Annotated in this window: 54 protein-coding genes and 2 pseudogenes (1 of these 56 running past the window's edge); 30 read left to right on the forward strand and 26 right to left on the reverse strand. The window is 54.0% G+C overall.

The window, feature by feature from the left end; translation table 11 throughout:
- Positions 1-77: 77 nt before the first annotated feature.
- Positions 78-950: a phosphoserine phosphatase SerB gene (serB, locus tag AC3Y7R_RS14720; protein ID WP_490042825.1), complete on the reverse strand. Its 873-nt coding sequence runs from the start codon at positions 948-950 to the stop codon at positions 78-80.
- Positions 951-1,109: 159 nt separating this feature from the next.
- On the opposite strand from serB, the gene AC3Y7R_RS14725 reads away from it, so the two are divergent.
- Positions 1,110-2,249, forward strand: a complete 1,140-nt coding sequence (locus AC3Y7R_RS14725) for a phosphoserine transaminase (protein WP_490042826.1) — start codon at positions 1,110-1,112, stop codon at positions 2,247-2,249.
- 63 nt (positions 2,250-2,312) lie between these two features.
- Positions 2,313-3,908 (forward strand): phosphoglycerate dehydrogenase, encoded by a 1,596-nt coding sequence (gene serA / locus AC3Y7R_RS14730; RefSeq protein WP_490042827.1) that lies wholly within the window; start codon positions 2,313-2,315, stop codon positions 3,906-3,908.
- 56 nt (positions 3,909-3,964) lie between these two features.
- On the opposite strand, the gene lpxK is transcribed toward serA, so the two are convergent.
- The 5 genes from lpxK to AC3Y7R_RS14755 all read right to left on the reverse strand — a co-directional run bounded on the left by lpxK (position 3,965) and on the right by AC3Y7R_RS14755 (position 8,716).
- Complete coding sequence (gene lpxK / locus AC3Y7R_RS14735; protein WP_490042828.1) at positions 3,965-4,963, reverse strand: tetraacyldisaccharide 4'-kinase; 999 nt, start codon at positions 4,961-4,963, stop codon at positions 3,965-3,967.
- Positions 4,963-6,255 carry a 3-deoxy-D-manno-octulosonic acid transferase gene (locus AC3Y7R_RS14740; protein WP_490042829.1) on the reverse strand — a complete coding sequence of 431 codons (1,293 nt, stop codon included), beginning with the start codon at positions 6,253-6,255 and terminating at the stop codon, positions 4,963-4,965. The genes lpxK and AC3Y7R_RS14740 overlap by 1 nt, the downstream gene beginning before the upstream one ends.
- A 21-nt stretch (positions 6,256-6,276) precedes the next feature.
- Positions 6,277-6,522: a DUF4170 domain-containing protein gene (locus tag AC3Y7R_RS14745; protein WP_490042830.1), complete on the reverse strand. Its 246-nt coding sequence runs from the start codon at positions 6,520-6,522 to the stop codon at positions 6,277-6,279.
- 69 nt (positions 6,523-6,591) lie between these two features.
- Positions 6,592-7,377 (reverse strand): 3'(2'),5'-bisphosphate nucleotidase CysQ, encoded by a 786-nt coding sequence (locus AC3Y7R_RS14750; protein ID WP_490042891.1) that lies wholly within the window; start codon positions 7,375-7,377, stop codon positions 6,592-6,594.
- Complete coding sequence (locus AC3Y7R_RS14755) at positions 7,370-8,716, reverse strand: TldD/PmbA family protein (RefSeq protein ID WP_490042831.1); 1,347 nt, start codon at positions 8,714-8,716, stop codon at positions 7,370-7,372. The genes AC3Y7R_RS14750 and AC3Y7R_RS14755 overlap by 8 nt, the downstream gene beginning before the upstream one ends.
- Positions 8,717-8,846: 130 nt before the next feature.
- Here AC3Y7R_RS14755 and AC3Y7R_RS14760 point away from each other — a divergent pair, with 130 nt between their 5' ends.
- From AC3Y7R_RS14760 to AC3Y7R_RS14775, 4 genes are all read left to right on the forward strand, one after another.
- Entirely contained in the window at positions 8,847-9,602 is a 756-nt protein-coding gene (locus AC3Y7R_RS14760; protein ID WP_490042832.1) for an SDR family oxidoreductase, read from the forward strand.
- Positions 9,599-10,210 (forward strand): enoyl-CoA hydratase/isomerase family protein, encoded by a 612-nt coding sequence (locus tag AC3Y7R_RS14765; protein WP_490042833.1) that lies wholly within the window; start codon positions 9,599-9,601, stop codon positions 10,208-10,210. Before AC3Y7R_RS14760 ends, AC3Y7R_RS14765 begins: the two co-directional genes overlap by 4 nt.
- An 84-nt stretch (positions 10,211-10,294) precedes the next feature.
- Positions 10,295-11,605, forward strand: a complete 1,311-nt coding sequence (locus tag AC3Y7R_RS14770; RefSeq protein WP_490042834.1) for a mechanosensitive ion channel family protein — start codon at positions 10,295-10,297, stop codon at positions 11,603-11,605.
- The gene (locus AC3Y7R_RS14775) at positions 11,602-12,771 is read left to right on the forward strand and encodes a TIGR03862 family flavoprotein (RefSeq protein ID WP_490042835.1); all 1,170 of its coding nucleotides are present in this window, start codon (positions 11,602-11,604) and stop codon (positions 12,769-12,771) included. The genes AC3Y7R_RS14770 and AC3Y7R_RS14775 overlap by 4 nt, the downstream gene beginning before the upstream one ends.
- Positions 12,772-12,793: 22 nt before the next feature.
- On the opposite strand, the gene AC3Y7R_RS14780 is transcribed toward AC3Y7R_RS14775, so the two are convergent.
- From AC3Y7R_RS14780 to AC3Y7R_RS14800, 5 genes are all read right to left on the reverse strand, one after another.
- Positions 12,794-13,381: a glutathione S-transferase family protein gene (locus tag AC3Y7R_RS14780; RefSeq protein ID WP_490042836.1), complete on the reverse strand. Its 588-nt coding sequence runs from the start codon at positions 13,379-13,381 to the stop codon at positions 12,794-12,796.
- Positions 13,382-13,393: 12 nt separating this feature from the next.
- On the reverse strand, positions 13,394-14,416 hold the full coding sequence (gene holA / locus AC3Y7R_RS14785) for a DNA polymerase III subunit delta (RefSeq protein WP_490042837.1): 1,023 nt from the start codon (positions 14,414-14,416) through the stop codon (positions 13,394-13,396).
- Positions 14,413-14,898, reverse strand: coding sequence for an LPS assembly lipoprotein LptE (gene lptE, locus AC3Y7R_RS14790; RefSeq protein ID WP_490042838.1), 486 nt, complete (start codon positions 14,896-14,898; stop codon positions 14,413-14,415). The genes holA and lptE overlap by 4 nt, the downstream gene beginning before the upstream one ends.
- Positions 14,885-17,416 carry a leucine--tRNA ligase gene (gene leuS, locus AC3Y7R_RS14795; RefSeq protein ID WP_490042839.1) on the reverse strand — a complete coding sequence of 844 codons (2,532 nt, stop codon included), beginning with the start codon at positions 17,414-17,416 and terminating at the stop codon, positions 14,885-14,887. Before leuS ends, lptE begins: the two co-directional genes overlap by 14 nt.
- 81 nt (positions 17,417-17,497) lie before the next feature.
- Entirely contained in the window at positions 17,498-18,019 is a 522-nt protein-coding gene (locus tag AC3Y7R_RS14800; protein ID WP_490042840.1) for a DUF3576 domain-containing protein, read from the reverse strand.
- A 250-nt stretch (positions 18,020-18,269) separates the two neighbouring features.
- Here AC3Y7R_RS14800 and AC3Y7R_RS14805 point away from each other — a divergent pair, with 250 nt between their 5' ends.
- Positions 18,270-19,241 (forward strand): porin, encoded by a 972-nt coding sequence (locus tag AC3Y7R_RS14805; RefSeq protein ID WP_490042841.1) that lies wholly within the window; start codon positions 18,270-18,272, stop codon positions 19,239-19,241.
- A 106-nt stretch (positions 19,242-19,347) separates the two neighbouring features.
- A complete protein-coding gene (locus AC3Y7R_RS14810) occupies positions 19,348-20,010 on the forward strand; it encodes a YggS family pyridoxal phosphate-dependent enzyme (RefSeq protein WP_490042842.1) in 663 nt (220 codons plus the stop codon).
- Here AC3Y7R_RS14810 and AC3Y7R_RS14815 read toward each other — a convergent pair.
- Positions 20,000-20,452, reverse strand: a complete 453-nt coding sequence (locus tag AC3Y7R_RS14815; protein WP_490042843.1) for a L,D-transpeptidase family protein — start codon at positions 20,450-20,452, stop codon at positions 20,000-20,002. The two genes, AC3Y7R_RS14810 and AC3Y7R_RS14815, sit on opposite strands and share 11 nt — an antisense overlap.
- Positions 20,453-20,493: 41 nt before the next feature.
- A complete protein-coding gene (ribA, locus tag AC3Y7R_RS14820) occupies positions 20,494-21,573 on the reverse strand; it encodes a GTP cyclohydrolase II (RefSeq protein ID WP_490042844.1) in 1,080 nt (359 codons plus the stop codon).
- A 161-nt stretch (positions 21,574-21,734) separates the two neighbouring features.
- Between ribA and AC3Y7R_RS14825 the strand changes: the two genes are divergently transcribed.
- A complete protein-coding gene (locus AC3Y7R_RS14825; RefSeq protein ID WP_490042845.1) occupies positions 21,735-22,421 on the forward strand; it encodes a response regulator transcription factor in 687 nt (228 codons plus the stop codon).
- Positions 22,422-22,554: 133 nt separating this feature from the next.
- On the forward strand, positions 22,555-23,514 hold the full coding sequence (locus tag AC3Y7R_RS14830) for an alpha/beta fold hydrolase (protein WP_490042846.1): 960 nt from the start codon (positions 22,555-22,557) through the stop codon (positions 23,512-23,514).
- On the opposite strand, the gene AC3Y7R_RS14835 is transcribed toward AC3Y7R_RS14830, so the two are convergent.
- Positions 23,511-24,764, reverse strand: a complete 1,254-nt coding sequence (locus AC3Y7R_RS14835) for an MFS transporter (protein ID WP_490042847.1) — start codon at positions 24,762-24,764, stop codon at positions 23,511-23,513. The two genes, AC3Y7R_RS14830 and AC3Y7R_RS14835, sit on opposite strands and share 4 nt — an antisense overlap.
- Positions 24,765-24,834: 70 nt before the next feature.
- Here AC3Y7R_RS14835 and AC3Y7R_RS14840 point away from each other — a divergent pair, with 70 nt between their 5' ends.
- The 4 genes from AC3Y7R_RS14840 to AC3Y7R_RS14855 are packed head-to-tail and all read left to right on the forward strand — an operon-like array spanning position 24,835 to position 27,438.
- The gene (locus AC3Y7R_RS14840) at positions 24,835-25,623 is read left to right on the forward strand and encodes an exodeoxyribonuclease III (RefSeq protein WP_490042848.1); all 789 of its coding nucleotides are present in this window, start codon (positions 24,835-24,837) and stop codon (positions 25,621-25,623) included.
- Between the two features lie 56 nt (positions 25,624-25,679).
- Positions 25,680-26,597 (forward strand): thioredoxin, encoded by a 918-nt coding sequence (trxA, locus tag AC3Y7R_RS14845; RefSeq protein WP_490042849.1) that lies wholly within the window; start codon positions 25,680-25,682, stop codon positions 26,595-26,597.
- Positions 26,598-26,617: 20 nt separating this feature from the next.
- Positions 26,618-27,262 (forward strand): LON peptidase substrate-binding domain-containing protein, encoded by a 645-nt coding sequence (locus tag AC3Y7R_RS14850; protein ID WP_490042850.1) that lies wholly within the window; start codon positions 26,618-26,620, stop codon positions 27,260-27,262.
- A complete protein-coding gene (locus tag AC3Y7R_RS14855) occupies positions 27,259-27,438 on the forward strand; it encodes a Trm112 family protein (protein WP_490042851.1) in 180 nt (59 codons plus the stop codon). Before AC3Y7R_RS14850 ends, AC3Y7R_RS14855 begins: the two co-directional genes overlap by 4 nt.
- On the opposite strand, the gene AC3Y7R_RS14860 is transcribed toward AC3Y7R_RS14855, so the two are convergent.
- Positions 27,435-28,697 carry a UbiH/UbiF/VisC/COQ6 family ubiquinone biosynthesis hydroxylase gene (locus tag AC3Y7R_RS14860; RefSeq protein ID WP_490042852.1) on the reverse strand — a complete coding sequence of 421 codons (1,263 nt, stop codon included), beginning with the start codon at positions 28,695-28,697 and terminating at the stop codon, positions 27,435-27,437. The genes AC3Y7R_RS14855 and AC3Y7R_RS14860 overlap by 4 nt on opposite strands.
- 49 nt (positions 28,698-28,746) lie before the next feature.
- On the opposite strand from AC3Y7R_RS14860, the gene AC3Y7R_RS14865 reads away from it, so the two are divergent.
- The 4 genes from AC3Y7R_RS14865 (at position 28,747) to AC3Y7R_RS14880 (ending at position 34,871) form a co-directional block, all read left to right on the forward strand.
- Positions 28,747-30,078 carry an amidase gene (locus tag AC3Y7R_RS14865; protein WP_490042853.1) on the forward strand — a complete coding sequence of 444 codons (1,332 nt, stop codon included), beginning with the start codon at positions 28,747-28,749 and terminating at the stop codon, positions 30,076-30,078.
- 139 nt (positions 30,079-30,217) lie between these two features.
- Complete coding sequence (locus tag AC3Y7R_RS14870) at positions 30,218-31,390, forward strand: aminotransferase class I/II-fold pyridoxal phosphate-dependent enzyme (RefSeq protein WP_490042854.1); 1,173 nt, start codon at positions 30,218-30,220, stop codon at positions 31,388-31,390.
- Positions 31,391-31,406: 16 nt separating this feature from the next.
- Entirely contained in the window at positions 31,407-34,184 is a 2,778-nt protein-coding gene (locus AC3Y7R_RS14875) for a DNA translocase FtsK (RefSeq protein WP_490042855.1), read from the forward strand.
- Between the two features lie 81 nt (positions 34,185-34,265).
- Positions 34,266-34,871 carry a LolA family protein gene (locus AC3Y7R_RS14880; protein WP_490042856.1) on the forward strand — a complete coding sequence of 202 codons (606 nt, stop codon included), beginning with the start codon at positions 34,266-34,268 and terminating at the stop codon, positions 34,869-34,871.
- Positions 34,872-34,886: 15 nt separating this feature from the next.
- On the opposite strand, the gene AC3Y7R_RS14885 is transcribed toward AC3Y7R_RS14880, so the two are convergent.
- Positions 34,887-35,471, reverse strand: a complete 585-nt coding sequence (locus AC3Y7R_RS14885) for a transglycosylase SLT domain-containing protein (protein ID WP_490042857.1) — start codon at positions 35,469-35,471, stop codon at positions 34,887-34,889.
- 94 nt (positions 35,472-35,565) lie between these two features.
- Complete coding sequence (locus AC3Y7R_RS14890) at positions 35,566-36,447, reverse strand: AEC family transporter (RefSeq protein ID WP_490042858.1); 882 nt, start codon at positions 36,445-36,447, stop codon at positions 35,566-35,568.
- A gap of 85 nt (positions 36,448-36,532) precedes the next feature.
- Here AC3Y7R_RS14890 and hspQ point away from each other — a divergent pair, with 85 nt between their 5' ends.
- Entirely contained in the window at positions 36,533-36,862 is a 330-nt protein-coding gene (gene hspQ / locus AC3Y7R_RS14895; RefSeq protein ID WP_490042859.1) for a heat shock protein HspQ, read from the forward strand.
- Here hspQ and AC3Y7R_RS14900 read toward each other — a convergent pair.
- The 3 genes from AC3Y7R_RS14900 to AC3Y7R_RS14910 form a co-directional block, all read right to left on the reverse strand.
- A complete protein-coding gene (locus AC3Y7R_RS14900; protein ID WP_490042860.1) occupies positions 36,859-38,439 on the reverse strand; it encodes a gamma-glutamyltransferase family protein in 1,581 nt (526 codons plus the stop codon). The genes hspQ and AC3Y7R_RS14900 overlap by 4 nt on opposite strands.
- Before the next feature lie 288 nt (positions 38,440-38,727).
- A complete protein-coding gene (locus tag AC3Y7R_RS14905) occupies positions 38,728-39,210 on the reverse strand; it encodes an ATP-binding protein (protein WP_490042861.1) in 483 nt (160 codons plus the stop codon).
- Between the two features lie 5 nt (positions 39,211-39,215).
- Positions 39,216-39,569, reverse strand: coding sequence for an STAS domain-containing protein (locus tag AC3Y7R_RS14910; protein ID WP_490042862.1), 354 nt, complete (start codon positions 39,567-39,569; stop codon positions 39,216-39,218).
- A 96-nt stretch (positions 39,570-39,665) separates the two neighbouring features.
- Here AC3Y7R_RS14910 and AC3Y7R_RS14915 point away from each other — a divergent pair, with 96 nt between their 5' ends.
- Entirely contained in the window at positions 39,666-40,832 is a 1,167-nt protein-coding gene (locus AC3Y7R_RS14915) for a thiolase family protein (RefSeq protein ID WP_490042863.1), read from the forward strand.
- Between the two features lie 411 nt (positions 40,833-41,243).
- Here the strand turns inward: AC3Y7R_RS14915 and AC3Y7R_RS14920 are convergent, their stop codons facing one another.
- From AC3Y7R_RS14920 to AC3Y7R_RS14930, 3 genes are all read right to left on the reverse strand, one after another.
- Positions 41,244-41,723 carry a hypothetical protein gene (locus tag AC3Y7R_RS14920; RefSeq protein ID WP_490042864.1) on the reverse strand — a complete coding sequence of 160 codons (480 nt, stop codon included), beginning with the start codon at positions 41,721-41,723 and terminating at the stop codon, positions 41,244-41,246.
- Positions 41,724-41,788: 65 nt separating this feature from the next.
- The gene (locus tag AC3Y7R_RS14925) at positions 41,789-43,141 is read right to left on the reverse strand and encodes a hypothetical protein (RefSeq protein ID WP_490042865.1); all 1,353 of its coding nucleotides are present in this window, start codon (positions 43,139-43,141) and stop codon (positions 41,789-41,791) included.
- Positions 43,138-44,550 carry a DUF4123 domain-containing protein gene (locus AC3Y7R_RS14930; protein WP_490042866.1) on the reverse strand — a complete coding sequence of 471 codons (1,413 nt, stop codon included), beginning with the start codon at positions 44,548-44,550 and terminating at the stop codon, positions 43,138-43,140. The genes AC3Y7R_RS14925 and AC3Y7R_RS14930 overlap by 4 nt, the downstream gene beginning before the upstream one ends.
- 514 nt (positions 44,551-45,064) lie before the next feature.
- Here AC3Y7R_RS14930 and AC3Y7R_RS14935 point away from each other — a divergent pair.
- The gene (locus tag AC3Y7R_RS14935; protein WP_490042867.1) at positions 45,065-45,463 is read left to right on the forward strand and encodes a helix-turn-helix transcriptional regulator; all 399 of its coding nucleotides are present in this window, start codon (positions 45,065-45,067) and stop codon (positions 45,461-45,463) included.
- Between the two features lie 160 nt (positions 45,464-45,623).
- Here AC3Y7R_RS14935 and AC3Y7R_RS14940 read toward each other — a convergent pair.
- Both AC3Y7R_RS14940 and AC3Y7R_RS14945 read right to left on the reverse strand, forming a co-directional pair.
- Positions 45,624-46,163: pseudogene (locus AC3Y7R_RS14940) on the reverse strand (LysR substrate-binding domain-containing protein).
- A gap of 6 nt (positions 46,164-46,169) precedes the next feature.
- A pseudogene (locus AC3Y7R_RS14945) lies at positions 46,170-46,268 on the reverse strand (IS6 family transposase); the annotation flags it as partial.
- Positions 46,269-46,523: 255 nt separating this feature from the next.
- Between AC3Y7R_RS14945 and AC3Y7R_RS14950 the strand changes: the two are divergent.
- The 9 genes from AC3Y7R_RS14950 (at position 46,524) to AC3Y7R_RS14990 (ending at position 55,877) form a co-directional block, all read left to right on the forward strand.
- Complete coding sequence (locus AC3Y7R_RS14950) at positions 46,524-47,096, forward strand: helix-turn-helix domain-containing protein (RefSeq protein ID WP_490042868.1); 573 nt, start codon at positions 46,524-46,526, stop codon at positions 47,094-47,096.
- Between the two features lie 17 nt (positions 47,097-47,113).
- Positions 47,114-47,734: a LysE family translocator gene (locus AC3Y7R_RS14955; protein WP_490042869.1), complete on the forward strand. Its 621-nt coding sequence runs from the start codon at positions 47,114-47,116 to the stop codon at positions 47,732-47,734.
- Positions 47,734-48,117: a GFA family protein gene (locus AC3Y7R_RS14960; RefSeq protein WP_490042870.1), complete on the forward strand. Its 384-nt coding sequence runs from the start codon at positions 47,734-47,736 to the stop codon at positions 48,115-48,117. The genes AC3Y7R_RS14955 and AC3Y7R_RS14960 overlap by 1 nt, the downstream gene beginning before the upstream one ends.
- Before the next feature lie 7 nt (positions 48,118-48,124).
- Positions 48,125-50,578 (forward strand): GcvT family protein, encoded by a 2,454-nt coding sequence (locus AC3Y7R_RS14965; protein ID WP_490042871.1) that lies wholly within the window; start codon positions 48,125-48,127, stop codon positions 50,576-50,578.
- A 38-nt stretch (positions 50,579-50,616) separates the two neighbouring features.
- A complete protein-coding gene (locus AC3Y7R_RS14970; protein ID WP_490042872.1) occupies positions 50,617-53,061 on the forward strand; it encodes a GcvT family protein in 2,445 nt (814 codons plus the stop codon).
- 22 nt (positions 53,062-53,083) lie between these two features.
- On the forward strand, positions 53,084-53,992 hold the full coding sequence (gene rarD / locus AC3Y7R_RS14975) for an EamA family transporter RarD (RefSeq protein WP_490042873.1): 909 nt from the start codon (positions 53,084-53,086) through the stop codon (positions 53,990-53,992).
- Positions 53,985-54,629 carry a pseudouridine synthase gene (locus tag AC3Y7R_RS14980; RefSeq protein WP_490042892.1) on the forward strand — a complete coding sequence of 215 codons (645 nt, stop codon included), beginning with the start codon at positions 53,985-53,987 and terminating at the stop codon, positions 54,627-54,629. Before rarD ends, AC3Y7R_RS14980 begins: the two co-directional genes overlap by 8 nt.
- Positions 54,630-54,635: 6 nt before the next feature.
- Positions 54,636-55,220, forward strand: coding sequence for a hypothetical protein (locus AC3Y7R_RS14985; RefSeq protein ID WP_490042874.1), 585 nt, complete (start codon positions 54,636-54,638; stop codon positions 55,218-55,220).
- 96 nt (positions 55,221-55,316) lie between these two features.
- A complete protein-coding gene (locus AC3Y7R_RS14990) occupies positions 55,317-55,877 on the forward strand; it encodes a L,D-transpeptidase (RefSeq protein ID WP_490042875.1) in 561 nt (186 codons plus the stop codon).
- A 69-nt stretch (positions 55,878-55,946) separates the two neighbouring features.
- On the opposite strand, the gene AC3Y7R_RS14995 is transcribed toward AC3Y7R_RS14990, so the two are convergent.
- A protein-coding gene (locus tag AC3Y7R_RS14995; RefSeq protein WP_490042876.1) for a peroxiredoxin crosses the window boundary here: on the reverse strand, positions 55,947-56,135 show its final stretch. It continues 462 nt past the right edge of the window; 189 of the gene's 651 nt are visible here — the last part of the coding sequence; the start codon falls outside the window, past its right edge; its stop codon occupies positions 55,947-55,949.

A 56,135-nucleotide genomic window follows, 5' to 3' on the forward strand; every position in this document is an offset into this window, starting at 1 on the left:
CTGGCAACAACTTGGCTATAGCGGCCGCAGTGATGATGATGCCCTGTCGACGAGAAAGACTTTGTTTCAAATGGATGCTAGGCGAATTCATCCACGCTATAGCCCTGCAAAAACAATAGGGCCGTCAAATTGCCATGGTTAACCTGAATTTTAGCCTGCGCCTGCACTGTTGGTTTCGCGTGCAGTGCGATGCCTGCGCCTGCGCGTTGCAGCATGCCCAGATCATTGGCGCCATCACCGACGGCAAGAACATCAGCCTCAGAAATTTCCAACTTCGTGGTAATCTGCTCCAGCGCCTCTACCTTTGCTTCGCGGCCAAGGATGGGCATTCTGACCTTACCTGTTAACTTACCGTTCTCAACCAACAGCGTGTTCGCACGGTTCTCGTCAAAGCCCAACTCAGCGGAAACCGACGCGGTAAACGCAGTGAAACCACCCGACACCAACGCCGCATACCCGCCGTTGGCTTTCATTGTCGAAACCAACGCTTTACCGCCAGGCATATAGGTGATCCTATTGGCCAAAACAGTGTCTATTACACCCTGATCTAGTCCCTTTAACAATTCAACGCGCTCTGTCAAAGCTGCGTTGAAATCCAGCTCACCATTCATCGCCCGTGCCGTAATATCCGCTACGCGGGCCCCCACACCGGCCTCATCGGCCAGCTCATCAATGCATTCCTGCTGGATCATGGTGCTGTCCATATCCGCCAACAGCATCTTCTTGCGCTGACCCTCAGCGGGTTGAATCACTAAATCAATGCCCATCGCCTGGCAGTCACTCCACACCATGTCGAAATTGTCTGGCTGCTTTGCTAAGGTAAATTCCGCCGCAACATCGGGCATCAGCCAAACCACATCACCGCCACCCCATGCATTTCGCAGTGATACAGGAAGCTCTAGGTCCAGCTTTGGATTGGTGGGGGCGCAAAGAAGAGTAACAACAAACATTGGTTCAGGTTTCCAATCATAGAGAAAAGTGCCGTAAATAATCACTCAAGCGGCGCTATAGCGTCGTTTTGACTGTTGTGAAAGCCCCACGCCTCCCGTATCAGCGCCAGTGGGACACCTCTCCCCAACGAGAGGCAATTATCTGTAAGGATAGATATTATGACCACGACACAACCGGCCACACGGCCGACGAACCCGCGTTTTTCTTCCGGCCCCTGCGCCAAACCCCCCACATTTTCGCTTGATAAGCTGGCTGACGCGCCCCTGGGGCGCTCGCACCGTGCCGCTGTTGGCAAGGCCAAGCTGAAAGATGCGATCGAAATTACCCGCGACGTGCTTGGCATCCCCGCCGACTACAAAATAGCCATCGTGCCTGCCTCTGATACTGGCGCCTACGAGATGGCTATGTGGAATTTGCTTGGTGAGCGTCCGGTCGAGATGCTCGCATGGGAGTCCTTCGGCTCCGGCTGGGTCACAGATGTGGTCAAGCAGTTAAAGATCGAAGCAAAGATCACAACCGCCGACTACGGCGAGATCGTTAACTTCGCTGATGTGAACTTTGACAATGATGTTTGCTTTACTTGGAACGGTACTACATCGGGTGTTCGTGTTCCTTCAAAGGACTCTATTCCTGCGCAACGTGATGGTTTGACACTGTGTGATGCAACCTCGGCAGCTTTCGCAATGGACCTTCCATGGGATCGCTTGGACGCCACAACCTTTAGCTGGCAAAAAGTGCTGGGCGGCGAAGGTGGCCACGGTATTTTGATCTTGTCGCCGCGTGCGGTTGAACGTCTCGAATCCTATACCCCCGCTTGGCCTCTGCCAAAAATCTTCCGACTCACCAAGGGCGGCAAGCTGATCGACGGCATCTTTACTGGTGCGACAATCAACACTCCCTCGATGCTTTGCGTTGAAGACTATCTTTATGCTCTCGACTGGGCGAAATCCGAGGGCGGCCTAAAAGGCCTCATCGCCCGTGCAGATGCCAACACGGCAGCCATTACAAACTTCGTCGAGGCCAATGATTGGATCGATTTTCTTGCCACTGATCCGGCCACCCGGTCGAACACATCTGTGTGCCTGAAGTTCTCCGACGCGCGTATCACCGACGGGCCGGCGTTTGCCAAAGCCATCGCCAAACGCCTCGAGGCCGAGAGCGTCGCGCTTGATATTGGTGCCTACCGTGACGCACCGGCAGGCCTTCGCATCTGGTGCGGTGCCACGGTCGAGACCACCGACATCAAGGCAATGCTTCCATGGCTTGCTTGGGCGTTCGTGACCGAGATATCGGCTTAAACCAAAATTACCACAATTCCGTACATCATGTACCCAGCGTACAAAATCTAAGGAGCGCCCATCATGGCCCCCAAAGTACTCGTATCCGACAAATTGTCTGAAACTGCCGTCCAGATTTTCCGTGACCGTGGCATCGACGTGGACTTCATGCCCACCCTTGGCAAAGACAAGGAAAAGCTGCTCTCGATCATTGATCAATATGATGGCCTCGCCATCCGCTCCGCCTCCAAGGCAACCGAGAAACTGATCGCTGCCGCGACCAATCTTAAGGTCATCGGGCGCGCAGGCATCGGGGTCGATAACGTCGACATTCCCGCAGCCTCCAAGAAGGGGATCATCGTGATGAACACCCCATTCGGCAACATGATCACCACTGCGGAACATGCCATCGCAATGATGTTTGCTGTGGCCCGTCAAATCCCCGAAGCCTCCGCCTCTACCCACGCTGGTAAATGGGAGAAATCCAAATTCATGGGTGTGGAACTCACCGGTAAAACGCTCGGTGTTATCGGTGCAGGTAACATCGGTGGTATCGTGTGCGAACGCGGTGTTGGTTTGCGCATGAAAGTCATCGCATATGACCCCTTCTTATCCGAGGAACGCGCCGCCAAATTGAACGTCACCAAGGTAGAGCTGGACGAGCTGCTAGAGCGTGCCGACTTCATCACTTTACACGTCCCTGCCACGGATAAAACGCGCGGCATGATCTCTGCAGAAAGCATCGCCAAAATGAAACCCGGCGTGCGCATCATCAACTGCGCCCGTGGGGGTTTGGTGGACGAGGCCGCGTTGGCCGACGCCTTGAAGGCAGGAAAAGTTGCTGGTGCCGCATTTGATGTGTTCGAGGTAGAGCCTGCTATAGACAGCCCTCTGTTCAACTTGCCCAATGTCGTCGTCACGCCACACCTAGGTGCGGCCACCACGGAGGCGCAAGAAAACGTCGCGCTGCAAGTGGCCGAGCAGATGTCCGACTACCTTTTGACTGGCGCAGTCTCCAACGCGCTGAATATGCCGTCCGTGACCGCCGAAGAGGCTAAGGTTATGGGACCATGGGTAAAATTAGCCGAACACCTTGGCTCTTTCATTGGTCAAATGACCGATGAGGCGCTCAAGGAAATTCAAATCACCTACAATGGTAACGTCTCCCTGATGAACTTAGAGGCGCTGAATTGTGCTGGCATTGCGGGCATTATGCAGGCCACAAACCCTGACGTGAACATGGTGTCCGCCCCGGTTATTGCCAAAGAACGTGGCGTTAAAATCTCGACCACAACGCAGGATAAATCCGGCGTTTTCGACGGCTACATCAAGATCAACGTGGTGACAGACAAGCGTGAGCGCTCTATTGCGGGGACAGTATTCTCTGATGGTAAACCACGTTTTATCCAGATCAAAGGCATCAATATCGACGCCGAAATCGGACAACACATGGTCTATACCACCAACAAAGATGTGCCGGGCATCATCGGCACTTTGGGTCAAACTATGGGTGAAAACGGCGTGAATATTGCGAACTTCACCCTTGGCCGCCAAGGCGCTGGGGACGGTGCGATAGCGCTGCTTTATGTTGATAGTCCGGTTGCCGCTGCAACATTGAAAAAACTTGAAGATACCGGCATGTTCCAACAAGTAAAATTGCTGCAATTCGACGTTGCCTAGCAAGTACTTCCCTTGACTGTAATGAGAGCGCCGCTGCCTTTTGCGTAGCGGCGTTCTTACTTGAGAAGTGGTCCGAAAGGAAAAATTTCAGTCAGCGCTGCGTCCAATTTGGGCCAATCATCTATTTCCAACCGTACCGGGACTGCCAGAACCTTAGCCCGAAACGCGTCGGGTAGTCGGGTTGCATCTTTTTCCGTTGTGACCAGTTGCGCCCCAAGGAGCATGGCTTCGCTTTCCAGCCGAGTCATGAGGGCCTGCGACAAGGGCTGATGATCCTCCAACGCCTCTGACTTCACAATCTCAGCGCCTAACTCTTGAACCGTGGCAAAGAATTTCTGCGGATGGCCGATGCCGGCAAAAGCCAGCACGCGGGCATCTTGCCAATCCATGCCGGTTTGCAAGGGTTGCAAATGGCCAGTGATGTGAGGGCATGGCGGGGTTTCAATAGAGTGTATGAAGTGTTGCTGAGCTTTACGCGGACCAATGCTCAGGAGAAAATCGGCGCGATGCAGGCCGACCGCTACAGGTTCGCGAAGCGGTCCTGATGGCAAGACCTTACCGTTGCCAAAGCCACGTGCCGCATCGACGACCACGATGGAGATATCTTTGTGCAGCCCCGGATTTTGGAAGCCATCGTCCAGCACGATGACGCTGGCACCTGCGAGAACGGCCAAACGTGCGCCCTCAGCGCGGTCAGGCGATACCCATGTTGGTGCGAAGGCTGCAAGCAATAACGGCTCATCGCCGACATCGCTTGCTTTGTGACTACGTTCATCCACCTGCACCGCCGTGGTGACTGATCCGCCATAGCCGCGCGATATAATATGGGGCGTTTGGCCCATGTCCAGTAAGCGCTGCACAAGGGCAATTACGGTGGGTGTTTTACCAGTCCCGCCTGCGTTGATATTGCCGACGCAAATGACCGGAACCTCAAGTTTCAAAGCGTTGCCGCGCGCCAATCTCTGTGCTGTTCCGACGGCGTATAGTGCACCCAAAGGTGACAGCAATGTTGACAAAATCCCGGGGGGTTGGTGCCAGAAACGAGGAGGTTGCATCAGCTTCCCCCCGCGTTGAGATCCAACGCAGCGATGATCTCAATGAAGGCGGTCTCAGCGGCCTGCGCACCTTGGCTGGTGACCTCCCAAGCGGCGTGGGCCATAGCCGCAGAACGGTGAGGTTCTAGTAATTCAATGACCGCTTCTCCAAGGTGGCGTGCGTCCGTTACTTGCCGCGCAGCGTCCGCATCATCAAGAAGAGTGTAGATATCTTTGGCATTATCCACATAGGGCCCGTGCAAGATGGCGGAGCCAAGGGAGGCAGGCTCATATGGGTTATGCCCGCCAATTTCGACCAGAGATCCGCCAAGAAAACTTAGCGGTGCAAGGCGATACCAAAGCCCCATCTCGCCCAGTGTATCAGCGATGTAGATGTCAACGATAGCGTCGGGTTGCACCCCCTCAGAGCGCATTCCGACGCGCCACCCTGATTTGCGCAGCATCGCGGAAATGTCGGGTGCGCGCTCAGGGTGACGGGGGGCGATGATCAGCAGTAATCGCGGGGCGGTCCGGCGGGCAATACGCTGGGCCTCTGCGACCATTTCGTCTTCGCCGGAGTGGGTCGATGCGGCAAGCCAGACCGGGCGTGTTTCCAGAGCAAGCGATATCGCGGCGCGCTCGTCCTCGTCATGTGGCAAGGCACCGCTGCTTTCTTTTAGTGAGCCATTTACGCGGATACGTGCGTGAGGTGCACCAAGCCTGCGTAGATGCTTTGCGGTTATGCGGTCTTGGGTGAGGAATAGGCTAAATTTACCAAGCAATGCCCGCGCCGCGCCGTGTGCCCAACGCCACTTTTTATAGGAGGCCTTTGACATGCGGGTATTGAGCGAAATCATCGCAATGCCGCGCTTGTGGGTCTCGGATATTAACGTCGGCCACAGCTCGCTTTCCGTCCAAATGGCCACATCCGGCTGCCAATGATCGAGGAACTTAACTATGAAGGGGCGGGCATCCAGCGGCACAAATTGGTGGATCGTTTGATCCGGGAGCCGGGCCTCCAGCAGGTCGGCGGAACTGCGGGTGCCGGTGGTGATCAAGACGTTGAGGTCTGGTCGTTCGTCGATGAGGCTTTCAATCAGGTCGAGAAGAGACAGCGATTCACCAACAGAGGCTGCATGAAACCAAACCAATTCGCCATACGGGCGGGGCTGCGAGGCAACCCCGCGCCGCTCGTCGATACGGGCGGGGTCCTCTTTGCCCTCACTCAAGCGTGAAGCCAGCGTGCGGTTGGCAAGCGGAACCATCCAGCGCGAAGCCGCTAAGTAGAGCGCCAGAATGGGCGAGAACGCCATAACGGGAGGGCGCGGGCGGGCTTAGTTGCCCAGCTCTTCGGTGGCGGATGCTTCGGCGGATTCGTCGCGCAGGCGGTGGATGTGTGCAATGAAGTACCGCATATGAGCGTTATCTACGGTGCGCTGGGCTGCGGATTTCCATGCGTTATAGGCGCCTTCGTAGTCTGGAAACATGCCAACAATGTGGATGTCCGAGACGTCTTTGAATGCATTCTTAGATGGGTCAATAAGTTCGCCGCCAAAGACGAGGTGCAAGCGTTGGGTCATTGGAGTGCTCCGGTTTTTTATATCTGTTGCCCGCTATAATAGGGGATGGGCTCGCAATGCGACAGAGGGTTATTGTGGGTCTGGCTGACGCAGGCAAGATTGCAGGGCTTTGTGCATATCTGGCCCAGCCGCGTGACAGCCTTTGGTTTTGGGGTGCGGGCTGTTGAACGCTAATGCCGCGTTTTGGCGGTCGGTGACGTGCCCTCCGGCTTGGCGCACGATTAACTCGCCCGCCGCGATGTCCCATTCCCAACAATCACGCAGGGTTAGCATCGAATCGTAGCGGCCTTGGGCCACCAAACATAGACGATATGCGAGTGACGGGCGAAACTTGCGTTGCACGGGTGGCACGTCGCCAGCCCAGTATTCTGGTTTGAAATTTGGCTTGGCAGCGAGCACGGTTGCCCCGTCCAAAGTGCACCGGCTTGAGGTTGAAATCGCAGCACCATTCAAGGTCGAGCATGTGGTTGATGTGGCGGTATAGAGCAGATCCATCATCGGAACATAGACCACGGCGGCGGTGATCTGGCCGTTTTCAGCGATGGCCAGTGAGTGGGAGAAATGCTGCTCGCCCGCGATAAAAGAGCGGGTGCCGTCGATGGGATCGATGATGAACACGCGGTCATGGGACAGACGAGCGGCATCATCCTCGGTTTCCTCAGACAGCCAGCCGTAATCTTTGCGCGCGCCAAGAAGCTCCGCGCTCAACATCTTGTCGATGGCCAGATCGGCCTCGGTGACGGGACCAGCGTTGTCGGCCTTGTCCCAAACCTCGGGCGAGGCATTGAAGAAATGTCGCGCAATGTCGCCACTGGCGTGGGCTGCGTCGATCAACAGTTGAAGGTCATCAGTCACCGGCAAGGGTCAACCCTTCTACCAAAAGGCTAGGCACTTCGCGCGACAAATGCGGGCGGGCATCGTTGGCAGGCTCGATGCGTGCCAGCATGTCCAGCAGGTTGCCCGCAACGGTGCATTCATTGATTGCGTATTGCGGCTCGCCGTTCTCGATCCATATGCCGGAGGCCCCGCGAGAATAATCACCATTGTTGGGGTTAATCGTCGAACCAATCATCGAGGTAATCCAAAGGCCGGTTCCCATCTGGGCCATCAGGTCGGTAAGTGTCTTTTCGCCTTGGGTAAGGGCAATGTTAGACACGGAGGGGCCGGGCGGCCCAGATGTGCCACGCGCGGCGGAGGCAGTGCTTTGCATGCCAAGTTTGCGTGCGGTTGCAAGGTCCAGCGTCCAACCCTGCAATACCCCGTCACGCACGATGTCGCGCGGCGCGGTGGCCAGCCCTTCGCCATCAAACGGGCGCGATCCGGGGATGCGAACGCGGTGCGGGTTCTCGGTAATAGACAGACCTTTAGGCAGAACTTGCGCGCCAAGCTTATCCATCAGCCAAGACGAGCCGCGTGCAATCATCGCCCCATTGGAGGCGGCCAAAAGATGACCGATCAACGAAGACGCGATGCGTTCGTCAAAGATAACCGGATAAGCGCCGGTTTTAGGTCTGCGCGCACCGACCCGCTCCAAAGTGCGCTTCGCAGCCTTATGCCCAATGCTATCGGGGCTTGGCAGGTCATCTTGAAAAATGCGACTTTCGCCAAAGTAATCGCGCTCCATGTCGGTGCCTTCGCCGGCAATCGCAACACAGGACGTACTACGGCTGGACCTTTGGTAGCCGCCTGAAAATCCGTTGGATGTTGTCAGATGGATGCGACGCTGCCCGTATCCGGCAGAGGCGGATTGTACCTGAGATATTCCGTCATGGGACAGGGCGGCCGCCTCGGCGCGTTTGGCGTCCTCTTCCAGTTCCGCGGCGGCTGGTTCTGGGGTGGTATCAAAAAGTTCCAGTGCTTCGGCGTCCCAGTTTCGGGCCAGTTGTGTGGCGTCGGCGAGGCCGATGTAGGGGTCTTCAGGGGCTTCCATAGCCATGGCAACGGCGCGCTCTGCCATGGTGGCGAGTGTCGTGTCGTCAAATAGCGACGAGGAGACGATGGCCTGCTGTTGTCCGATCATCACGCGCAACCCGATGTCGATCCCTTCGGAGCGCTCGGCATGCTCCAACTTGCCGTCTAACACGTCGATGGACACGGATGTGCCGTCAACGGCCAAGGCATCGGCGGTGTCAGCACCGGCTTTGCGGGCGGCTTGCAACAGTCGGTCGGTGAGGGCGGAAAGGTCTTGGGACATTGGCGGCTCCGGCGCTTTGTGTGCTTGCAGGTAGTCTCATGCGCGTCCTCATGCAAGGCAACATGCGCAAGCAGCCCTTGCAACTGCTGCGCGCCACGGGTCAGATGGCCGCACACGACTGGAGGGTTTCATGGTCAATCTCACAGGGAAGACGGCGCTGATCACGGGCGCAAGCCGGGGTATCGGGGCACAAACTGCGCGCATTTTTGCACAAGCAGGCGCGGATGTGGTGCTTTTGGCACGCAGCACACGCGATCTGGAAGTTCTGGCCGCCGAGATCGGCGCGCAGGCCATTGTTTGCCCGTGCGATGTGGCTTGTTTTGAAGACTGGGAGAAGGCCGTTGAGGTTGCGTTGGCGCAAACCGGACGTATCGACATTCTAGTGAATAATGCAGGCTTGATAGACCCTATTTCACGGCTAGAAGACAGTGAGCCTGATGCGTGGAGCGAGCTGATCGACGTGAATTTGAAGGGTGTCTATTACGGTGTTCGTGCCGTTCTGCCAGTTATGGCAGGCCAAGGTAGCGGCAGTATTTTGAATATAAGCTCCGGCGCGGCGCATGGTCCGTTGGAGGGGTGGAGCGCGTATTGCGCGTCTAAGGCTGGGGCTGCAATGCTGACGCGCTGCATCCACCACGAGCATGGCGAGGCAGGTATCCGCGTGATGGGGCTGTCGCCGGGAACCGTGGCCACGCAAATGCAGGTCACGATCAAGGCCAGCGGTATTAATCCGGTGAGCGAGATGGACCCATCCGTGCATATTCCCGCCGACTGGCCCGCGAAGGCTTTGTTGTGGATGTGCGGCGCGGATGCGGATGAGTTTCTGGGCGAAGAAATCTCTCTGCGTGATGAAGATATCCGCAAGCGCATAGGGGTTGGGAAATGATTGAGGTGAGCAAGGGCGACGCCATTTGGGTCATCACCATTAACCGACCAGAAAAAGCCAACTCGCTGACGCGACGCATGTTGAAGGATTTGGCGATTGCGGTGGAGGCCGCCGCAGGCGAAGCGCAGGCGATTATTTTGACTGGCGAGGGAAAGGTTTTCAGCGCAGGTGCGGATTTGGAGGCGGTTAAGGAAGGTCTGGCGGTTGATCCGATATGGGAGCGGCTGTCCACTGCTATAGCTGAATTTCCTGGTCTTAGCATCGCCGCGCTAAACGGGACGTTAGCAGGGGGGGCTATGGGCATGGCGCTGGCGTGCGATTTGCGCATTTGCGTGCCAACGGCGAAGTTCTTTTATCCGGTGATGAAACTTGGCTTTCTGCCGCAGCCTTCTGACCCTGATAGGCTTGTAAAGTTGATCGGTCCATCACGGGCCAAGATGATTTTGATGACCGGGCAAAAGGTAGAGGCGCAAGAGGCGCTGGGCTGGGGGCTGGTTGACCGGATTGTGGATGCGCCCCAACTTTTGGATGTTGCCAAAACACTGGCTGATGATGTGATCACGGCCACGCCTGAACATGCAGCAGCGATCAAGGCTATGCTTGGCTGAATTGACCCAACGCGCGGGCTTTCTTTGTAAGGCACGAACGACTAGAAGTCGGCTGGTATTTTAGAATGACCAAGGGCGATTACCATGGAAAGCAATCCGTTTGTTGAAAAGATGCTTGGCTATGGCGAGCAGGGCATGGATTTGGCCCTTAGCTGGCTGACCAGTGCTGCGGCTTGGTCGCAATTCGGGCTTTTGGTCGTGGCGTTTGCGATTGCTTGGTATCTTAACCGGCGCATTAACACTGTGCTGGTGAAGCTTCTAACTCCTGCGGATGGCGCAGAGGGTTTGGTGGCTACCGCGCGGCGTTTTGTGTTGCAGTTCTTGCCGCTGATGTTGCCGCTTTTGGCCTATTTATTCACGGCAATGGGCGAGCAAGTCGTCCGGTCAATCTTCGACAGTGGTGCAGTGATTGCCTTTGGTAAGCGGGTGTTCTTGTTTCTCGCGGCACGTATTTTGGTCAAGCAGATCATTTCAGACCCATTCCTGAAATTACTTGGGAAGTTCATTTTGATCCCCGTCGCAGCTTTGTACGCATTGGGGCTTTTGGATGTTGCGACCTTGGCGCTGACCGAGTTCCGCGTGAGCATCGGTAATATCTCGTTCTCACTGATGGCGCTGGTGCGCGGTGTGATTGCAGGTGCGCTTTTGTTCTGGCTTGGGCGATGGTCGAATGACCAGAGCGCGGCAATGATCGGTAAGCAAGAAGAGTTACGCCCGGCGACGCGTCAATTGGCGGTGAAAGCAGCCGAAATAGCAATTTTCGGCGTCGCCTTCTTGCTGCTGATGAACATCATGGGCGTCAGTCTTGGCAGCCTCGCGGTTTTGGGTGGTGCGATTGGTGTTGGCCTTGGGTTCGGGCTGCAAAAGATTGCGTCAAATTTTATCTCCGGCGTGATTTTGCTGCTGGAGGGACAAGCCACTGTCGGTGACTTTGTAGAGTTGGATGGCGGCGAAGCGGGCACAATCGTCAAAATGACAGCGCGGGCTATTTTCTTGGAAACCTTTGATGGCCGCTGGATCGTGGTGCCCAATGAAGACTTCATCGTTACGCGCGTTATTAATTACTCTGATCAAGGGTCTGCAAATCGGTATGAGGCCGAATTTTCGGTCTCATATGACACGGATATTAACACAGTCCCCGCCATCGTAGAGGCCGCTGTGCAGGCGCACCCCGATGTTTTGTTGAAGCCCTATCCAGCGGACTGTGAGTTGCGTGGGTTTGGTGACAGCGGCATAGATTTCTCGGTTGAGTTCTGGGTGAATGGCATTGATGACGGGCGGCATAAGTACACCTCCGATGTGCTGTTCATTATCTGGAATGCGCTACGAGATAACGGCATCCAAATTCCTTATCCACATCGCGTGATCGAGATAAAAGGCGGGATGCCCAAATGAGTGATGCACTGGTAATCGGAGCTGGGCCTGCGGGCCTGATGGCGGCGGAAATGCTGGTAGATGCTGGCTTGTCAGTGACGGTTGTAGACCAGAAACCCTCGGTTGGGCGCAAGTTTTTGATGGCTGGTAAATCCGGCCTAAACCTGACCAAAGACGAGCCGGAAGAGGTCTTTTGGGGGGCGTTTAAAGCCCCGTGGTTGATGCCTGCGTTAAGTAAATTTGGCCCGGTTGAGGTGATGGCTTGGGCGGAAGACCTTGGGCAAAATATCTTCACGGGATCAAGTGGGCGGGTGTTCCCCAAAGCGATGAAATCGTCGCCTTTGTTTCGGGCTTGGATGGTGCGATTGAACGGTAAGGGTGTTAAGTTCCAGACCCGTTGGCGTTGGACTGGTTGGAACGGGGACGCTAGCGGCTTTGACACGCCTGAAGGGGCTGTAGAGCTAACACCACGCGTCACTGTCCTTGCGATGGGCGGCGCATCGTGGCGCAGACTTGGCTCGGACGGGGCGTGGGCCGCGCAGTTTGAGGCGGCTGATTTAGCGCTATTTAAGCCTGCAAACATGGGGTTTGTTGTCGAGTGGTCGGATCACATGGACCCTTATTTGGGCGCGCCTTTGAAAAACATTGCATTTTGTGCGGGTGAGACCCCAGTTCGGGGTGAAGCGGTGATCTCTTCGCGTGGGTTGGAAGGCGGCGGAATTTACGCGGTCTCGGGTGCAGTTCGTGACGGCGCAAGGCTGACGTTGGATTTGCTGCCTGACTTTAGTGTTGAAGAAATCGAGAAACGGTTGCTTCGTAGGCGTGGTAAGGCAAGTTGGTCAAACCACTTGCGTAAGAATCTGAAATTGGGGCCAGTAAAAATGGCGTTGTTGCAGGAATTTGCGCGGCCTTTGCCACAAGCGTCTGGCGCGATGGCTGTGCTGATCAAAGCGATGCCTGTGCCCCATAAAGGACCGCGACCGATAGATGAGGCGATTTCCACTGCGGGCGGGATAGCGCAGGACGCCTTGGACCGGAATTTAATGCTACGGGCACGCCCCGGTGTGTTTGCCGCTGGCGAAATGCTGGATTGGGAGGCCCCGACTGGTGGTTATTTGATCACCGGATGCCTTGCGACGGGGCGCTGGGCTGGCCAAAAAGCCGCGAATTATGCGGGAAGTTTGTAGAGATGCTACGCTGATTTTAGCGCTAATCCGTGCGTGCGGCAATGTAGGCGGGCCGCGTGTGCAAGGTCGCAAGGTAGTCTACCAAACGTGGCTCGGATATCTCAAATTTGGCAGCATTAGCCCAGTCTAGACAATGGCCAAGGAAAATATCTGGTAGAGTCAGGTCTTCACCCATCAAGAATGGCCCATCGCCCATCTGTGCGACCAAGGCAGCTTGCGATCTGGCAAATTCCCACTTTAGGGTCTCTTTAATTTCCGGGATGCGTTTGTCTTTTGGCAGCACAAAAGTGTGACGTGCGGCGGTCCATAGGGCGCTGTCAAATTCATCGAGTATCATGTGGGTAAAGCCATCTTGCCGCGCCCGCCCGAGGGTCCCTGCCTTAAACGTCAATCCACCATGTTTATCGGCCAGATAAGTGACGATTGCGACACTGTCGGTCAAGGTTGCCCCATCATCAAGAAGTGCGGGAACCTTACCGGTAGGGTTATGCTCATACATCTCTGGTGAGTGCGGTGTGGCAGGAACTTGGGTATAGGTCAGCCCAAGTTCTTCTAGGGCCCATTTGACCCGAAAAGCACGGGTCTGATTGACTCCGATTAATGTATACATGGGCATTTTCCTTTAGCGGCGGTTCATCATGGCGAGGCGGATCATTGCACGCTCCATAAGGGCCATTTGCGGGGCTGTACTGGCAGAGCGTAGCTGTAGGTCTGTATCTGTCAACAGCCGCAACGCTTGCTCAAGCCTGTAAACACCCCAACTGCCTGCTTGCCGTGCCATTCGGTCTTTGCGCATGTAGGGAACTGGCGGACGGGCACGCGCTAGTCCTGCGTCAGGGCCATTAGGATCACTGGCTGCAACATGCAACTTACGGAAATGCTGCGTGGCGCCAATGCACAGACGAACAGCCGCAACGCCTTGCGCTTCCAGCTTCATTAAGATCGGTCCGATTTTTTGAAATTGCCCCTCGGCCACAATGTCGAGCGCATCGTCCAAAGATGCCTCAGATGTGGCGGGGGCACAATTGGCGATGTCTTCAGGTGTTACAGGGGCGGTGTCGCCGTACTTATAGAGAGAAAGCTTCTCGACAGTTTGGCGAAAGTCACCCGGCTCTAGAATGCGGCCCAGATCCATCAAATCCCCCATGGCGTCGGGGGGGATGTCAGTTATGCCTGCTTTGCGCAGCTCTGCTTCGATCTCGTCGCGACCCGGCGGGTCGGCATAGATGGCAGCAGCATAGGAGTTGTTATGCCCCTCGAACAGTTTTCGCAGTGCGGAGCGGGGCGTTAACTGATTGGCGGTGACAAGGATTGTCGCGTCGCCTTGGCGCCATTCTTTGACGGCAGCGTCGATGGCTTTGGCGACGGTATCAGTGGCGTTCTCGACAAAAGCCACGCGCGCGCCGGGAAAGAAACCTTGCGCCTTGATAGCGTCCAGCAACATTGCAGGGTCTTTACGCAACTCAGACGCGGGAATGCGGGTCAGCCGCATTTCTTCATCGCCTTTGGGGCCAACAAGGGCCGCGATAACTTCTTGACGGCGTATCGCGATGCGCATTGCGTCGGGGCCATAAATCAGCAGCCCTGTGCGTGTTGGGTCAGGTTTGGCAAAGAACGCACGAGCGTCTTTTGGGGCCAGTTTCATTTGAGCTTGCCAGAATTAATCAGCAGATCAGAAGTGATCTTATTGGCGAGCGCACGCATCAGGCGGGACTTGGCGTCACGCTCTGCGGTTAAGGTTGAGACAGGTTGTGTCGAGGCGGAATAGGCGGTGAATGTATCGACTACACCTTTGTAGACCTGTTTTCCGGTTTCAAGGTCGCGCAACGCGTAGACGGCTTTGCCCAGTACATTATAGCGTGTGATATCGTTGGAGCCTGAAATTGCGAGCCCTTTTTCCTCTACGCTCAATGTCACAGACATGGCATAGGCGGGGGCTTGGGGGCGGCCGAGGCGTTCTTCCAGATGCGCCACAAGGTCAAAGCTGTTGCGCGTTGTCGGGGCGTCTACAATGATAGAGCCGCGCAAACCTTCTGCGCTGCCGTCTGTGCCGTAGACAGGCTCGAATCCGCAAGCCGCGAGTGCTGGCAGGCTGAGCAGTAAAAAGCGGCGGTTAAACAACGACATTGACGATCCGTCCCGGCACAACGATGAGTTTCTTAGGCTCGCGACCCTCCAGAGCCTTGATGACAGCATCATGGGCCAGCGCTAGTTTTTCAACCTCTTCCATCGAGGCTTTGGCGGATACTTCGATTTCACCACGGCGTTTACCGTTGATCTGGATCGGCATGGTGATGGTGTCTTGCACCAATAGGGCCTTATCGGCTGTAGGCCATGGTGCGGTAGCAATCAGGCCTGTCCCGCCCAAATGCGCCCAGATTTCTTCCGACAGGTGCGGGGTCATGGGCGACATCAGTTGCGCCAAGACCTTGACGGCTTTGCGTTTTGCGCCCGGTCCAGCTTTGGATTTGGAGATCGCATTGGCAAACTCATAGAGCTTGGCCACGGATTTGTTGAACCCGAAGGTCTCGATGCCCAGCGTGACCTCATGGGTGGCGACAGCGCTGGCGCGCTCTAGGTCTTTGTCAGTATCGTCGCCATCGCCCAACTCGGCGGCCAAGCGCCAGACGCGGCCCAAGAATTTCCACGAGGCTTCGGCGCCAGAGGCAGTCCATTCCACGTCACGTTCTGGCGGGCTATCAGAGAGCACGAACCAGCGCGCAGTATCTGCGCCGTATTGGTCGATGATATCCACCGGATCGACCACGTTCAGCTTGGATTTGGACATTTTGGCAGACGGGATGACTTCGACAGCTTCGCCAGTTGCGCGCAGGGTGGCGTTTGCCTCGTCCACATCTTCGGGCAGGTGATAGACGGGGCGGTCTTTGTCATCGCGGGTTTGATAGATCGCGTGCGTAACCATGCCTTGAGTGAACAATGCGTCAAATGGCTCGGTGGCCGTGGCAGGCAGGTGGCCGGTTTCGTGCATCGCGCGCGCAAAGAAGCGCGAGTAGAGCAGGTGCAAAATGGCGTGCTCGATACCGCCGATATACTGGTCGACATTCATCCAATATGCAGCATCCGCCGTATCGGTTGGCGTATTGGCGCGCGGCGCGGTGAAGCGGGCGTAATACCAAGAGCTGTCCACGAAAGTATCCATGGTGTCGGTTTCGCGCGTCGCGGCTTTGCCACATGATGGGCAAGGCGTGTTGCGCCAAGTGGGGTGGCGATCCAGCGGGTTGCCGGGGATGTCAAAGTTGACATCATAAGGCAGCTCAACCGGCAGGTTCTCTTTCTTCTCGGAGACAATGCCGCAATCGTCGCAATGCACGATCGGGATTGGGCAGCCCCAATAGCGCTGGCGCGACAGGCCCCAGTCACGCAGGCGGAATTTGGTGACGCCTTTGCCCCAGCCAGCCTTTTCGGCAAAATCAATTGTGGTGTTGGTGGCATCTTCGCCTGTTGCGATATCCAAGCCTGCGAAGTGATCGAGGAATTGTACTTTCTCGGTTTTCAACGGCACGAAGGCTTCGTTTTCAACAGGTGTTGGGTTGTCTAGCGCCAAGAAGGTGTCTTTGACGGGCAAATCATATTTGCGGCAGAAGTCCAAATCACGCTGGTCATGGGCTGGGCAGGCAAAAATCGCACCAGTACCGTAATCCATCAAAATGAAGTTGGCGACCCAGACGGGCAGCTCCCAATCGGGGTTCAGCGGGTGTTTGACCTTAAGGCCAGTATCAAAGCCGCGCTTCTCGGCCTTCTCTAATGCTTCTTCAGTGGTGCCAGTTTTACGGATCTCGGCATTGAAGGCGGCCAGTTCAGGATTGTCGGCCTCTAGTGCTTTGGAAATCGGGTGATCGGGGGAAACCCCTACAAAGGAAGCGCCCATCAACGTGTCGGGGCGCGTGGTGTAGACTTCGATCGGATCGCCGCCGTCCGTGCGCTCGAATCCAAATTGCAACCCGCGCGATTTGCCGATCCAGTTGGCTTGCATCAGCTTTACTTTGTCGGGCCAGTTATCAAGCCCGTCCAAATCGGCCAGAAGATCCTCGGCCATGTCGGAGATTTTGAAGAACCATTGCGTTAGATCGCGGCGCTCTACTGGTGCGTCGGACCGCCAGCCCTTGCCGTCAATAACCTGCTCATTGGCCAGAACGGTCATATCAACCGGGTCCCAGTTCACGGTAGCATTCTTGCGGTAGACGAGGCCTTTATCCATCATGTCGAGGAACAGTGCCTGCTGTTGGCCATAGTATTCAGGATCACAGGTGGCGAATTCGCGGGTCCAGTCGATGCTAAGGCCCAGCGGTTTCATCTGCTCGCGCATCGTGGCGATGTTGCCATAGGTCCAGTCCTTGGGGTGTCCGCCTTGCTTCATTGCGGCATTTTCAGCGGGCATCCCGAAGGCATCCCAACCCATTGGGTGCAATACACTAAAGCCGCACGATGACTTATAGCGCGCGATCACGTCGCCCATTGTGTAGTTGCGCACATGCCCGATATGGATGCGACCTGACGGGTAGGGGAACATCTCGAGGACGTAGTATTTGTCTTTGCTATCGTCGCGCGTGGCTAGGAAGGTTTGCGCGTCATCCCAAGCTTTTTGCCATTTGGGTTCCACGGTGCGGGCATTGTAGCGAGACATTTGATCTTCCTTAAAACGAAAAGCGCCGGGCGTTGCGGCCCGGCGTTGGTCATACTGGTGCAACTGCGCAGGGTCTAGAGGCTAGAGTTTGCCGTCTGCGATACGAAGCTGGCGGGCGCGGGTAAGAATGGCGTCCTCAATGGCACGGGCCGTTTCGGTCGAGACAGCACGACCACCGGAGCCTTGCAGGGATACGCGCAATGAGCGTGCATCAAGTGCTGGATCGGTAATGTATATAGTAGCGCGGTAAGCGCGTCCGCCGCCTTGCGGGCGACCATATCCTAGCGCGATCGTGCCAGTGAACGGGTCTGCGGCTTCAACGGGCATGAAGTTCAACACGTCCAGCGAGGCTTTCCAAAGGTACTTGTTCACCTTCAGAGTGACGTTCGGGTCGTCATTGTTGCGAAACAAATCGCCTATCTTGCTGCCTTTTTTGACAGCGTGGGAGCGTGCCGCGCTATCATAGTCGCGAGAGAAGCCGTTGGCGTCATTCTCGCGGCGCTGGTTTTTGCCAGAGCCAAAAATGCTTTTTCCGCCACATGCGGAAAGCGCTACGACAAGTGCGCAGGTTGCTGTCCATCGTAAGATTCGGGTGCTCGCCATGGTGAAATTGCTCTCGCCTGTTGTTTTGAATGTCTTATCGGAGGTCGGGCGTTCAAACAAGATAGAATACCTGTCCCAGAGATATAGGCTGGCTTGGCGAGTGTGGCTCTGTTGCATCAATTCGTTTGGTTTGACCTCTAGTGGCCTCACGTTAGCTTGAACTGCCGGGTTTTAAATCACAAACAGTCTAGGACTCAGTTCGGATTCCCTGAATTGAGGTGCACCTAATTTAAATTCTCGAGGGAAAACGATGAAAAAAATTCTCTTTGCATCCACTGCATTGGTCGCTTTTGGTGGCGCAGCTGCCGCTGACGTTGCTCTGTCCGGCCGTGCCGAAATGGGTATCTATGACCAAGGCATCGTAGGCCGTGGCGTTGAGTTCTTCACCGACATCGACGTGACATTCACTATGTCCGGCGAAACAGACAATGGCCTGACTTTCGGCGCATCTGTTGATCTGGACGAAGCTGACGGTTCCGCAGTAACTGGTGTTTCCGGCGCAACCGGCAACAACTCTGACGATGGCGGCGCAACGATCTTCATCTCCGGCGGCTTCGGCACCGTAACGATGGGCGACACAGACGGCGCTTTGGATTGGGCTTTGACTGAAGCTGGTAACGTGGGCAACCCCGGTTCCATCGCTGATGACGAAACTACCCACGCTGGCTACCTTGGTGCCTACCTTGACGGCGCTAACGACGGTCAAATCCTGCGTTGGGATTACACCTCCGGCGCGTTCGGCGTTGCAGTGTCCTTGGAAGATGACAACGGTTCTTCCGTTGTTAACACTGGTATCGGTTACGCCATCGGTTTCAAATACTCTTTGGACCTGTCCGGCACGACTGTTAACTTCGGTATCGGTCACCAGCGCGCAGCTGACGGCGCTGGCGTAACACCTGACGTAAAAGCAACTGGTTTGTCCGTGTCCGCAACTTTGGCTAACGGCCTGTCCGCTGGCATCGTTTACACAGACTTCACTAACGCGGCAGCTGACAAGCACATCGGTGTTGGCCTTGGCTACACAACTGGTGCGTTCTCGGTTCACGCCAACTACGGCAAATACTCCGGCGTTCTGCCAGCAGCTGACGCAAAAGGTTACGGCCTTGCAGCAGCTTACGACCTTGGCGGCGGTGCAGTTGTGCACTTCGGTTACGGTTCCGGCAAAGTTGGCGCAGGCGCTTCTACTAAAACAGCTTCCTTGGGTCTTGGTCTGAGCTTCTAAGCTTAACCCCCAACATTAAGTTTCGGAAAGAGCGGGCTTTGGCCCGCTCTTTTCTTTTGTGCGGTCTTGTGGTGGATAGGTGTGAGCCCAGAAAAGGAGCCTACTTATGTCGCTGACCGATATTCAAAGCCGTATCTCCGCTGAGGAAGCGCGTGTGGGCCGCGCCGTTGGCAGCACCCGTCTTATTGCAGTGTCCAAAGTCCAGCCCAATAGCCGCGTCGAGGCCGTTCTTGAGCAGGGCCACCGCGTATTTGGTGAAAATAAAGTACAAGAAGCTGCAGGGAAGTGGCCTGATTTCAAGGCTCGGTTTGCGGGTATTGAGGTGCACCTTCTTGGGCCTTTGCAAACGAACAAAACACGCCAAGCGATGGCACTGTTTGACGTTATCCACACACTTGATCGAAAAAAGCTGGCATCCCGCCTTGCGACTTTGCGTGACGAGCTGGGCCACTGTCCAAAGCTGTTTATCCAGGTAAATACTGGTGGAGAAGAGCAGAAAGCAGGCGTCGCATTAGGTGATCTGGACAGCTTCGTTGCGGAGTGCCGTGCGTTGAAGCTTCCGGTCATTGGCTTGATGTGTATTCCCCCCGTTGATGAGGAACCGGCCTTGCATTTTTCGCTGCTCGCCAAGCTTGCTAAGCGTAATGGGTTATCAGAGCTAAGTATGGGAATGAGTGATGATTTTGAGAAGGCGATAGCGCAAGGGGCAACCTATATAAGGGTTGGGTCTGCAATTTTTGGCGACCGTGTTCCTGCTGCTAAAGGCTGATAATTACGCGGCTATTTTTCTCCAACCGCTGTGCAACCCACAGCAAGTCCGCGGCACAGAAGGCAACACAGCCTTCTGTTGGATGTCGGGGCTTTCGCCAGCGATGAATGAAGATGGCAGACCCCTTCTCGGGGACTGATGTTGGCCAGTTCCAATCCGTAAGTATGATGAGGTTATAGAGCGGGTCCGCGCGGCGAAGTGCTTCATGGCTGGGGGCGTAGGGGGCCTGAACCAAGTGATTGTAGCGCGGGTCATCGGATGCGTCAGACCAAAGGTCCCGAGGGCCAATCGGAGTGGCCCAGTCAGTGGGCTTCGTCATCCGGTCGGCGCGATACAGCATCCCGACGATACGGTGCGTGCCTGTTGGGGTTGCGCCGTCGCCTTCGCATTTTTGCGAAGAGAGGCCACCCTTACCGATGCTGCATGGAAATTTGCGCCCCATGAACCGTGTCCCCCAGCGGGAGACCACCAAATCATGAGGCGTCACAGAAGGTGCCCTGATTTGGCGGCCTTCGTGGCGAGATACTCTTTATTGTGATGTGTTTCGCCGACTTTCAGCGGGACACGTTCGACTACGTCTAACCCATTGGCTTCAAGCATTGCGATTTTCGCGGGGTTATTCGTTAGCAGTCGAACTTTGCTGAACCCCATCGTTTGCAAAATTTCTGCGCCAATCCGAAAGTCGCGCTCGTCGTCCTCAAACCCAAGGCGGTGGTTGGCTTCGACAGTATCAAATCCTTGATCTTGCAGGGAATAGGCACGCATCTTGTTTGCCAACCCAATGCCGCGACCTTCTTGGTTGAGGTAGAGCAGGATGCCATGCCCCTCGGCCCCCATTTGCGCCAGCGCTCCACGAAGCTGGGGCCCGCAGTCGCATTTAAGAGATCCTAGAAGGTCACCGGTAAAGCAGGCGGAGTGCAACCGGGTCAGAACCGGCTTGGAGCGTGATGGCTGGCCAATTTCAATCGCGTAGTGCTCCTCTCCGCCATCTTCTGGTCGGAAAACGTGCAGTTTTCCGGCCTCACTGACTTCCAGAGGAAGGCGGGCGCTAACCAATGGGTGAAGGGGGCTAGGAGAGTTGAAACTCTGCCCCAAAGCCTTCGTGTCGAGCAATGTCAGATTGTTTTTGGCGGCGTATTGTGTGGGATCATCTAGATTGCAAATCAACACGGCAGGGAGAAGGCGCGCTGATTTTGCAAGTTGGATGGCAACACGGGCATCCGTTGCATCGCCATCACGGAGCGCTTGCAAAGGGCCTTTCAGCGGAGCGTTTAAATCATCGGCGGGGTCTGCAATGGCCATGACCCAGCTTGCAGGGGCATCACTAGGAACGAGGATCCTCGCAAGGTCGCCGTCATAAACCCGCGCTTTTAGTGTTTGCGCGCGCCATTCACTGATTGCCAAAACGAGGGGCATCGCTGCAACCTGCAAGGCGTTTAAGCGTGCCTTGCTCAGAGTCTCGGCAGCAAGTACTAATGAGTGCCCAATGATAACGGGCACGCCCATTCGAAGGTCGGCGCGGGCGCGGGCAGTTAGTTCAATTGTGTCAGGTGCTAGTGTCATGCAACTCGGTCTTGTAACAAATTCAGCGTCTTTCTACGCCAGATTGACGAAAGTTGAAACAAATCCCTGTTTCGCGACACGAGCCCGTGAATAACGGGGCCGTGAGTTGTTTCTTTTGGGAACAACCCACATCTTAGGCACAACGGAAGAGGACAGTGAAAATGGCAACGCTAAAGAAAATCTTGTTGGTAGACGATGACGACGACCTGCGTGAAGCGCTATCTGAGCAATTGATCATGACTGAAGATTTCGATGTATTCGAAGCGGGCAACGGCGCCGACGCAATGCAAAAAGCCAAAGAGGCGATCTACGATCTTGTGGTTTTGGATGTTGGATTGCCCGATACTGATGGCCGCGAACTGTGCCGCCTAATGCGTAAACAGGGTGTGAAATGCCCGGTTGTGATGCTGACGGGCCATGACAGCGATGCTGATACTATCTTGGGGCTTGATGCGGGTGCTAATGACTACGTGTCTAAGCCGTTTAAATTCCCTGTTCTTTTGGCGCGTATCCGGGCGCAACTGCGTCAGCATGAACAATCCGAGGATGCGGTTTTTCAGCTAGGGCCATATACCTTCAAACCTGCGATGAAGATGTTGATTACTGATGACGAGAAGAAGGTTCGCCTGACCGAGAAAGAGACGAATATTTTGAAGTTTCTCTATCGCTCGACCGATGGTGTTGTTGCGCGTGACGTGCTGCTTCACGAGGTTTGGGGATACAATGCAGGTGTTACGACGCACACATTGGAGACACATATTTACCGGCTTCGTCAAAAAATAGAACCAGATCCGTCAAATGCGCGCCTTCTTGTGACCGAATCAGGCGGCTATAAGTTGAATGTCTGAGGCTTGACCTCAATCAAGTTCCCCTGACCGCAACGGGGTAATGTTGCGGTATTCTCCCTGTTGGACTGGCCCGGGCAAATGCCCGGGCGTTTTTTTGTGGCATGCCCGTATCTGTGATCGTTAGAGTCCGGCTATGGTGCGTAGAACTTTGATACTGATTGCAGCGCTAGTTGTCGCTCTTGTGGTTATGCTGCTGGCCTTTCGTATGGCTGCAAATTGGCGCGAGGTGGAACCTCGCAATCTGGCGCTTCCGACTGAGGGGCGGTTAATAAACACACGCTTGGGACAGGTTTACGTGGATGAGCGCGGGCCAGTTGACGGGATGCCTGTTTTGTTGATTCACGGCTCTGTCGGCTGGGCTGGGTTTTGGTCCGAAACCTCGGAGGCGCTTGCGGCCAATGGCTACCGCGCAATTGCGATGGATTTGGCGCCTATGGGGTTTTCAGATGAAGATCCAGAGGGCGATTATGGCCGTATCCGGCAATCAGAACGCATCGTTGCCGTGACCGAAAGCATTGGGAAGCGCCCCGTTCTTTTGGCCCATTCATTCGGCGCAGGCCCCGCAATGGAGGCGCTGATGCGCCACCCCGAGCAGTTTCAAAGTGCGATCATTGTTGATGGCGCAATCGGCGTTGGCGATCAGGTAAAACCCTTGATTTGGCCGCTTCGTTCTCAATGGGTGCGGGAGGTTGCGGTGTCCGCCACAGTCACCAACCCGTTGCTGCTGCGCCGACTTTTGGCGATGTTCCTGCATAAAAAAGAGCGGGCCACCGCACAATACGTTGAGGTGTTGAAGCGGCCGTTAACCCAAATCGGCACAACGCGGCGGATTGCGCAATGGCTTCCTACTTTGTTGACGGCTCCTGACGGGGCGATGAGCATTAATCCCGCGAGCTACGCTGACCTGAAATTACCAGTCGCGATAATCTGGGGTGCGGAAGACACAGCCACGCCATTGCATCAGGGGGAATGGCTTAAGGGGGCGATTGAGGGAAGCCGTCTGATGGTTTTGCCGGGGCTTGGGCATATTCCGCAGATCGAAGATCCAAACCTCTTCCAAAAGGCGATGCTTGAAGCACTGGAGGGATTTTAACGGTTAGGCAGCCGTAAACGTGCAGTGCCGTAAATCGCAAGGCCGATGCAGACAAATGCCCCGAAAACATAGGGCATACGAAGCGCGGTTTCGCGTCCCAGTGGGTGCTCTAGTGTCGATACCATGAGGCCTGCAAACAATGCGCCTAAGGGAATAGAGCCCCATCCAAAGAACCGATAGATCGAGTTGACGCGGCCAAGTAATGCATCGGGGATCAGTCTTTGCCGTAGCGAAACGGTCACAACATTCCATGTCATGCCTGCCGCCATTTCTAGGAAAAGTGCGGCCCCTGCAAGGTAGGCATTTGAAGTGAGGGCCAGCAAGATGAAGGGTATCGGGAAGGTTGCTAACGCCCCAAGAACGCACTTCTGTGCGCCAAACCGGCTGACCAGTTTTGGGCCGAACATCCCGCCCAGAACGCCGCCAGCAGCCCCGGCAGTTAGAAGGAATCCGTGGCCTGTGGCCCCTAGCCCCATGATTTCCTGTGACAAAAGCACTAGCATTGTGGCGCTCATCATGACGACAAAATTCAGCACGCCTAGCATAAGGGCCAGACGCAGGATCAACGGCTGAGTGCGCATCCAATCTACGCCCTCGCGCATTTGGGTCCAAAACCCAGTTGTGGGTTTGATGTGCATACGAGGGAGCATGGCGATCTGCCACACCAGAAAGGCAGCGATGCCAAAGGTTGCGGCATCAACGACAAATGGCGCTGGAACTGCCAGCGCGATCAACACGCCCGCAACAGGTGGGCCGATGAACTGCCCCATGATTTGCTCGATACTCCAGAGTTGGCCGTTGGCGCGCTCCAGATCATCTTTGTTCACCACCGAAGGTAGGGCCGTTTGTGCGGCATTGTCACGGACAACTTCTGCACTGCCCAAGAGGAACGCGGCGGCGCATAGGCTGGCGATCAATGGCAAAGCTTGAGCAGCGCCATCGACCATGGGAAATGGCGGCGCGGACAGGATTAGGCCAATAACCCCAAGCGTTAAAATCATGCGTAACACATCCGCGCCGACCATCAGGCGCTGCCGGTCCATCTGATCGGTGATGACCCCTGCGGGGAGCGAGAATAAAAGCCACGGTAGCCGTGTTGCCGCTGCCACGGCGGCAATCAGCAATGGGTCACGGGTGATGAGGGTGGCAAGCCATGGGAACGCTAAAGCCGAGATGCCGTCGCCCAAGTTCGATACGGCGGTGGCCGAAAAAAGCAGGCGGAAGTTGCGGTTGGTGGCAATCAGCGGCATGAGGCGTTTCCTTGTGGTGCTGGGCGCAGCCTCGGACTAATCTGGGGGTAAGTCAAACCGGAGAAGCCACATGTCATTCACGCTCGCCACTTGGAATATCAACTCGGTCAGGTTGCGCGAGGAGCTGGTTTTGAAGCTGCTGCGAGAGGAAGCCCCCGATGTGCTTTGCTTGCAGGAATGCAAAAGCCCAGTTGATAAAATCCCACTCGAAGGGTTCCACGCGCTTGGCTACACGCACATGGTTGCGCGCGGCCAAAAAGGGTATAATGGCGTCGCGATTATTTCCCGCCTGCCGATCGAGGAAGCGGGTGCGCAGGATTACGCCTCCCTTGGTCATGCGCGCCATATTGCGGGGCGTTTGGAGAATGGCGTGACGATCCATAACCACTACATTCCTGCGGGTGGCGATGTGGCTGACCGTGAAGTGAACGAGAAGTTTGGCCAAAAGCTGGACTATCTGACAGAGCTGCGTGATGCGTTTCGTGCTGATAAACCGCAGAAATCTATCCTCGTGGGTGATCTGAACATTGCCCCGCGCGAAGATGACGTTTGGGATCATAAAAAGCTGCTTAAGGTTGTGAGCCACACACCTATTGAGGTCGAGCATTTCCACGATGTGATGGACGCAGGGGGTTGGTCCGATGTGACCCGCAATGACATACCTGATGGTAAGTTATATTCATGGTGGTCTTACCGTGCCAAAGATTGGGACACGGCTGACAAAGGTCGCCGTCTTGATCATATGTGGGCCACGGCTGACATCGCCGCATCGGGCCACTCATCACGCGTTGCGCGCTCTGTGCGCGGGTGGGAAAGACCCTCTGATCACGCGCCGGTTTTTGCGACATTTGATCTTTGAGCAAAGAGCGCACATATACAGGGCAACTAAGCCTAGACAGCACTAAGGACATGGACATGCTTGAGTTGAATGTGGGCGGTATTCCCGCCGAAGGTAGCGACCTGATCAAAGACACCAGTGAGGCCACCTTTATGGTAGATGTGGTTGAAGCCAGCCATGAGGTGCCGATAATTGTGGACTTTTGGGCGCCATGGTGTGGTCCATGCAAGACGCTTGGGCCAGCATTGGAAGCCGGTGTTAAAGAGGCCAAGGGCGCGGTTAAAATGGTGAAGGTCGACGTTGACCAGAACCAACAAATCGCGGGCCAGTTACAAGTTCAGTCAATCCCAACGGTTTATGCATTCTATAAAGGCAAGCCGATTGATGCCTTTCAGGGTGCACTGCCCGCCAGCGAGATCAAGAACTTTATAGACAAGTTGATCGCGGAGTCAGGTGGTGAAGTTGACAACGGGTTGGCGGATGCAATCGCTGCAGCCGAGGCAATGCTGGAGGAAGGTGAGGCTGAGGATGCGGCGCAAACTTTCGCGGCCATTCTTGGCGAAGAACCTAACAATCCAGGCGCATACGCAGGTCTAATTCGTGCGCATTTGGCGCTGGATGACCTGGATCAAGCTGTAACTTTACTGGCCAATGCGCCGGAGGAATTGAACGGTTTGCCTGAAATTGAGGCGGTTCGCGCGCAGTTGGAGTTGCTGCAACAAGCCGCCGACACTGGCCCTGCCGCAGAACTGCAAGCCGCTGTGGACAGCAACCCTGATGACCATCAATCCCGTCTTGACCTGGCCGTGGCGCTTCATGCTGCAGGGGATGCGCAGGGGGCTGTGGATCAAGTTTTGGAATTGTTTCGGCGTGATCGTGAATGGAATGATGGCGCGGCAAAGGCGCAGTTGTTTACCATTTTTGATGCGATGAAAGCAGACGATCCGATTGTGTTGAACGGGCGTCGCAAGTTGTCGTCGATGATTTTTGTTTGAGGCCTGATGCGGGTTAAAGAATGTTCACACTGAGCGCTTCGGAACTGCCTGATACAATCTGTCTATTTCCGTTGTCCGGGGCGTTGCTACTGCCTCGAGCGCGGTTGCCATTGCAAATTTTCGAGCCACGGTATTTGCAGATGTTTGAGGATAGCCTGAAAACACCTCATCGGCTGATCGGCTTGGTGCAACCCCTCACCGCTGCGGATGATGATCGGATTTATGGCGTGGGGTGTGTTGGGCGGGTGACGCAGTTCTCCGAGATTGATAGTGAGCGCTACATGGTAACATTGACGGGGGTTTCACGGTTTCGGATCACCGAAGAGATCAAAGGGTTTAGCCCGTACCGGAATGCCCGTGTAGATTGGCATGAGTTTGAGGGTGATGTAGGGCAAGCTGAGGTTGATGTGAAATTTGACCGGAATTCATTTTTAGCAGGGCTTAAAAAGTACCTTGATGCGCAAGATTTGCGTACAGATTGGGATGGTCTCAAGGATGCGGAAACTGAGTTGTTGATTAATTCGATTTCTATGGTTTGCCCGTTCGATCCGGAAGAAAAACAAGCGCTTTTAGAGGCTTCGTCTCTTAGGTCACGGCGCGAGATATTAACGACCTTGATTGAGTTTTCGTTGCGCGGTGGCGCGAATGAGGAGATTTTGCAATGACAGACCCTAAGTTTGACCGGCATATGCTTGAAGGGCTGGTTTGCCCGGTCACACAAGCGACTTTGGCTTATGATGCGCAGGCGCAGGAGTTGGTGTCGAAAACGGCCAAACTGGCGTTTCCGATCCGAGATGGAATTCCAATTATGCTGATCGACGAGGCTCGCAAGCTTGATTAAAGCGCGCGGCCTTGAAGTAGGCGAGGTAGGTTCCCGGTTAGCCCTGCGGCCTCACGGATAAAGCTGCGGCGCAAGGATGGGAAGGAGTTTATCAATCCCATGCCTATGTCGCGTCCTGCGCGTAGCAACGGGTTATCGTTTGAAAACAATCCGTTGAAGCTGTTGGTCGCTAAGGCTGATGTGGTTGTATCAAAGCGACGCCATTCGGAGTAGCGCGCCAGAACGGCGTCTGATCCAATATCTTCGCCCCGCCTGCGCGCATCGACAAGGACCTGCGCCAATGCGCCAATATCGCGCAGGCCAAGGTTCAAGCCTTGCCCGGCAATCGGGTGAACCCCATGGGCAGCATCGCCTACTAGCGCTAACCTTTTACCGGTTAAGCGGTCAGCCAATGTCAGGTTCAAGGGATAGGAAAACCGGGCGCCAGCCACATGAATATCACCTAGAAAATCGCCAAAAGCTGGACGCAGGGCTTCGATAAAGGCGGTGTCATCCAGTGTTGATAGCTCGGCCGCGCGCGTGTGAGTTTCAGCCCAAACGATAGAGCTTCGATTGCCAGTCAGTGGCAGAATGGCGAGCGGCCCCGCGGGCATAAAGAACTGATGTGCCACGCCATTATGTGGCTTATCGTGCCCAATGGCCGCGACCAGTGCGGTCTGCCCATAATCTTTGAAGCCACGCCCGATTTCGGCGCGTTCAGCAACGCCACTGCGGCGGCCATCACAACCGACCAAAAGGCGGGCGCGCATGATTTGACCCGATGCCAAGGTTACTGCCGCGCCGTTTTGGTCAATGTTTTGAGACACAACAGTCTCGGGTGTCACATGTGTGATCAGGTCGTTTCGTTCAATCTCGGCCAGAAAAACGCGGCGCAGGTGGCGATCTTCGACCATGAAACCCATCGGGCCTTCTTCGATCTCGGTGTGATCAAAGTGCATCCAAAATGGGGAGGGGCCTTCGCCGGCCCGCCCGTCGGTGACTTTGATTTCCAGCATCGGCTGTGCATCATCCGACAATTCGCCCCATAGGCCCACAGCACTCAAGAGGCGTTTAGAAGCCAGAGCCAAAGCATAGGCCCGACCATCAAATTGGTCACTTTTCAGGATTTTGAGTGGAACATTGTCAATTATAGTCACGGACAAGCCACCACTGGCCAGTGCACTTGCTAGTGCGCAGCCATTCAGGCCGCCGCCGACGATGGCGATATCGCTGTCATATTTCATGAGTCGCAATATGAGGGTGTGGGCGGGATTGTCCATGCGTTGTCGTGCCGCTACCCTTAAGGTGAACAAAGGTAAGGAGCGAACGATGTCGGACAAATGGTTGCGCATGACCGCAAGTGACTTAGGGCGTGGAATTGGCGCTGGGGAGATTGACCCCGTGGCGTTGACCGAGACCTATCTGGACGCCGCGCGCACCCATCCGCAAGCTGATCGGATTTATGCAAGGCTAACCGAGGATCGTGCCTTATCTGAGGCGAAAGCCGCAAAGGCGCGCGCTGATTTGGGGCAACGGCGTGGACTGCTCGATGGGGTGCCAATTTCATGGAAAGATCTGTTCGACACCGCAGGCATTGTGACAGAGGCTGGAAGTGCATTGCTGAAAGGCCGAGTGCCGGACGCGGACGCCGAAGTGCTGGTTAAGGCGACGCACGCGGGGACTGTTTGCCTTGGTAAAACCCATATGTCCGAGTTGGCGTTCTCGGGGCTTGGTTTAAACCCGGTCACGGCGACATCGCCCTGCGTGAATGATTTGGATGCGGTCGCAGGGGGATCGTCATCGGGGGCGGCGACGTCGGTGGCTTTTGGGCTGGCGGCGGGCGCGCTTGGGTCTGACACGGGTGGCTCGGTCCGCATACCTGCGGCGTGGAATGATCTGGTTGGGTTGAAAACAACGATTAACCGGGTTTCGGTTAAAGGTTGCGTCCCCCTTTGTTCGCGGTTTGATACCGTAGGCCCGCTATGCCGGTCAGTCGAAGATGCGGCGCAATTGTTGGCTGTGATTGAAGGTGGCAGGGCCGCCGACTTGCGCGGTGCGACTTTGGAGGGTGCGCGTTTGATGATCCTCGACACTGTGGCGTTCGATGACATCCGGCCGCAACCAGAGGCAGGGTTTAACAGCGCGGTTGAGCGTCTAAAGGCAGCGGGCGCGGTGGTTGAGCGTCAAGAAATCCCTGAAGTGGCGGAGGCTATGGCGCTCACTGGCATTCTGTTCGCTCCCGAGGCTTACGGTATTTGGAAAGACGTGATCGAGGCTAATCCAGACGTGATGTTCCCTGAAATATTGGGCCGATTTAGGTCCGGTGCAGGCGTTTCGGCTTCGGACTATGTTGCTGCATGGCGTCGCCTTGATGAGCTATACGAAAGCTGGGCCGCGCAAACCGCCCAGTATGATGCGGTTATTCTACCAACATCGCCGATTTTGCCGCCAAATGCGGAACGCTTGATGAGCGACAGTGAATATTATGTAACGGAAAACCTGTTGGCGCTGCGTAATACCCGCATTGGTAATATTTTGGGCTTGGCGGGGATCACGTTGCCGACGGGCCTGCCCTCGACCGGGATCATGTTTCTTGGGGCACCCAATTCCGAAGAACGATTGTTGCGTCTTTGCGCCGCTGCGGAGCGTGCGCTCAGTTGATAGGCCAAAAAGTCACAGGCATGTGACCACGTTACTGATATTGCGGTCCTTTTTGTGGACCATGCCCTGCGTATTGGGGTAGCTTAGGGGTAACGGGGCAATCATGATCCCGATCCTTGAGTCAGTATAAGTAGGTCCAATGACCTTTCCAGAGCGGTTTTCGAACCTGCCACCATATGCATTTCCGCGTTTGCGGACGCTTCTTGCCGGGCTAGAGCCGGGCGAAACACCCGTGGATATGACCATCGGGTCGCCTCTGCACCCGTTTCCGCATTGGATTACTGACATCATTACAGCGCATTCTGCCGGTTTTGGTGGCTATCCGCCCAATGATGGTACGCCGGAATTGCGGGCGGCAATCTCGGCTTGGATCGCGCGCAGGTACGGCGTTACCTGTGATGCGGACACCCAGATAATGCCGCTTAATGGCACCCGCGAGGGGCTATTCAATGCAGCTTTGGCTTTGTGCCCCGAGGAAAAGAACGGCACGCCAGCCGTGTTGATGCCGAACCCGTTTTATCAAGTTTATTCCGTTGCCGCATTGGCTGTGGGGGCTGAGCCTGTTTATGTTCCGGCGACCAAAGACACAGGGTTTTTGCCCGATTTCGCAGGACTGCCCGAGGATGTGTTGAACCGCACGGCTATTGCATACCTTTGCTCGCCGTCGAATCCTCAAGGGGCCGTTGCAACGGCTGAGTATTGGGCCGAGCTTTTGGAATTGGCTGATAAGTACGATTTCAAGATTTTTGCCGATGAATGCTATTCGGAAATCTACCGCAAGATCGCTCCGGTTGGTGTTTTGACTGCGGCCAAGACACATGATCCGGAACGGGTGGTGTTGTTTAATTCCCTGTCCAAGCGGTCAAATTTGGCTGGGCTTCGATCTGGTTTTGCGGCCAGTGGCCCGAAAAACATCAAACACTTGAAAGCTTTACGTGCATATGCCGGCGCTCCGTTACCGCTGCCCTTGCAGCGTGTGGCTGAGATGGTTTGGGCAGATGAAGATCATGTGAAAGCCAACCGTGCGCTTTACCGTGAGAAGTTGGATTTTTGCGATGAGATGTTCAGTGATGTGGAGGGCTACATGCCTCCAGAAGCTGGATTTTTCCTTTGGTTGCCGGTCGAGAACGGCGAAGAAATGACGAAACGGCTATGGGTTGAGGCGGGCGTTAAAACTTTGCCCGGTGCTTATTTGGGCCGTGAATATCAGGGCTCAAACCCTGGTGAGAAATATATCCGGGTGGCTTTGGTCGCCCCAATGAACGAGTTGCAGCCGGGGCTAACGCGCCTCAAAAGCTGCGCATACGGTTGAAGGTGAGGAACTAGACATGGCGTTTCAGGCAAGACCCCGCGATCCGTTTTTGGACAGTGACATGCAGGCGGCAATTGAGAAGAAAGGCAAAGAGCTTTTCGGTCTCGGTATGCTGGCTGTAGGCGTCATGATAACCATGTTGTTGTTGTCTTATGTGCCTGAAGACCCCAGTTTGATGTCTGCTACCGATGGGCCGACCAAGAACTGGTTGGGGCGCACAGGTGCATATGTTGCCAGTTTTCTGTTCATTACTGTGGGCTTCGGCGCATGGGCCATTCCGTTTGTTTTGGTGATTTGGGGGCTGCGCTTTGTGATGCATCGGGGTGAAGAGCGCGCTTTGGGATGCTTGATGTTTGCCCCCGTAGCTGTGGCTTTGGCGTCTGTCTATGCCTCAACCCACGTTCCGGTGAGCGAGTGGACGTATTCCTTTGGTCTTGGTGGCATGTTTGGAGATACCGTTCTTGGGGCCATCCTTGGGGTTGTACCTATCAACGCCACATTCGGCCTTAAAGTGTTGGCATTCGTGGTTTTCTTTGGGCTGTTGTTCTTGTCTTTGTTTGTTCTTGGTTTTGTTCGCGAAGAGATTAAAACTGCTGCTCGTTTCATGTTGGTCGGCGTTATTTTGACTTATGCGAGCATCATGAAACTGTTCGGCTTTGCTGGAAAGGGAGCAGTTTTTGCGGCGGTGAAGGCTAATGAAGTGCGCACTAAGCGCAAAGAAGCGCGTCTGACTGCCGAGGTTGAGATATTTGAGGAGCAAACTCCGATTGCGGGGCCATCACTACGCCGAACACCCGTAGTTCATGCGACCCAACCGATTGTGGCGCCTCAGCCTGATGTTGAAAAGCCGGGCCTTCTTGCACGCCTTCCGGGGCTGAAAGCACGCGATCCGGAGCCGGAGTATTATGACGAGCCAGCGGTGATCCATGATGATGTGAGCCATGATGATCGTATTAAATCCAAGATCTCAGATGTGATAAGGAACCGTGTTCGCAAATCTAGGCCTTTGGAGTATTCGGCCGAACCTGTGTCTCGTTCAGAGCCACAATTGACCCGTCCTACCGGCCCTGAGCCGTTGCGCATTGAACCATCTGTGCGGGATAATTATGCAGCGGAGGCTGGCGATGGAGAGGTTCCGGCTTCAATTACGCCACCTCTCAACCGTGTTCGCGCATCTGCGGCAAAACCAGTAGTACAACAACCGGTTCGCAAAGCTGCACCCCCATCCAAACGTGCGGTCGCGGAGGCCCAGCCAGCACTGCAATTTGAAGATACCTCGACTGACTTCGAGTTGCCGCCGTTGAACTTGCTCACCAGCGCGTCAACAGTTGAACGTCATGTGCTTAGCGACGAGGCCTTGGAGGAAAACGCGCGCATGTTGGAGGCTGTTCTGGATGACTATGGCGTTAAGGGGGAGATCGTTTCGGTTCGGCCCGGCCCCGTGGTCACCATGTATGAATTAGAGCCTGCACCGGGCTTAAAAGCCTCGCGCGTTATCGGCTTATCTGATGACATTGCTCGATCGATGTCGGCTTTGTCAGCGCGTGTTTCTACTGTTCCAGGTCGGACTGTGATTGGGATTGAGTTGCCTAATGAGAAACGTGAAATGGTGGTGCTACGCGAGATACTCGCGGCCCGTGATTTTGGCGACGGAAACCAAAAGTTGCCACTTGCTTTGGGCAAAGACATTGGCGGTGAGCCTGTTGTCGCGAACCTTGCCAAGATGCCTCACTTGCTGATCGCTGGTACAACGGGCTCTGGTAAGTCTGTGGCAATCAATACGATGATTTTGTCATTGCTGTATAAGCTGACGCCGGACGAATGCCGGCTGATCATGATCGACCCTAAAATGCTGGAACTTAGTGTTTATGATGGCATCCCTCATCTGCTTTCTCCAGTGGTAACAGACCCTAAAAAGGCGGTTGTGGCCTTGAAGTGGACTGTGGGCGAGATGGAAGAGCGCTACCGCAAGATGTCTAAGATGGGTGTGCGTAATATTGACGGCTATAACAGTCGGGTGAAAGATGCGCAGGCGAAGGGCGAGATGTTTTCACGCACTGTTCAAACCGGATTTGACGATGAGACCGGTGATCCGATCTTTGAGACAGAAGAGTTCAAGCCCGAAACCATGCCATATATTGTAGTGGTTGTGGACGAGATGGCCGACTTGATGATGGTTGCCGGTAAAGAGATCGAGGCGTGCATTCAACGTCTTGCACAGATGGCTCGGGCCTCTGGTATTCACTTGATTATGGCTACTCAGCGTCCGTCTGTGGATGTGATCACAGGGACGATCAAGGCGAACTTCCCGACGCGGATATCATTTCAGGTAACGTCAAAAATCGACAGTCGTACAATCCTTGGTGAAATGGGGGCGGAGCAATTGTTGGGCATGGGTGACATGCTTTACATGGCGGGCGGATCGAAGATTACACGTGTGCATGGTCCGTTTGTGTCAGATGAAGAGGTTGAAGAGATTGTTAACCACCTCAAGTCCTTTGGTCCGCCATCGTATATGTCGGGGATTGTTGAGGGTCCATCAGACGAAAAATCTAGCGACATTGATATGGTTCTAGGTCTTGGTGGAAATACTGATGGTGAAGATGCCTTGTATGACACAGCAGTTCAAATTGTCCTTAAGGATCGTAAATGTTCGACATCCTACATCCAACGCAAATTGGCGATTGGCTACAATAAAGCGGCGCGTCTTGTTGAGCAGATGGAGGATGAAGGTGTTGTTTCTTCGGCCAATCATGTCGGGAAGCGCGAAATTTTGGTGCCAGAGCGGCAATAATACTGAGCGAAATTACGCTATGTTTCAGTTTCGTGAAGGGCCGAGGGTTTAATCTCTTGGCCTTTTGCTTATCTTTAAGGAATGAAGATGAAAACCCTGATCCTTGCCCCTTTGCTGTCGCTCGCATTAGCAGCGCCAGTCTTGGCCGATAAAATCCCACTCAAGCAGCTTTCGAAATACCTCAACAGTTTTCAAACTGCGGAAGGTGAATTTACGCAAATTAATGGCGATGGCTCGGTTACGACTGGTAACATTCTGATCAAGCGCCCTGGGCGCGTACGCTTTGACTACGCGGCACCTGACAATAGTTTGGTGATCGCAGGCGGTAGTCAGGTCGCTGTCTTTGATCCGAAATCGAATGTGCCGCCACAACAGTTTCCATTAAAGCGCACACCGCTGAATTTAATTCTAGCAAAACATGTCGACTTTAATCAGTCCAATATGGTCGTCGGGCATCGGGATGACGGCACCGCAACCGTTGTGAAGATCCAAGACCCGAAGCACCCAGAGTATGGCAACATTCAACTGAAGTTTACCTCGAAACCAGTGGAACTTCGTCAATGGATTATCACCAATGACGCGGGCACTCAGACCACCGTCATATTGGGCGAGTTGAAGAAGGGCGTTAAAATTGGTGCCCGCCCATTCAATATTCCTCAGGAAATACAGGCGCGCGGGCTTAATTAGGGTCTTAGTTAACCATTAAGCCTTACCGCAGCTGATAAGTTGACTGCGGTACATTTGTGCGCGATCAGCAACGGCTTGAGAGACCCTCAGGAGCCATGATTTTCTATTATATGATCCGCGCGCAAAGCCCGTGCGACCCTCATGGTAGGCAAGGTACTGATTGCGTGCATCATACTTGGAAATGCCCAGCCTTTCAGAACTGCCATGCATGTACCAACCCATAAAATCGACGGCATCCCCAAAGCGGTCACGTTTGGCGCTAAAGCGGTTTTGGTCTTTCTTATATTCTTTCCAAGTCGCATCCAGAGCTTGGCTGAAACCGTAGGCAGAACTTTGGCGCCCCATTGGGATCACGCCAAGTGCATAGCGGAAGGGTGTTCGTGCATCGCCTACGAACTTACTTTCTTGGTGAATCGTCGCCATCTGAACATGCATGGGGACGCCCCACTTACGCTCAACTTTTTTCATATCTTTCAGCCAGCTGGCGCGCTGGGAAACGATGGAACACGCGTTATCTAGGTTGCGTGGGGCCTTGCCGCCCCCTCCGCCGCATGCGGCCACGAGTAGAACGAACGCTAACGCGGTGAAAAGTTTCTTCATGGTACCTGCTCGCCTTGGTTTGGGCTTTTGCCTTTTTGGCTTTAGGTAATTCTAACCCAAAGTGAGCCTTAAGAAAACCGCGCAGTGGCCTTGGCTAGATCAAAAACGCTAATGTGAGCGGGATATAAGCAACAGATAGCAGGGTTGAAACTACAACAAGGCCTGCAACTGCTTCGCTGTCAGCCTCATATTTTACCGCAAGAAGGTATGATGTTACCGCTACGGGTGTTGAGACTTGTAAGATCAGTACTGAAAAGGGGATTGGTGCGAGCTTGAACCACAGGCCAGCGAGGGTGGCGGCAGCGATACAGATTATGGCCTTTAGGACGGACACCATTACTGCTTTCCCGACGCCGTTAAGCTTGAGGCGCGCCACTGCAACGCCGAGAGTAATCAGCATTAATGGGATCGCCATTTGACCTATCAACGAAATTGAACTTGTCAAAAACTGGGGTGTTTCCCAACCCATAAGAAGAAAGATTGCCCCTAGTATGGTTGCGCCAACCAATGGTTCTCGGATGACTTTTGTCAGTGACCCGCCACCCGATACCAGCCAAACCCCAAACGTAAATGAGTAAATTGCCATGATGGCAAAAATAACAATTGCATACCCAAGGCCCTCATCTCCAAAAGCAAATAGAGCAAGGGGAAGACCTAAATTACCAGTATTTCCAAAGATAATGGGGGCAAGAAAGGTACGCATTTCCATTCCGAAAAACTTTATCAACACATAGCATAAAGCCGTTACAATGGCATATGCGGATACGGCAGCCAGTGAGACAGCGGTCAGCGCATCGGGTGCAATTTCAGTTTGCATCAAGGAAACAAAGATCAGGCAAGGGACTGACAGTGTCATTGCAACGCGGGTCACAAACTCAATTTGGTAGTCAAATCCAAGTTTGACCCAGCAAAACCCGATTGCCGCAAGAATGAAGACGGGGGCCACGACCTCTAAGACTGTTAAGATCAAGTTCACAGACTGTTTCCTGAAAAAGCGCCCCTCATTTGTGGACAAACTATGTGCTTAGGGTCTATCTACGGGCGATAGAGGTTGCAATGTAATGCTGAAAACTCAGGCTAAATTTACGCTTGGCCAAATTGTGCGCCACAAGAAACATCCCTTTAGAGGGGTGGTTTTTGATGTGGATGCAGAGTTTTCAAACTCTGAGGAATGGTATGATAACATTCCCCCAGAGAGCCGTCCGAGTAAGGACCAACCCTTCTATCACCTGCTGGCTGAAAATGACGAAAGCTATTATGTAGCCTATGTGTCGGAGCAAAATTTGGCAGCAGATATGACTGGAGAGCCAATTGACCACCCAGATTTAAGCGCAATGTTTGGCGATTATGATGGGCGTGGAAAATACCCGCTTCAGTTTGATTTCAATTAATAGCCTAGCGCACAACCGTCTTTGCGTGGGTCGGATGCCCCATGAAGTACGCCGCTTTCGTGATCGATGAGAATTGCTTGCGCACCGCCGATTGGCCCGTCTGGAATCGAAATTCTATGGCCCATATCAGCTAATTCTTGACGGACTGAATCTGAATAGCCACGTTCGATTTTTAACTCGCCAGCATCACTAAAGCTGCGCGGTGCGTCGATAGCTGCCTGTAGGTCCAAGTTGTAGTCGATCAAATTGGATATCAAACGTGCGTGCCCATTTGGTTGATAGGCCCCACCCATTACACCGAAGGGCATGGTCACTTTCCCCTCTTTGCGCAACATTCCAGGGATGATTGTGTGCATTGGACGTTTGCCACCGCAAGCTTCATTCGGGTGCCCTTCTTCGAGGGTGAAACCTGCTCCGCGGTTTTGAAATAGAATGCCAAACTTGTCTGATGCAAGTCCCGAACCAAAGGCGTGGAACACCGAATATATCAATGAGACCGACATTTGGTCCTTATCAACCACGGTGATGTAGATGGTGTCTTTATGAACCTGTTCCGTTAGGTTTTTTGGGTCTGCCAAGGGTTTTTTAGGGTCGATTAAGCTGGCAAGGTTTTTTGCGATCTCGGGTGATAGCATGCGTTCTAGACATGTCACGTGGTTGGCATCTGCAAGAAACCGATTGCGGGCATCGTAGGCTAGTTTTGCGGTCTCGGCCTCTAGGTGGGCGCGTGCTGCACCGAAGGGATCCAGAGACGGTAAGTCGAACTGGGCAAGGATATTGGCCATTAGAATTGCGGTAGCGCCTTGGCCATTGGGCGGGTGCTCGACCAGTTCGGTGCCCTTGTAATTACCGGATATTGGCGTGGTGTAATCGCAAGAGTTTGTGGCGAAATCTTCAAGTGTGTGTGTGCCCCCAGCGGCGCGTAATGATGCCACCATATCCTCGGCGACCTCGCCTTGGTAAAATGCGTCGCGGCCATGGTGTGCAATGCGAGCTAAGACTTCGCCTTGCTGCGGCGCGCGAAAAATTTGACCGGGGGCTGGGGCCTTTCCATTCATCAGGTAGTATTTTTCTGCAACGCCTTTTGGAACGGATTCGGCTATGGTCCAGTCGAAGCTGGTGCGAGGGCTGACGGGTATTCCTGAGTTGGCATAGTGTATTGCAGGCGCAAGAACTGATTTGAGATCTAGCTTTCCATGATCAGTGCTTAGGCGGCAGAACGCGTCGACAGCACCCGGGATCGTGACTGTCTCTACGGAATGTATTGGGATGGCGCTCAAGTTCTTATCTCTCAGTGTGGCGGCGGATAATGCTTTTGGTGCGCGGCCGGAGCCGTTGAGAGCGATAATGTTTTCTTCGCCGGGCTTGTCTAATAAGATAAAGCAGTCGCCGCCAATGCCAGTCATTTGAGGCTCGCAAAGCCCAAGTAATACGGCCCCGGCGATAGCGGCATCGACAGCATTTCCTCCGTCTTCCAAGGTTTGGATGGCGACCTTTGCAGCAAGCGGATGCGATGTCGCACACATGCCATTGGTCGCGAAGACGGTAGAACGCCCGGGTCGATGGAAATCACGCATGCCACTTGTTCCTCTTAATGATGAGGCTGATAAGATAGGTAGAGGGTTGAGATGTCTACGGCGGAATGATGTTTGGGGAGCTGATGTTGGGATGTATTCTCGGCACCACGCATCGGGGTGGGGGCTGATTAACGCGGTGCCGAGAGAAGCTATACAGCTACGGCTTCCTTATCAGGTTCAATTGGGGAAAAGATGTGAACCTTTTGAGAGAAGTATAGGTTTATTGTGTGGCGAAATATGGACAGGTTTGGGCTTGTGGAGCAGAAGGCCGTGATTCCAGAACGGTATTTATTTGAAATCAGGCTCGCTGGTTGTACATGTAGAAATTTGGACACAGAAAATATTCTGAGATCCAACACGACGATATTCCATATGAGTAGATAAACTGCGAATAAAGAACCAGCCAAAGCCACCTTCGGGTAAATCTTCGACCGCCATGGGAATTTCTTCCAGCTCGGTTTCAGGAGGTGTCAAGCCGGGCATTGGGCCCCCGTAGTCTCTGGTCTCAATCGAGATCATATCATCTGTGCACAGGACAGACACCAAAATACTTCCTAAGTTAGAGCCTTCGTAGCTGTGCTCCGCGATGTTATTGAGGACTTCGGCTAGGATAATTTCTGTACTGATGATGCCTTCGGACTGTGCTGGGAACTCGTTTTGCAAACGGGCCATAACCTCCAAAATGGCATCCCGAACTGATATTGGGTCCGCGTTTATTGTTTCTTCATAATGTAGACGGGAGCCACCGAACGGGTGGGGCTTTTTGGCCATGTTGATCACGCGGCATCGGCGTCTTTCGAGCCGCCATTGGCGAGTGCATTCTCTCGATCATTGTGAACTAGGAAAACTTTGTCCATTCGCGTCAATTTGAAAACTTTGTCGACTGTTGGAGTTAGGCTGCATAGCTCTAGCTTTCGCCCACCCAATGTTTTGAGCGCGGCGACCATGGCGCCTAGTCCACTACTGTCCATGAAAGTCACTGCGCCAAGGTCCATCAGAATGCGACCATGGCAGTCACTTGTGGCTTTTCGGAATTCGTCTTTCAGGTGAACCGCGCTAGCTGCGTCTACGCGATTGACCTCAACAGTTAGGACGAGAACCCCGTCCATGGTCTCTGATTTCAAGTTCATGATCCACTCTCCTGATATTTCAGGTCATGGGCTAGACGACAAAGGTTACCACTCTGTATGCATAGGTATGTTTCTAAATCCAAAAGGTGTTTCAAAATGTCTGTATTTATCACGGGTGCCAGCCGCACGCCGATGGGTGGCTTCCAGGGCGTATTCAGTGGAGTTGATGCACCTCAGTTGGGCGGTGCGGCGATCAAAGCGGCGCTAAGCCAATCGGGCCTGAGCACGGTTGATGAATTACTGATGGGATGCGTGTTGCCTGCAGGGCAAGGCCAAGCGCCAGCGCGGCAGGCCGGATTTGCAGCGGGTCTGGGCGAAGATGTGCCAGCCACGACACTGAATAAGATGTGCGGGTCGGGCATGAAGGCCGCGATGATGGCGTTCGATCAACTGTCACTGGGCCATGCTAAAACCATGGTTGCAGGCGGAATGGAGAGCATGACGAATGCACCGTATCTTCTGCCAAAAATGCGCAACGGGGCGCGAATCGGGCATCAGGCGGTGCAAGATTCGATGTTTCTTGATGGATTAGAAGACGCCTATGATAAGGGTCGCCTGATGGGCACCTTCGCCGAAGATTGCGCCGAAGCGTTCCAATTCACCCGTGAGGCGCAGGATGAATATGCGTTGCAGTCGCTGGCCAATGCCTTGGCTGCACAGGAAAGCGGGGCCTTTGCTGGAGAGATTTCAGCCGTTGAGGTTGGAGGGCGTAAGGCGTTCACTGTTACCGAGGACGAACAGCCGGGTAAAGCGCGCCCCGAGAAAATCCCGCAGCTGAAACCTGCGTTTCGCGAAGGTGGCACGGTGACGGCTGCAAACTCTTCGTCGATCTCGGATGGTGCGGCTGCGATGGTTTTGGCCTCGGCTGCTGGTGTGGAGGCCTATGGCTTGACGCCGCGCGCGCAGATCATGGGCTATGCCAGCCACGCGCAGGCTCCGGCTTTGTTCCCGACCGCACCGGTTCCTGCTGCGCGTAAACTGCTCGACCAAATCGGGTGGAGCATTGCGGATGTGGACCTATGGGAAGTTAACGAGGCCTTCGCCGTGGTGCCTATGGCGTTCATGCAGGAGATGGGGCTGGAGCGCGCCATTGTGAACGTGAATGGTGGGGCGTGTGCATTGGGCCACCCAATCGGGGCTTCGGGTGCTCGGATAATAGTAACCTTGCTAAATGCGCTGGAAACCCGTGGCTTGAAACGCGGCATTGCGGCTATTTGCATTGGCGGCGGCGAAGGTACGGCCATCGCGATTGAACGCGTCTGACGGTCGGCATGAGGGTTCTGTCGTAGAGTTTTCTGGAGGCTGTTTCCGTCAGGTTTTACTACAATTAAGTAGCTAAACCTGCAAACTACTTGAACGGTGACGTGTGGTTTGACTCGAATTTCTTCTTTCGGATCATGTGGTTATTTCGATATCAACGAGCGTATCAGCGGCTGAATGGACGGTCTTGAAGCCCAGAGTTGGGCGCATAACTTTCTTGATAAGTCGATGGTCCTGTTCGGCAATATTAAGGCAGCTTTGGATGAAGGCAAGCTGGACGCAGACTGTCTCGCATGCAGTTTGTTGGCCTAGATGCTTACAGGCAGGCGGGTGGCGCATTGACCGCCAACCTGTTTCCCCGGTTAGATTTCGAGGGGAATACGCCGCGTGCATCCTGACATTTCATAAGGCAAGTTACTTGGCCGCAAAGATTTCATTTAAGACCATGGCGGCAAAGCCGCTGGCCCTATAACCATCACCAGTTCGCGCAATAACCAAAATGTCTCCCCGCGATGCAACTGCATAGGTATCACTGATCGAGAAACGTGCGACTAGGTCTGCCCCCGCCTCTAAAACGAGCTCCACACCGTCGAGTGGAGCTGAAATTAGGTCGAAACTGCCTGCTAAACGGTCAGCTACTCGGTTTCGATCCGTAATTTGGGATATTTCAAGCCTCACAGCTAGAACGTCGTTCTTTTTAGAATACGCATTTACAACAAGATCCCGTCCTTCTCTGAAATTTTTGAAACTCGTAATGAGGACATCATCACCAATCAATGCTTTGAAGCGGTCTTGATCGAAGATCAAAGGGCGCCCTAAGGCGGCTGATGGAACAAGTTTCGACAACTTTAGCGCAGCTTCTAGTTGAGCGTCGCGAGAGGAAAATTCGGTCATGTGGTTCAGGTCCTTCCCGGAATTATCGGCAAATGCCGCTGCACCTGCCAGTGCGCAAAGCAAGATCAAACAATTGAGGTGATGTTTATATAGCTGTCGTCTATTGCCCATGCTGCCCTCCATGCTGCGGGTGTCGGGTGCGTCGCCGTTACCACAGCCGTATCCACGGAAGCACTCATATAGGTCAAATAGTCTTCCGTCCCTAGATGCGGCCCTGCGCAGGCGTCAAAGATAACATTTGCATCGGTGTTCATATAAAATTGGTGGTTGCCAAAAGATGTTCGCCGAGCGAGCATTGTTTCGACAGGATTTGTTCCATTCTTTCTATAAAACGGGTTGTTAGAAACAATACCACCAACAAGCGTCGTTGTGTTAATATATCCAAAAGTTGCGTTTGCAGGTGCGCCTCGCTTGTAACCAACAAAACGCGTGTATCCAGCCACTCCGATTATCGCTCCGCAGACCAAAACCCCAGATGCCTGATCATAACAGTTTACAACATCTCCTAAGCTCTTGGTAATGTAGTCCAGCAAATAGAAGGTGCTGCCCGTGCTACTGAGATAGGCAAAAGCTCCCCCGGTCGTCTCATATGTTAACCCATGCCCGCCGTGCAGATACGTGGTTATACTGCTCGTCACCGTCAGATCGCTTGCTGAAATCGACGTGGCGACATCGGTTCCAGCGACCGACATTTTTTCATAGATAAAGCGGAGTGCTTCGGCAGGGCGGCCGGCGGACAAAAACGATTCAGATTGATCGCGGATGATGCGGTAGATTTCGACCCGTGTGCGGCCCACGATGTGCCTGCCGCAACCCGGCACTCTGGCTTCCCAAGAGATATTGCCGCGGTGGCGGGCTAGCTTTGTCGTGGCCGCATCCATTTTGACGGTGACTGAATGCTCGCCCACGGTGACAGGGAACGTGCCTTTAAGCTCAATGACAGTTCCATCTGATAAGGTACCGATCAGCTCTGCTTCCCCGCTCAATCCATCTGCGGAGGTAACATCGATTTTCACGCTCATTTCGAGGTCCGAGCCATCTTCGGTCGGCACCGCCGCGGGATGGGTCGAGTTCATTCCGTCCTCATACATAGGCGGACCAAGCGTCCAATACGGGGCCGACACGGCGGTGCCCGCGACCGTAACATCAACACTGTCGGCGATTGACGTGATCTCTGTGATATTGCCTTGAAAGCGGGTGCATGGCTCAGTGATTTCCTCGACATCTCGCCCCGCATCGGGCACCGCACTAGGCGGTGTCGGGCTTCCTGGAGGACCGTAATCGGGCCCAGTGCTGGGCGGAGCCGGGTGCGGTCCGTATTCGGGAAGTGAACTGCCTGCGCCAGTGGTAGGCGCAGCTGGCGCTGGCGGAGCTGCTTGTTGTTCCTCGCCAAATAAGTAGTCATAAAGTGTGGTCATTGCTCGGTCACCGTTTTTAAGATGGCTTCACTCCAAGTTTTCGATTTACGTACAAGCGGTCTTTCTAAAGGCCCTGCTGCTTCTTGCGCTCCACGGGCAAGGGCCTGAGTGATCCAGTCGTATTGCGGATCCTCGGCGCAGCGATGGCCCATGAAAAAACATAGCAAAACGAAAGCGCGGATACTGCCTTGATCGAGGTTGGGAAATGGAGCCAACTGTCTTCGGATGCTTATCAGAAAGACTTTAACGCCTTCATCTCCAAGAATGTGGAATTTCTCGGGATAAACGCGACGTAGCAAGTCCGAATAAGATTTTTCATCAGGGGCGTCCAATGCGTCTCTTGCACGCTTTAACGCCTTATTGAAATGGGAGTTCTCTGCCCCATTCACCTTGATCGTGTATTCTGCAAACCGGCTTACAAGCGCTTCCATTGCAGCCATCTGGTTTTGCAATGTGACGCGCTGCAGGACATCCGAGACCCATGGATACATCGGATCGTCAGCCATGCCCGCCCCCAACACCAATCGAAGCTCCGTGAAGGATGTCACTGGACCTCGCTTCGTGATATTTAGGTCTTTGGCCTCTTTAATACTCTCTAGTATTAGATCTCGGCGGGCGACCTCGGGCAGCCGTTTCACGGTCTTTGGAAATTTGGATGCGCAATGTGCGATCAAGGTTAAGGCGAAGGCGTCGCGCGCTTGCTCCTTCAGTACTTGGGTCAGATTTGGGGTATATCTCAACCGCCCTTGAGGGCTTTGCGCATGCGGAACCGCGATTGCGACCGTGTCTTGCAATGGGTCCGGCAAGATGATGGCCTGTATCGAGGTGCCTGATTTTGAGTTGAAAAAATGCAGCGGGTCTAAGAAATCGGGCGTGGTAGCAGCCAATATTCGGTGAAGTACTGGCGCATCCCAGAACCGCAGATATCGCACTTTCCCCACTTCGTCGTTCAATGCAACCAAAGTGCGCAGATGTTCGGCGATGTCATTGAGATTATCTCTGCTTTGTAAATATATTGTTGCTCCGAAGTCCCACCAATATTGTTTTGGGTCCGCGCGCGTAAAGCTCTGCCGCAAGAGCGGGGCATCGGCCTGTACTTCGACGAGATATGGTGCAACGTCGCGCAACTCTTTTGCCAAGTGGCCTCTATAAAGGCACTTAAAAGGCGCTCTATCCCCCGCTAAAATTTCTGGTAACCCTTGGATCTTGGCACCATCTAGAACCACGAAAAGCTGCATATCATTAAATTGAAAAATATCTTTGAGCGCGTCTGGAACCGTCAAAAGCGGATACTCGCCAAACTGACTATCAAGTGGTTCAATTGCGATCAATGTAAGTGAGACAGCAGGTCCCGTAGACACCTGTGAAGATTCAATTCCGATATTGGTCCAGTAGTCGTCCAATTGCATAATTGATCGCCCGAAAGAATAAAATAAAAGATCTGTTAAATAATTGGTAAACGCTATGCGTGAGTAGCCGAAAGAACAAGCCTTATTAGGCTTTTTCACGTTAGGGCCGAAAATTACTTTGTTGGAAGTTAGGTGATCGCGGCATCTCCTAATGCTCGTGCTTGTCAATAAGAAAACTATATTCGCGGCCATTAATGTGCGTTGCCGCGTCGGACAATTTGGGCTCGGACCCAACATCTGATTATTTCAGCCGGATGTCCATTTTCTCTCTCCCGCAAGGTTTTGGTGGCATTCTTGCTTTGCGCAATCGGTGGCATTTCTGCTTTGCCTTTACAAATTCTGCCCTAGTTTTGTGACCCTAAGAACTCCCATCTGGGCACAGCAAGTTTACCGCTTGATCTCTTGCTGAGATCTAATCAAATGTCACCAAACCAGAATAATTGCTGCCCGATATGGTTGTAGTGCACAGCGCAGAACGGCTCAGCGCCCTCACCAAACTTGTCGCAGGCGAGGCGTGATCCGAGCGGCCGGGGCGCGGTATGGTGTTGGAGCGCTTACTTCAAGTTCTGATGATCGAGGCCTTTCGCTCGCCATCCGAAACCACGGCAGTGCGGACGCGCCTGGCCCTGTCTCTTCGAGCCCTTCATGCCGCCCCTCAAGGAGCTGGACGGTCGCGGACCTATCACGCTCTGGGTGTTTCGCATGCTTTAGTCGCAACGCGGGCATACCCCCGATGGATTACCTACAAAGGTGGCGCATGACCATCGCCAAAGACCTGCTGCGTCGCGGCCACAAAAACACCGCGCAAGTTGCCCTTGAGGTCGGTTACGGGTCCGCGAGCGCATTCAGTATTGCCTTCTTCCGGCAGATAGGCCGACCGGGCAATTCGCGCGCCAGAACGGACAGAATTTAGCTCCGCCAAGCAACGCTGAATAGCGTAATCTGGAATTTAAACATAGATCCAAGTTGCGGAGCATTTGGATGGATGACTGGCTGAAATCTTATTTGCAGGTCACAAGCTACCATTCGGCAGCCAGTTCGTCGCTGCAGTACAGCTTTCGCAAAACAGGCGTTTAGCTAAATGCCAAGATTACCCACTCGGTGAACCCCCGAATTCTTGGAGATAGATATCTGCCTTCGGGGTGAAATACCGATACCGGCGATGTCGGTGGTGGCGCGTCTTGCAGTAGCTTAATTAGGCGACCATTTTTAAGTCCGTCATCAGCAGAATCGCGTGGATTTTGGATGATCCCAAGATCAAGATGAGCGTAATGTGCGAGCGTGTCGAATCCAATTGACGATTACCGATGTTGACAATTTTACGCTCTTAATTTCAGCCCCTTGAATGAACTCCAGCGGCACTATACTTCCGGTAGTCGTTGAGCAAAAATTAACCATTTTGCGCCCTTCAAGCGCGTCAATATATTTGGGATGCCAAAGTTGTTAAGGTATTCTGGAGACGCACACGCCACTTCATCTAAATCTGCGATTTTGAGCCGGACCAAATTGCTATCAACGGGCCCTCCGCCTCGCAGTACACAATCCACCCCCTCTCGGACAAGATCAACCAGTCTGTCACTCTCTCCGCCTATATCGACACCGCGCTCAGCCATTGCCTACTCCAGATCATGATAGGAAATAGCGTAGCGAACGTAGAAAAATACCGCGTACAAGACTACGTCTTTCGGATAGTGGCTACCTTTGAAATCAATGCTCATATTTGGCGGGCCTTGCCTGTGAGGTTTTGGCAAACATACGACGGGTTCAAGGTGATACTGAAATTGAGTGAAAGTTTGAGACAGAACCAACAGCGAATACCGCTGCCTTTATCCGTAAGGATGTGGGTCATCTGGCCCAGGTTTTGAACGCGGTAGTCAGTCAAATGTAACTGGAATTGGGGTAAGAAAACCCTTGCGTCGCATGTGTGATTTGTAGTTTGGTGAAATTATGGACCAAAATTTCATGAGATTCGATTGAAACGCACACCTTCCCATACGACCCAAACCTTGGGAGTCGACCTTCGGGCGTTGCGTAAAGCGCGTGGGTTAAAGCTCGTAGAGTTGGCAGATACGCTTGGCCGCTCTGTCGGATGGTTAAGTCAGGTTGAGCGCGATTTGTCCGACCCCTCGATCACCGACTTGCGCCATATGGCGCGCGCGCTGAATGTTTCGGTATCGAGCTTATTTCGCCAAAATAGTGTCGATTCTACTGAACACGGTTATATCGTGCGAGCCAGCGCCCGCAGGCCCATCGGGTCGCGTGAGGCGGGGCTGATTGAGGAACTTTTATCCCCTGACCTGACAGACGACTTCGAGGTGGTTCATTCAACATTTGAGCCGGGCGCAGAAATCACCGTCCCTGTTAGCAGGCCGACCCAAGAAGTCGGCTATGTTATGTCTGGGCGGCTGGATATCTGGATTAATGGCGCGATCTTTAAATTAGGTGCTGGCGACAGTTTCCGTGTCCGTGGAGAGCCTTTCCGCTGGATGAACCCCTACTCAGAGCCAGCGGTGGCAATCTGGGTTATCGCGCCGCCAGTTTATTAGCATGAAAGGATACTGATATGACTTGGGAGGGGTGGCTAGTTTTTGCGGTCTTTTGGGTTGTCTTCGTGACAACACCGGGGCCAAACGCGGTTAACTGCATTCAAAATGGCATGGCGCATGGTTTTAAGCGCTCCTTATGGGGCGTGCTTGGCATCCTGACGCAGGCGGCGCTGTTCTTGCTGCTTTCGGCTGCTGGGGTCACGGCGCTATTGGCCCAAGCACCAGAGGCCTTCCATTGGGGCAAGCTGATTGGCGCGGCCTTCTTGGTGTTTTTGGGCGTGCGAGGGTGGTTGAACGCAACCAAACCGGTCACCCCGCGCAAGGTCTCGGCGCATTCGATCTATGGACGTGCATTTTTGATTGCCACAATCAACGTAAAATCTATTGCCGGGTATTTTGCCGCCTTCACTCAATTCGTGCAGCCAGATGTACCTGTTTGGTCGCAGATGTGGGTCATCATGCCGACGGCACTCGCCATCACGAGCCTTAGTTATGTTGGGTTTACGGCTATTGGCGCAGGCCTTGGGCGCGCAGCTATGGGGGCGGTTCTGAATGTTTGGGTACGCCGCGTCATGGCGCTTTGTTTCATCATCTACGGCGTGCTTTTGGGCAGCGCCGCGACACCGGGGAGGGCGTAATGCCAAGAGGACAATGTGAATGCGGTGCGGTGGCATTCGAGGTGCCAGAGCTGCGTGAAGAAGTAACTTTTTGTCATTGTAGCCAATGCCGCCGCACGAGCGGGCACCAATGGGCTGCCACCCGCGCGCCCTTCGCCTCACTAAGATTTACAAATGAAGAGGGGCTGGCTTGGTACCAGTCCTCTGACTGGGCTGAGCGCGGGTTCTGCAATAAATGCGGCTCTAGCTTGTTTTACCGAATGAACGACGAGGACGGGGTCGGCATCGCAGCCGGGTGTATAGATACACCCAACGCCCTGCGTCCGGGCAAGCATATATTTACCGCTGATAAGGGCGTCTATTACACCATTCCCACCGATGCGCCGCATATTGAGAAATACTAGGGGCCATATGTCTGATTTTCCAACAACGGCCCGTGTGGTCATTATAGGGGGCGGTGTCGTTGGCACCTCCACGTTGTATCATTTGGCCAAGGCTGGTTGGAAAGACTGCGTGCTGTTGGAAAAGAACGAACTGACCGCTGGCTCTACATGGCACGCGGCGGGTAATTGCCCGAACTTTTCCAACTCTTGGGCGGTGATGAACATGCAGCGCTGTGGGCTAGAGATGTACCGCACGCTGGGTGACGATGTGGACTATCCGATGAACTATCACGTCACGGGGTCACTGCGTTTGGCGCACTCGAAAGAGCGGATGCAAGAGTTTGAGCGGGTCGCAGGTATGGGCCGATATCAGGGTCTAGATATGGATGTATGCACGCCTGCGGAGCTGAAAGAGCATAACCCGTTCCTAGAGATACATGATCTAGAAGGCGGGCTGTGGGATCCGCTGGACGGGGATATAGACCCTGCGCAACTGACCCAAGCGCTCGCTAAGGGCGCGCGTGATGCAGGTGGGCGGATCGAGCGGTTTAGCTCGGTCACTCGTGTTTCGCGCGACGGTGATGAATGGATTGTACACACTGCTAAGGGCGACATTCGTTGTGAGTATGTGGCCAACTGTGCGGGCTATTATGCGCAACGCGTGGGCGAGATGTTTAAGCCTTTCGGCGGGCGTACGGTTCCGATGGTGGTGATGTCCCATCAGTATTTTTTGACCGAAGAAATCCCGGAGTTGGCGGCATGGACCAAAGAGCAAAACCACAAAATGCCAATGATCCGCGACGTGGATATCAGCTACTATCTGCGCCAAGATAAAAACGGCCTGAACCTTGGCCCCTATGAGCGGAATTGTAAGGCGCATTGGGTGACGCCGGATGATCCGATGCCAGATGATTTCTCGTTTCAATTGTACCCCGATGATCTGGAACGTCTCGAATTCTACATCGAGGATGCGATGGCGCGGGTACCTGCCTTGGGCACAGCAGGAATTTCGCGCAATATCAATGGCCCGATCCCTTATGCGCCCGATGGCTTGCCGATGATTGGCCCAATGCCCGGTGTGAAAAACGCATTTGAGGCGCATTCGTTCACGTTCGGAATTGCGCAGGGCGGGGGCGCTGGCAAGGTCCTGTCAGAATGGATTATGCACGGTAAAACTGATCTAGATATGTGGGCCGTGGATCCGCGTCGCTACACTGATTTCACGGATCATGATCATTGTCTAAGTAAGGCGTTAGAAACTTATGGCCATGAGTACGCGATGCATTTTCCGCGCCATGAGTGGCCTGCTGGGCGCAACAAAAAGCTATCCGTGAACCATGAAATCCTGCTGGCCTCTGGGGCGCAAATGGGGGCCTATAATGGCTGGGAGCGGGCTAATTGGTACGCCAAAGACGGTGATGATACCTCCGAGGAAGCCACGCAGACTTGGAACCGCACAGGCCCTTGGTCGCAGCGCATCAAGGAAGAGGTTGAGGCCTGTACCAACGATGTTGGCGTGTTGGATATGCCGGGGTTCTCGCGGTATAAATTATCCGGTGATGGGGCGGCTGAATGGTTGCGTTGCCAAATCACTGGGGCCTTGCCCAAGGTTGGGCGCATGAACCTTGGCTACTTTGCCGACACACGTGGGCGCATCGTGACCGAGGTCACGATTATTCGCTGGGCTGAGGATGACTTTTGGCTGATGACCGCCGCTGTGGCGCAATGGCATGACTTTGAGTTTCTAGAGAAGGCGCTGCCCGTCGGCGGCTCTTTGAAGCTAACAGATGTGACCACCAGGTGGTCCACATTGCTGGTCAACGGACCAAAGTCACGCGAGATGATTGCCGCGCTGGCCCCAGATGCAGACCTGTCTAGCGGCTGGCTGACAATCCAAGATACGATTGTGGCCAGCAAGCCCGCTAAATTGTTTCGCATTTCGTTTGCCGGTGAGTTGGGCTGGGAGGTCCACACATCCTTTGAAGATAGCGCGCCGATTTACGAAGCCTTGCGGGCGGCTGGTGCCAAACCATTTGGCATGTATGCACTGAACTCGATGCGTGTCGAGAAAGGTTACCGAACTTGGAAGGGTGATTTGTCTAGTGACTACACCATGCTGGAATGCGGCCTAGAGCGGTTCATTCGGTTTGATAAACCGCAAGGTTTCCCAGGCAAGACTGCGTTGCTGAGGGAGAAAGAAAGCGGCCCTAAAAAGGGGTTTGTGACGTTGGTTGTCGAAGCAGGCAATGCCGACGCTCCCTATATGTCCACGATTTGGCATGGCACCGAAGTTGTGGGGGAAACCACGTCGGGGGATTGGGGCTACAGGGTGAATAAATCCATAGCTTTGGGTATGGTTAGAGCCGATTTAGCAACCCCAAATACCGAGTTGGAGGTTGAGATTTACGGCAAGCGCTACAAAGCGATCGTACAGGAAGATCAACCTCTTTGGGACGCCAACAATGCAAGATTGCGCGCTTGATTTATGCTCTCGGCAATTAACGACAAGGAAAGACGACTATGACCCTTCCCACGCACGCACGCGTTGTAATTATCGGTGGCGGCATCATTGGATGCTCAGTTGCATATCATCTGGCTAAACTGGGCTGGAAGGATGTTGTTCTATTGGAGCGCAAGCAGCTGACCTCTGGCACGACATGGCATGCGGCCGGGTTAATTGCCCAGTTACGTGCCACTAAAAACATGACGAAGCTCGCGAAATATAGCCAAGAACTTTACGGTGACTTAGAGGCCGAGACGGGCGTCGCAACGGGGTTTAAGCGGTGCGGTTCGATCACCGTGGCGCTGACTGAAGAGCGGCTAGAAGAGATCAAGCGCCAAGCTGCGATGGCACGCTCATTTGGAGTCGAAGTAGAGTCTATCACGCCCCAAGAAGTCAAAGAGCGCTATGAACATTTAAACATCTCCGGAGTGAAGGGTGGCGTCTACTTGCCGCTGGATGGTCAAGGTGATCCGGGCAATATTGCCCATGCACTGGCGAAGGGTGCACGGAAGAATGGCGCTTCAGTTAAGGAAGGCTATTTGGTCACATCAATCGAGAAAGAGGGCCGGCGCGTAACCGGGGTGAGTTGGGAGGATGAGAATGGTGAAACAGGCTCTATCAAGGCGGAAGATGTAGTAAATTGTGGCGGCATGTGGAGTCATGCGATCGGCCGAATGGCGGGCGTGAATGTTCCGCTTCATGCCTGTGAGCACTTCTATATTGTGACGGAGAGCATCCCTAGCCTGACCCAAATGCCAGTCTTACGAGTACCAGATGAATGCGCCTATTATAAAGAAGATGCAGGCAAAATGTTGCTGGGAGCGTTCGAACCTGTATCCAAACCTTGGGCGATGGATGGCATTCCCAAGGATTTTGAATTCGATCAACTGCCCGAAGACTTCGATCACTTTGAACCAATCCTAGAAGCCGCAGTCGAGCGCATGCCAATGTTGGCAGAGGTCGGGATTCATACGTTCTTTAATGGCCCTGAATCGTTCACGCCTGATGACGCGTACCATCTTGGCCTTGCTCCTGAATTGGATAATTTTTGGGTAGCAGCAGGTTTTAATTCCATCGGTATTCAATCCGCAGGTGGGGCGGGGTCGGCATTGGCACAGTGGATGGATGAGGGGCAAAAGCCTTTCGATTTAGGCGACGTAGACATTGCACGGATGCAGCCCTTTCAGGGCAATAAAACCTATCTGTTTGAACGGTCAAAAGAAACGCTTGGGCTGCTTTATGCGGACCACTTTCCTTATCTTCAAAAGAAGACAGGACGCGGGGTGCGGCGCACCCCATTTCACCAACACTTGCTTAACAACGGCGCGGTTATGGGCGAGTTGGCAGGGTGGGAGCGTGCCAATTGGTTTGCGAATGCCGGACAGGAACCAACTTACCAATACTCTTGGAAGCGGCAGAATTTCTTTGGCAATATAGCCACTGAACATAACGCGATACGCACAAATGTTGGCATGTACGATATGTCATCATTCGGCAAAATTAGGGTCGAAGGAAACGACGCCGAAGCATTTCTAAACTACATAGGTGGTGCGGACTTCTCGGTGCCGGTTGGTAAAATTGTCTACACTCAATTCTTAAACCGTAACGGGGGAATTGAGGCTGATGTAACAGTGACCCGTCTCACCGAGACCGCGTATCTTGTGGTGACGCCAGCCGCTACCCGGTTGGCCGATGAGACCTGGATGCGCCGCCATATCGCAGATTTCAATGTAGTGATTACGGATGTTACTGCGGGCGAAGGCGTGCTTGCAGTCATGGGGCCGAATTCACGAAAATTGCTCGAGATGGTTTCACCCGCAGATTTCTCGAATGGGGCTAACCCGTTTGGTACAGCGCAAGGTATTGAGATAGGCATGGGTCTCGCCCGGGCGCATCGCGTGAGCTACGTGGGGGAGTTGGGTTGGGAGTTGTACATCAGCGCTGATCAGGCTGGGCATGTGTTTGAAACGCTACATGAAGCCGGGCATGAGATGGATTTAAAGCTGTGTGGAATGCATATGATGGATAGCTGTCGAATGGAGAAAGGGTTTCGCCATTTCGGCCACGATATCACTTCAGAAGATCACGTGATGGAAGCGGGGTTAGGGTTTGCGGTTAAAAAGGACGAAGTTGATTTCATTGGACGAGAGGCGGTCTTGAATAAAGCAGAACAGGGTCTAAATATGCGGCTTTTGCAATTCAAGCTTACTGACCCGGAGCCACTTTTGTACCACGCTGAACCGATATATCGAAATGGTGAAATCGTTAGCTATCTGACATCAGGTTCATACGGACACCATCTAGGGGCAGCGATGGGTATGGGGTATGTGCCTTGCTCGGGAGAGGCATTGGCAGATGTTTTATCGTCTGAATTTGAAATCGACGTTGCAGGGACGCGCGTGAAAGCTGAGGTGTCATCAAAGCCATTTTATGATCCTAAATCAGAGCGTGTGAAAGTCTAAGTCTTGCAACTGGCGGGTCATGATGATGAATGATCCTATGGTTGATGTGAATGACAATGGATCGAGAAGCGGTGACAGCTCTGCGGGGCTTGGGTTCGCGGTATCCGCCTATGTGCTTTGGGGTTTCTTGCCGCTCTACATGAAGATGCTGTCGCATGTTCCCGCTGCTGAAGTCGTGATGCACCGGGCAATTTGGTCGGTTCCGATAGCGGGGCTTTTACTAATTGTAATGGGCCGCACTAAAGATATCCGTATGGCTCTAACATCGCCTAAAATGCTTGCAATGGGCTGTGTGACGGCGGCATTGATCTCTGTGAATTGGGGGATTTATGTCTGGGCTATCGCCTCTGGAAATACGCTAGAAGCGGCACTTGGTTACTATATTAATCCGATTTTCTCGGTATTCTTGGGGTTTGTGTTGCTCAAGGAACGCCTAGCTAAGTTGCAATGGTTTGCGGTGGCATTGGCTTTTGCGGCGGTGATTGTTCTGACCATTGATGCGGGGCGGCTGCCTTTGGTGGCAATCGGATTGACTGTGTCTTGGGGTTTCTACGCCTTCTTCAAGAAGTCTTTGCCGATTGGGCCGAACCAAGGGTTCTTGCTGGAGGTTTTGATCCTAGCGGTTCCTGCATTGGGATATTGGGTCTATTTGGGCGGCACGGGAGCCAGTCATTTCTTGCCGAATATATGGCTCTTGATGGGGTGCGGTGTGGTGACCTCTGTTCCGCTAATTCTCTATGCTAATGGGGCAAAGCGCTTACGATTGTCTACTATCGCAGTGCTGCAATATATCGCGCCAACGATGATTTTCTTAGTTGCTGTCTTTGTGTTCGGGGAGCCCTTTGGTAAGGCGCGAATGATTGCCTTTCCAATGATCTGGGTGGCGTTAATCCTGTATACGTATTCCATGGTGCGCAACCGTGATCAGTAGTGAGTATAACCCGCCGACCGACCCATTGGACGTGATCCATGAGGATGCGGAGCTGTTGCTGGTAAACAAGCCTGCGGGATTGCTGTCGGTGCCGGGCAAGGGCGAGCATTTAGCGGATTGCCTGATGGCGCGGATACAATTGGCCTTCCCTACCGCGCTGCTGGTGCATCGGTTGGATCGTGACACGTCTGGGGTGATGGTTTTTGCACTGACCAAAGCTGCTCAACGCCACTTAGGATTGCAGTTCGAGAGGCGACATACCAAGAAGGTCTACATGGCCGTGGTGCATGGAAAAGTAGTGGAAAAAACTGGATTGATTCAACTGCCTTTGATCGTGGATTGGCCCAACCGTCCCTTGCAGCATGTGAATTTTATCCGCGGTAAACAGGCAATAACAGAATGGCGTCGGGGAGCTGTCAAAGATAATACGACACGCATGAGGCTGATGCCGAAGACAGGGCGTTCACACCAGTTGCGGGTGCATATGTTGGCCTTGGGACATCCTATTGTGGGGGATCCGTTCTATTCGAAAAATGCGGATCAATACCCTCGCATGATGTTACATGCTGAAAGCCTAAAGCTGCGGCACCCTCAGGGTGGAAAAGCGGTCGAGTTCAAGGCCAAAGCTCCATTTTAAAGTGCGTTGAGTTTTATTGAGTATGAATTCAGGGTGGCTCAATTGCGCGAGCTTCCAGAAACTCTTTGCGACAGAACCACTGCACGTGCATATAATCTTACTATGATACGCATAAGCCTTTTCCTATTCGCCCTTTTGAGCACGGCTCCATCTTTTGCCCAAAACACGCATCGCTATGACCACTCTCGCGACTGGGCAATGTTTAGCGATGATGGTGCCTGTTGGGCTACCACGATGCAGCGCTCAGGAGGGGTCAGTTACTTTCTCTATGTCACGGTGTTCGAGGGGCTTGGCGCGCCGCAAATCTCGATCAATGCATCCCCTCGGTTTCAAAAAACAAGAGGGCTCCGCCTGCATCTTGGCACGCGCCGTTATCCGATGAAATCTGATGGCGACAGTGCTTGGCCACCTAAAGAGAGCGACAAGTTGATCATTGAACGGCTTTCAGCTGCTGATAAGCAGGGAGATGAGGGTGCCATTTTGAAAATTCCAAGCTCCCCCAATGTGAACTTTTCTTCTGCTGGATTTTCAAAAGCCTATAGTGCGATTTTAGCGCGCTGCCATTTGGCGCCACTTCTGGGTCTGTCGTGATCACGTCCCTGTTATTGCCCCTTTAGGAGTAAATCCGCTAAGCTGGTTACAACATATTGCACCGCGTCGGATAAGGGCGGGAAAAAAGGACCGATCATGATTAATCGCCGTACATTACTGACAACTTCTTTAGCTGCCGCGGCGCTGGGCACTCCCGCACTGGCGCAACGCAAATCTTGGGTCATGCCCGAGGAATACAAGCCCCGTATCATTACCTTAAAAGGTGATTTGCCCGCAGGAGAAGTTCATGTCGACCCGAAGTCTTTTGCGCTTTACTGGACCCTGCCCGAGGGCAAAGCCATCCGCTACACCTGCGGCATCGGCAAAGCGGGTCTCTACGAGTCAGGCAAGTTCCACGTCGGAGCCAAGAAAAATTGGCCCGCATGGACCCCAACCCAAGATATGATCAAACGCAATCCCGGTGCCTATAAGCAGTATGAGGACGGCATGCCCGGCGGCCCGGCCAATCCGCTTGGCTCGCGGGCGCTGTATCTGTTTACCCCCGGCAAGGGTGATACATTCCTGCGCATTCACGGCACTTCATCGCCTTGGACCATTGCCTCTGCCGTCTCAAATGGCTGTGTGCGCCTGACCAACGCGCATATCGCACATCTGTACCAGCAGGTGCCTGAGGGCGCGAAGGTTGTGCTCCACTAGGGATCAACAATCGTTGCAATCAAAAAAGCCGCCCCCAAGGAGCGGCTTTTACTTTAATATACCAATGCCTTAGCTAGGTGCTTTGACCGTGCGCAGGTATGGCAGGATGGTATTCACCTCACCAAATTTAGCCATCGCATCTTCGGTGCTCACCGCAGGCGGTACGATTACATCCTGGCCCAATTGCCAATTAGCAGGCGTCGCCACGCCTTTGGCCGACATTTGCAAACCGTCCAGCGCGCGTAGGATTTCCGCAAA

It is taken from the genome of Litoreibacter sp. (genome assembly GCF_058136045.1).

What these genes read in the sequence shown, in the direction of transcription:
- AC3Y7R_RS14805 (WP_490042841.1), top strand. Translation starts at nt 18,270, where the DNA reads ATGAAAAAAATTCTCTTTGCATCCACTGCATTGGTCGCTTTTGGTGGC.
- AC3Y7R_RS14965 (WP_490042871.1), top strand. Translation starts at nt 48,125, where the DNA reads ATGTCTGATTTTCCAACAACGGCCCGTGTGGTCATTATAGGGGGCGGT.
- AC3Y7R_RS14840 (WP_490042848.1), top strand. Translation starts at nt 24,835, where the DNA reads ATGTCATTCACGCTCGCCACTTGGAATATCAACTCGGTCAGGTTGCGC.
- lpxK (WP_490042828.1), bottom strand. Translation starts at nt 4,963, where the DNA reads ATGCAACCTCCTCGTTTCTGGCACCAACCCCCCGGGATTTTGTCAACA.
- serB (WP_490042825.1), bottom strand. Translation starts at nt 950, where the DNA reads ATGTTTGTTGTTACTCTTCTTTGCGCCCCCACCAATCCAAAGCTGGAC.
- AC3Y7R_RS14755 (WP_490042831.1), bottom strand. Translation starts at nt 8,716, where the DNA reads ATGTCCCAAGACCTTTCCGCCCTCACCGACCGACTGTTGCAAGCCGCC.
- AC3Y7R_RS14900 (WP_490042860.1), bottom strand. Translation starts at nt 38,439, where the DNA reads ATGCGTGATTTCCATCGACCCGGGCGTTCTACCGTCTTCGCGACCAAT.
- AC3Y7R_RS14830 (WP_490042846.1), top strand. Translation starts at nt 22,555, where the DNA reads ATGGTGCGTAGAACTTTGATACTGATTGCAGCGCTAGTTGTCGCTCTT.
- AC3Y7R_RS14760 (WP_490042832.1), top strand. Translation starts at nt 8,847, where the DNA reads ATGGTCAATCTCACAGGGAAGACGGCGCTGATCACGGGCGCAAGCCGG.
- AC3Y7R_RS14915 (WP_490042863.1), top strand. Translation starts at nt 39,666, where the DNA reads ATGTCTGTATTTATCACGGGTGCCAGCCGCACGCCGATGGGTGGCTTC.
- AC3Y7R_RS14910 (WP_490042862.1), bottom strand. Translation starts at nt 39,569, where the DNA reads ATGAACTTGAAATCAGAGACCATGGACGGGGTTCTCGTCCTAACTGTT.
- lptE (WP_490042838.1), bottom strand. Translation starts at nt 14,898, where the DNA reads ATGTCGTTGTTTAACCGCCGCTTTTTACTGCTCAGCCTGCCAGCACTC.
- AC3Y7R_RS14835 (WP_490042847.1), bottom strand. Translation starts at nt 24,764, where the DNA reads ATGCCGCTGATTGCCACCAACCGCAACTTCCGCCTGCTTTTTTCGGCC.
- AC3Y7R_RS14925 (WP_490042865.1), bottom strand. Translation starts at nt 43,141, where the DNA reads ATGACCACACTTTATGACTACTTATTTGGCGAGGAACAACAAGCAGCT.
- AC3Y7R_RS14990 (WP_490042875.1), top strand. Translation starts at nt 55,317, where the DNA reads ATGATTAATCGCCGTACATTACTGACAACTTCTTTAGCTGCCGCGGCG.
- AC3Y7R_RS14855 (WP_490042851.1), top strand. Translation starts at nt 27,259, where the DNA reads ATGACAGACCCTAAGTTTGACCGGCATATGCTTGAAGGGCTGGTTTGC.
- hspQ (WP_490042859.1), top strand. Translation starts at nt 36,533, where the DNA reads ATGCTGAAAACTCAGGCTAAATTTACGCTTGGCCAAATTGTGCGCCAC.
- AC3Y7R_RS14920 (WP_490042864.1), bottom strand. Translation starts at nt 41,723, where the DNA reads ATGACCGAATTTTCCTCTCGCGACGCTCAACTAGAAGCTGCGCTAAAG.
- AC3Y7R_RS14960 (WP_490042870.1), top strand. Translation starts at nt 47,734, where the DNA reads ATGCCAAGAGGACAATGTGAATGCGGTGCGGTGGCATTCGAGGTGCCA.
- AC3Y7R_RS14880 (WP_490042856.1), top strand. Translation starts at nt 34,266, where the DNA reads ATGAAGATGAAAACCCTGATCCTTGCCCCTTTGCTGTCGCTCGCATTA.
- holA (WP_490042837.1), bottom strand. Translation starts at nt 14,416, where the DNA reads ATGAAACTGGCCCCAAAAGACGCTCGTGCGTTCTTTGCCAAACCTGAC.
- trxA (WP_490042849.1), top strand. Translation starts at nt 25,680, where the DNA reads ATGCTTGAGTTGAATGTGGGCGGTATTCCCGCCGAAGGTAGCGACCTG.
- AC3Y7R_RS14780 (WP_490042836.1), bottom strand. Translation starts at nt 13,381, where the DNA reads ATGTATACATTAATCGGAGTCAATCAGACCCGTGCTTTTCGGGTCAAA.
- AC3Y7R_RS14875 (WP_490042855.1), top strand. Translation starts at nt 31,407, where the DNA reads ATGGCGTTTCAGGCAAGACCCCGCGATCCGTTTTTGGACAGTGACATG.
- AC3Y7R_RS14725 (WP_490042826.1), top strand. Translation starts at nt 1,110, where the DNA reads ATGACCACGACACAACCGGCCACACGGCCGACGAACCCGCGTTTTTCT.
- AC3Y7R_RS14885 (WP_490042857.1), bottom strand. Translation starts at nt 35,471, where the DNA reads ATGAAGAAACTTTTCACCGCGTTAGCGTTCGTTCTACTCGTGGCCGCA.
- AC3Y7R_RS14800 (WP_490042840.1), bottom strand. Translation starts at nt 18,019, where the DNA reads ATGGCGAGCACCCGAATCTTACGATGGACAGCAACCTGCGCACTTGTC.
- AC3Y7R_RS14810 (WP_490042842.1), top strand. Translation starts at nt 19,348, where the DNA reads ATGTCGCTGACCGATATTCAAAGCCGTATCTCCGCTGAGGAAGCGCGT.
- AC3Y7R_RS14825 (WP_490042845.1), top strand. Translation starts at nt 21,735, where the DNA reads ATGGCAACGCTAAAGAAAATCTTGTTGGTAGACGATGACGACGACCTG.
- AC3Y7R_RS14775 (WP_490042835.1), top strand. Translation starts at nt 11,602, where the DNA reads ATGAGTGATGCACTGGTAATCGGAGCTGGGCCTGCGGGCCTGATGGCG.
- AC3Y7R_RS14770 (WP_490042834.1), top strand. Translation starts at nt 10,295, where the DNA reads ATGGAAAGCAATCCGTTTGTTGAAAAGATGCTTGGCTATGGCGAGCAG.
- AC3Y7R_RS14930 (WP_490042866.1), bottom strand. Translation starts at nt 44,550, where the DNA reads ATGCAATTGGACGACTACTGGACCAATATCGGAATTGAATCTTCACAG.
- AC3Y7R_RS14745 (WP_490042830.1), bottom strand. Translation starts at nt 6,522, where the DNA reads ATGACCCAACGCTTGCACCTCGTCTTTGGCGGCGAACTTATTGACCCA.
- AC3Y7R_RS14865 (WP_490042853.1), top strand. Translation starts at nt 28,747, where the DNA reads ATGTCGGACAAATGGTTGCGCATGACCGCAAGTGACTTAGGGCGTGGA.
- rarD (WP_490042873.1), top strand. Translation starts at nt 53,084, where the DNA reads ATGATGAATGATCCTATGGTTGATGTGAATGACAATGGATCGAGAAGC.
- AC3Y7R_RS14815 (WP_490042843.1), bottom strand. Translation starts at nt 20,452, where the DNA reads ATGGGGCGCAAATTTCCATGCAGCATCGGTAAGGGTGGCCTCTCTTCG.
- serA (WP_490042827.1), top strand. Translation starts at nt 2,313, where the DNA reads ATGGCCCCCAAAGTACTCGTATCCGACAAATTGTCTGAAACTGCCGTC.
- AC3Y7R_RS14850 (WP_490042850.1), top strand. Translation starts at nt 26,618, where the DNA reads ATGTTCACACTGAGCGCTTCGGAACTGCCTGATACAATCTGTCTATTT.
- AC3Y7R_RS14870 (WP_490042854.1), top strand. Translation starts at nt 30,218, where the DNA reads ATGACCTTTCCAGAGCGGTTTTCGAACCTGCCACCATATGCATTTCCG.
- AC3Y7R_RS14955 (WP_490042869.1), top strand. Translation starts at nt 47,114, where the DNA reads ATGACTTGGGAGGGGTGGCTAGTTTTTGCGGTCTTTTGGGTTGTCTTC.
- AC3Y7R_RS14970 (WP_490042872.1), top strand. Translation starts at nt 50,617, where the DNA reads ATGACCCTTCCCACGCACGCACGCGTTGTAATTATCGGTGGCGGCATC.
- AC3Y7R_RS14905 (WP_490042861.1), bottom strand. Translation starts at nt 39,210, where the DNA reads ATGGCCAAAAAGCCCCACCCGTTCGGTGGCTCCCGTCTACATTATGAA.
- AC3Y7R_RS14860 (WP_490042852.1), bottom strand. Translation starts at nt 28,697, where the DNA reads ATGGACAATCCCGCCCACACCCTCATATTGCGACTCATGAAATATGAC.
- AC3Y7R_RS14740 (WP_490042829.1), bottom strand. Translation starts at nt 6,255, where the DNA reads ATGGCGTTCTCGCCCATTCTGGCGCTCTACTTAGCGGCTTCGCGCTGG.
- ribA (WP_490042844.1), bottom strand. Translation starts at nt 21,573, where the DNA reads ATGACACTAGCACCTGACACAATTGAACTAACTGCCCGCGCCCGCGCC.
- leuS (WP_490042839.1), bottom strand. Translation starts at nt 17,416, where the DNA reads ATGTCTCGCTACAATGCCCGCACCGTGGAACCCAAATGGCAAAAAGCT.
- AC3Y7R_RS14765 (WP_490042833.1), top strand. Translation starts at nt 9,599, where the DNA reads ATGATTGAGGTGAGCAAGGGCGACGCCATTTGGGTCATCACCATTAAC.